Origin of the sequence: Enterococcus gallinarum (assembly GCF_021496385.1) — a bacterium.
GTDB classification, from domain to species: domain Bacteria; phylum Bacillota; class Bacilli; order Lactobacillales; family Enterococcaceae; genus Enterococcus_D; species Enterococcus_D gallinarum.
The window spans coordinates 3,152,300-3,209,970 of record NZ_CP050816.1 but is presented as its reverse complement, the minus strand read 5'-3'; the positions used below and the strand labels follow the sequence as shown (position 1 = coordinate 3,209,970).

The window sequence follows — 57,671 nt, the reverse complement described above, 5'->3', positions numbered from 1 at the left end:
CGACATGGTTCAAAACAATTTGCGGAATGGACCGCTCGCGTATTAGCCAGTCAGGGGATTAGGGTCTATTTATCTGATCAATTACGTCCGACCCCGCAATTGTCTTTTCTAGTTCGGTATTATAAAGCCTTTGCAGGTGTCATGATCACTGCGAGTCATAATCCTAAGCAATACAATGGATTTAAAGTGTATGCTTCGGACGGCGGTCAAATTACACTAGGAACTGCCGAAGAATTGATGGGAATATTAGCAAGTATTCAAAATGAATTAATGATCGAAGCGGATTTATTGTCAACTTATGTCGAGCAACAGTTGATTGATATTTTTGGGGAAGAAGTAGATGCGTTGTATTTAGATCAATTGATTCAGGTGGCCCAAAATCCTGAAAGGATCCGCCATTTTGGATCACAGCTTTCAATGGTTTATACCCCACTTCACGGTACTGGAAATGTATTGATACAAAAGGCCTTTCAACGCTTGGGATTTACGAATCTTCGGACAGTGAAAGAGCAAGAACTGCCTGATCCTGATTTTACAACTGTCTCTTCTCCTAATCCAGAAGACCAACAGGCGTTTACTCTAGCATTGAAAGAGGCTCAAACACAGCCAACACAGCTAATTCTAGCCACAGATCCAGACGCGGACCGCTTGGGTGCTGTTGTACGTAAGGACGGACAGCCAGTCTTTTTAAATGGCAATCAAATAGGGGTGTTATTGCTTGATTATTTGGTTCGAGTAAAACAAGCAGTAAATTCATTTATCGCAAAAACGATTGTAACATCTGATTTAGGGGCGAAAATTGCCGAAGCTTATGGCATTGAAGTTAGAAACACGTTAACAGGATTTAAATTTATTGGGGAACAAATCCAATTATCAGAAGAAACAAAAGATAAAACGTTTCTTTTCGGCTATGAAGAAAGTTTTGGGTACCTGGTAGCCCCATTTGTCAGGGATAAGGATGCGATTCAAGCAGCTGTATTATTGGCTGAGACCGCACTGGACTGTTTCCTTTCCGGAATTGATTTAGTTGATCGCTTGAATGAAATCTATGACCGTTATGGTTATTACGAAGAACAATTAGAAACAAAAGTTTTTCCCGGTAAAGATGGACTGTCGCAGATGAGTCAGCAGTTAGATCGTTTAAGATCACTGTCATTTTCTCATTTGGGGGATTTTGTCTTAATGGCCAAAGAAGATTTCCTGACTTCTGAACGGTGGATGGCCGGTCAATCAATCGAAAAAATTACATTACCATCATCCAATGTTCTAAAATATATATTTACCGATGGTTCGTGGGTCTGTCTGAGACCTTCAGGTACAGAACCAAAGTTTAAAATTTATTATTCTGTCAATGCGTCAAATCAACCATCCGCTACACAGAAGATGCAGCAGTTGCGAACAGCTTTTCATCAGCTGTTAAAATCTGAATAAAAGACTTCCAAAAAAGTGTCCTCCAAAAATTGGGAGGCACTTTTTTTCAGAAGATTTATATTTAATGATGAGAAATTTTTGCTCCACGGTTCATGAACCACTAGCGTTCGCCATTGCAATCAGTTGATTTTCCGATGCTAAAGGGGCGCTGATAGAAATAATTTGATCAAATTTATGAATGTTTTCTTCCAGTGGATGATGACTGACCATCACAACCGTCAACTCGTTGTCTTCCAAAAGGAGATTCTCAATGAGCAACGTATTCTTTTTATCTAATGAAGAGGTTCCTTCATCAAAGAGGATGACTGATTTTTTTTGAATAAAGGCTCTGGCTAAACCAATGCGCTGTTTTTGTCCACCGGAAAGATTGGTACCGTTATTTTCAACTACTTTGTCAATATCATCTACAAAATCTGCCGCGGCTTTATTCAATGCTTCGGCTATTTCTGTGCTTGCGTAGTTGTTCCAAAGAGCGACATTTTCTTTATAAGAAGTGTTGAACAAATAATTGTCTTGGTCGATATATTGAATAAAAGAGTGGCTATCCACATCTATCAACTGATGACCATCCACCTTTATTTCGCCTGAATAGCCTTCCAAATCACCAATCAAGATTTTTAATAAAGTACTTTTTCCGCTGCCACTATCACCCGTGAGGAGATATTTTCCCCCTTTTTTTATGTCTAAATTGAAATTTTCTAGGATCGGGAGATTTGCGTCATAGCCGAAAGATAAATTTTCGATTCGTATACAATCAGTGAATTCGTTGTAGGTTTTTTTCGTGGCGCGAACGATTGGCTTATCAACAAAAAATGTTTCTATGACGGGCTCTATGGATCTTAGTTCCATGGCCGATTGACCTACCAACGATACAGAGTTAAAGATGTTTGCTGCTAAATTGCCACTGGAACTAATAGCTCCAATCGTCGTTTGTCCGATAATTGCCAGAAAGCCTGTCACAATATCTACGACTACTTGACTCAATAAACTAGAAAAAGCAATGAGGTTCATAATCTTGTGATTTGTTTTTGCAATGGCAACCTTATTCTCAGAAAGGTCTTGAGAGTATTCGGTAATCTTTTTTGGAATTTCTGCCAGCCTATTATTGTAACGGAAAACGTTGTAACCTTTTAAGATATTGGCAATCCTTTTTGTATAAGAGGAATTACTAGTAGATAACTTTTGTCCAAGCGCCACAAGAACTGTCCCGAATTTATTAGGGATATAAAGGATCAATCCCGTTAAACCAAGGACCAAAACGACCAGCCAAAGGTTAAAAAGGGCCAATGCAACAATTGAGAACAAAATCAACCATCCGTTAGAAAAAAGACGATATAAACTCATCACGCCCTGCGTTTCGATTTGTGTGATATCATTTGTCAGCTTCGACACATAGCCATCAGCCGTGATTTTATTGAAGTCTGCTAATGGGACTGTCTTGATAGAGTCAGCTTCACGTTTTCGCAATGAAAGACTGATTTTTTGTAGTTCTTTCTCCTGATAAACTGAAAATAAATAGTTTGAGCAGACATAAATCAGCCAAAGAATGAGAATCACTAGGTCCCAAAAAAGAAATTGGCTGATATTTCTGGCAAAGATAGCATTAGTGGCAAAAGCCAGTAGATAACTTGGCAGAACGCGTAAAAAGGATAAGAGGCCTGACAGCAACAGCATTTTAAGAATATTGCTTTTATAATGTTTATAGAGTGTTTTCACTGATGATCCTCCAATCTCTGTCGGATACAATCCACTAAGAATAAGACGCCGATTTCCCCTGTGAGAAATCTCGCTTCTATTCTTGAATTGGTGCAGTCCGGGTATCGATTCTTTCCTTTGAAATTGACCTTGTAGGATAGTAGATTCGTTAATAGAGAGTTGTAATCGTTTCTTTTGAGATTATTTGTCAGAACTTTCAAATAGGCGATACCACTAATACCGTATCCAAAGCTGACATTTGAAGAAACCAGTGGCAGTTCTTTTATTTGCTCAAAGGTTTCATTTTTCATGGCTTCTGTCCCTAATCCACTTCGCAAAACATACCATTTTGCCAGTAGCATACCGGCTTTACCATTTGCCAAATAAGGTGATTTATTCGCATTTCTTTTACTGATTTGCGGGAAATGTGTCTTGCCAAATTTTTCTGTATAGTTCAGCCAATCAGTAAGACTCTGGAGTATTCTTTCCTCACGAAAAAAACGATAAGCTTCCACCAATGAGCAGACGATCATTGCTGCACCATCAAGAAGCCCTTCTCCCTCAACCCCATCAATTTCTGAAATAAAGCTGCCATCTTGATTCTGAGAACCGATTAATTTTTGTGTCCAGAGGTGAATCATTGGTTTCAATCGATTGATCGTTTGTGCTGGACTCATAACCAAAACAAGAATAATCAAGTGAGCATAATCAGCCAGACCGGTTTTATTTACATGTCCTATTTTTTCAAAAGAGAAATCTACGTTATTTGTAAAAGTTATTTTTTGATTGTCCATTAAATAACTGAGATATGCCAAAATGAATAGTTCTTTTTCGTTTGCTAAGTCTGTTAAATCAACCGAACTGCTTTTTGATTCGATCAAATGAACTGCATTCTTATCCACGTTGGAAAGAGCATCAGCTAATAGATTTTCTTTTATTTCGTTATACGCTAATGAGACGGCTTCAAGTGGGTGGGTGCACATAAGATGGAGCTGGATTTCAAGGTTCGTCGAATGAGGTCTCAATAGTAAATTGCTGATCAGTGAATAATAACGAGGGTCTAGCTGATAATGACAAGCAAAAAGATAAAAGGTTTCCAGTGCTGCTTGCTGATCCAATTGCGCCAGTTGGTTTGTTCCGATGAAAAGGTTAATAATCAGGAGCCCTAAGGAAACATAATCTCGCTTCATTCTGTCGATGGAATGATCCCCATTATCAAAACCAGGAGTCTTTACGATGTAATCGTATTGTTCAAAAGCAAAGCTTCCACCTTCAAAATCTATGATTACTGGCTGTCCGTCTCGTAACATAATATTAGTATTGGAAATGTCATGAATCGTGATTCCAAATTTATGAATCGCTACTATCATTCTCATTAACTCGATGATTATCTTTTGAGCATCCTGGCGATAGTTGCCAGTAAGATCGTCGAAATACACTTCTTCAACTACTCGATCTGAGAACTCAGAGAGGGTGGGCCCTTCAATAAATTCGACTACCGTAAAATAATGCTCCCACTCGTAAAAACTGTCATAAACCTTTGGGCAATACTGCGGAAAAAGGTTAAAGAAGGCTATTTCTTTCTTGCGCATGTCAATGCAATCACCTGATGAAGAGGATTCGATATAGGGGCGTGCTTCTTTAATAATCACCTTTCGATTGCCGACAGTATCCGTTCCTAAATATACACCGCCGGTATTGGAGTAATGAACAGCTGTTTCTACTTTGTATCTATTATTCAGCAATGCAGATGGGTTCTCTTGTTGTGAACTATCATGAAAAGGATCTTGTACAAAAGGCGGCTGAGAATAATAAGGCAACCGTTTGTCTTCGATAATAGAGCCATCGGGACAAATTAATTGCTTTCTTTCTGTCTCTGATTCATTTTCGTCCGCTCGACAACGTCCATACCTGTAGTAGAGGACTTTACAATCTTTATATCTCTTGTCTGAAAGAATGTAAGGTCCCTGAAAATCATTTAATCGGGTATATAACTTTTCGCACATCACAACAAACTTCTCCAAAGTTGAGGGATAGATTGTGATGAACTTTCCTGAATAGGCTCTAGGGGTACTTTTAGAAAGGTTGTTTGTAAACTGATCAAGATTCTTCAAAAATTTCATATCTACATCATTTTCGATGCAGCATGAGATACATTCGCTCAGTATCAAAAAATAATTAGTATAAGTAGCAGAAACATGAATTTTCCATCCTTGATTGGGAACGTTCTGGTTAATGTTTAAATAAGTAAATGCTTGATCTGTATATGTATTTTTTAGATCAGGATAGATGAAGTGGAATGTATTGATGAAATCCATTGATTCCCTCTTTTCTTGACGTATTGATTCATTTTTTTGAAAAACTGGCTTTATTCCCCTTTTGCTCGACAAGGATCAAACCTAAGCAAGAGGGACTTTGACATCTCTTTGTATCTAATTAAAAAAGAATAGAATGACCAAGGGGGGAGTATTCTATTCTTTTTTAATCGCATTTATTTTGTTGCTGGTACTTTTAGTGAGATTTGACATTTAAACGTAAAGATTGAATTTGGAGAAACGGCAGAATCTTCTTTAAATGCTTGTAAGCTTAGTACTGTATTCATCTGAACACCACCTTTCCACTTGTTACCGTTACTATATCATCGGTAAATGTTCCCCCGTATTTAAAAATGTGTAGTATACTATACGTGAAAAGGAGTGGTCAGATGAAGGCGTATGGCCCATTGATCAAAAAAATCAGAATGTCGAAACACTACACTCAAAAAGAAGTTTATTCAGGTGTAGCTTCCCGCAGCTTTTATGCGAAATTTGAAGCAGGAGAGTATGCGATCGAAGCATTTAAATTCAAGCGTATCTTAGAAAATATGAATATGAGTGAACCAGAATTTTTCTTCCTTTATGATAAGGAGAATCCTGCAACTAAACGAATCACGATTAGAGACGTCATTGCTATTTACTATGACTTCAATCTGCATTCTGTCGATAAGTTATTAGTGATCTATAGGGACAACAAAGCGTCAGAGATAAGCTCAGATCGGTTGATCAGCTCTGCAGCATATGCTTTGGCTTGGTCACTAAAACCGACCATCGATCACTGGCCTTTAGTGACTTTAAGAGAATATTTCACACGTCTTGAGAGTTTTTCAATGATGGAACTGGAATTGTTCATTACAACTTTTTTTATCTTTTTTGATGAGGAAGAACGAATTGAGCCATTACTCTCAAAAGCGATTGCTGCCGCAATCACTTGGTGGTCGCTTTACCCAGAGTTGATTGATCGACTAATCGGCGCATTGTATGTCAATATGATTCAATTCTTGATTACAAATAATGAGTTAGAGAAGGCATCACTCTTAGATGAAAAATTGACGGAATCGCTTACTGATTCTACCTTCTCTCTGACCACGCAGCTCTACTTTGCTTTTTTTAAAGCCTTTCTAGCAGAAGATCGCGCAGAAGTAACGAATATCTTAAACTTGCTCAGAAAGAACGATCGACAAACTTATACCATTCTTAGTAAGATCATTCAGTCGACAGCTTTTAGAAAAATTCTCGATATATCTTCGTAAGCAGGCTGCTTAAAGGAGGGGCTAGTGAGCAAAAAGACATTGACCGCTACCTAACTGTTTTCGTTTCTGACTCGGGGAGTAGTGGCTGCCGGTCTGTTTCCACTCGTGCTAGTTGATAGAAGGATCAACTAGCTTTTTTGTTTGCCTTGCTGAAGTAATCATTGGTGGGAGTAAAAGTCTGAGACGTAACTATGCTTTTCCAGCGCCTGGTTGGAGATTATTTTCTAAAAGGATCAAAGCGATTAGCGAAAAGAGCTATCGAACGAGCAGCAATATGAACCACGTGTGTTCGAATCGCTGTTTTGATTCACTGTTGAAGATAAGGGAACAAGACGCAACCTTTCTTTTTTAACACCAAACATGTCGCCTCATTTTCTAAGTGGTAGGCGATAATTAAAGGTGCAGAAAAAGCAGAGGAGGCATTGAGAGGTGTTGAGTATCTCGTTGGAATAAAGCAGAACAATTTTATGTATTTTAGTAAGAAACCAGAGGCTGTTTTTTCAGACAAAAATTCAAATAGATTATTTCAGGAGGCGAGTTAGATGAAGCGCTATGACATTAACCGAGATTGGGCAAATTCAGGAGTGATTGAGGCTGGGAATTTAGTCTTTGTTGGCTATTGTGTCGGAAATATCGGACAATCGGTCGAACAACAAATAATCGGTGCTTTCGATCACTTGGAAGAACGGTTGAGACTAGCGGGACTTACGTTAGCAGACGTGGTCCAAATGGACGCTCTTTTCAAAGATATCTTTGATATTCCGATAATGGAAAAAATCATCAAAGAAAAATTTAATGGACAATACCCTGTCAGAAAGTCTATTCAGACTTCTTTTGCGCACCGTGGTGAGGTAGGCATCTTGTTTCAAGTGGATGCCATCGCATTTAAAGGAACGGACTTTGAATAATAAAAGAGCTGAATTAGTCATTCAATTCTAAGATATTCAACTCAAGAAGGGGATTTGCTTCTAGAGTGCTTTCCCAGATCAAAAACAAACGGATTCCTCGGTAAACAACGGACGTTGATTTAACCGGGGATTTTTTAATAGAATCTGATGAAAATTTCGTGAATTTTTTTACAATAACAATGCAAAATCAAAAACGATGGTGTTATAATCGTTGATGGAAATGTGAAGGAAATCACTATTGTTTTTTATCAGAAAATCTATTGGAAAAGTAGGGATCAAAGAGTTATGCACACACCAGAAGAAATTATGGACATTAGTATTCATCTAGGCACCAAAAAAGTACAAAAACCGATCATTGCGAAACTGATTTTAGGATTCATCGGAGGGGCTATGATCTCTCTTGGCTATTTAGCCTATGTTAGAGTCTCTGCCTCTATTCCAGAATCACTTTCAAGTCTCACCAGTCTAGTTGGAGCAGCGGTTTTTCCAATCGGATTGATCGTCATCCTGCTTGGGGGCGGTGAATTGATCACAGGGAATATGATGGCGGTAGCGATTGCTTTTATGGATAAGAAAGTCACGTTTCTGCAACTAGTGAAAAACTGGCTGATCATTACCTTAGCTAATATGGTCGGTGCGATTTTTGTGGCGTATTTTTTTGGTCACTTTGTTGGATTGACAAGTTCAGGAGTTTATTTAGACCAAATCATTCACCTTGCTGATCACAAAATAGCTGCGTCTTGGTTACAGGCAATTGGTTCTGGTATCGGCTGTAACTGGTTTGTCGGTTTAGCATTATGGTTGTCTTATGGTGCGAAAGATGCGGCTGGGAAAGTATTGACGATATGGTTTCCAGTCATGATTTTTGTTGCCATCGGGTTTCAGCATAGTGTGGCAAATTGTTTTGTCATTCCGGCAGCGATCTTTGAAGGCCACGGCACATGGTTGGAATTCTTTGCGAATTTTATTCCTGTCTATATTGGGAATATCATCGGAGGTGCGCTATTTGTATCCGGCTTTTACTATGCCAGCTACAAACATCATTAAGAAGTTTTCGAATAACAACACAATCCTATTCGTTTGTTGATAATGAGCTTTTTATATGGAAACTTGGTTCATTGTAAAAATAAAATTACTAAAGAACATCGAAGCGCGTTTTGAGCAGCTTCGATGTTTTTTTGTGACAAAGTTGTTTAATAATAAAAACAGAAAGTATGAGGCATTGGACAGGCCATGAAATAACAAATAAATGAAAGCGATTCCCTGTGAGATTTAATTTCGTCTTTAAAAGAAATTTTTCCGTGGTATACTCTTTTTTAACATTTGTTATATCGAGGGCAAAGAAAGAGGTGTAGAAATGAATGTTGAAGTAGAAGTGACTACATGGAGCCGAGAATTAGCGAATCGTGCTACTAAAGAAGCGGTTGAATCGGGACTGTTTACAACAGCCGATATTGAAGCTCAACTCTCCTTTAGTCGAACACAAGCGAGTCGATTGGCCAATCGTTTTGTTGATCAAGGCATTTTTTTTAAAATCAATACACGGCCCGTCTTGTTTGGCAATCGAGGGGGTTATCAAGAAAAGTTCGCTATCGAAGTATCTGAAGTCCTGAATTCAGTAAAAGAGTTAAGCGACAAAATCGAGAAAGTACCTATTAATCGTGTATTTGAAAAAGTGATCGGTTACGATAAAAGTTTGGCTGAACCCATTGAACAATTGAAGACAGCTGTGTTTTATCCAAATAATGGTCTTCCTGTTATGGTGATGGGGGATACAGGCATCGGAAAAAGTTATTTCGTGCAAATCATGTATGAATATATGGTCAAAGCAGAAGTTCTATCAGAAACAGCCCCATTTAAAGTATTAAATTGTGCACAATATTATAATAATCCAGAGCTCTTGTCGGGATTATTGTTTGGTTACTCCAAAGGAGCCTTCACTGGTGCCTACGAAAAGAAGCGCGGGTTATTAGAAGATGCGAACGGTGGTCTACTATTTCTAGATGAAGTCCATCGGTTGAATGCGGAAGGACAGGAGAAACTTTTTACTTTCATGGATAAAGGGACCTTTTCTCGGATCGGTGAATCAACCGAGCGAAAAGCAACTGTCCGATTAGCCTTCGCGACAACTGAGAAAACCACCGCTTTTTTACAGACGTTTTTGCGTCGAATTCCTATTACTATCTATTTACCTAATCTGAGCGAACGCAGTATTTTAGAAAAAAAAGAAATTATCGAGAAGCTCTTTCAAGTTGAAAGCAAACAGCTTGAAAAGAAAATAGTGGTCAGCTCGCAGGTAATGAATATTTTTCTTCATACCATTTATTCAGGAAATATTGGTGAAATTGAAAATGCCATTAAGTATGTTTGCGGCAGTGCGATTTCTCAAAATGTTACTTCAGATGAAGTCCATGTTTCCATCAAGGATCTGCCTGCACAAATGTATACGCTTCCTCGAAATAAAATCGTTAGCCAGTTTTCTGAGTCAACTAATTACGTTTTCGACGGGGAAAAACAATCTCTTTCCGAAAATGATGGCCGGCAAGACCTTTATGCGTTTATTCATCGATTAAATCAAATTTATTCGTTGAGAAAAAATGATGAGGATGCGGAGATGCGTACGTTGATCGATCAACAAGTGGTTGGCTTTATGGATCGGTTAGTCTTTACGGATTCAAAGCAAAAACCAGTTGCTTTGGAAGAGTTTGTGCATCAAACGATGCAAGAATTATTTCGGGAAATCGAATATCAGGCGTTCTTTCATTATGATGGAAGCTTCGTTCTATTTGTGTCTCACTACATTTACAAGTATATTTTGAGAACGTCTTTCGTTTCTCAGCCTTCTGAATTTTTGCTGGAAGCCTACATTGAGCAGCATTATGGGAAAGAACGGCAAACGCTAAAGAAAATTTTTCCTGAAATTGAGCGACGTTTAGATATTCAGTTCGATTCATTAGACATTAATCTTTTCTCATTATTCTTTTCGACACTACGTTATACAAGAAAGAGCAAAGACATTGATGGATTGATCATTGCTCATGGTTTCGCAACCGCTAGCAGTATCGCCAATGTCTGTAATCGCATGCTAGGAGAGTCAATATTTACCAGCTTTGATATGCCAATCGAGGCCTCCATTCACGACATCTCTACAAAGGTAGAAGAGTATGTACGAGAAAACGGAACAGTCAAAGGACTGGTAATCCTAATTGATATGGGGTCGTTGAATATGATCTATGATTTATTGAAAAAGACCGTAGCAGTTCCAATTTTGTGTATGGATCAGCTAGGGACTTTGATGGCATTAGAGATTGGCAATATGATGCTTCAAGGCACTCCTTTAACCGAGATTGCGGAGCGGATGAAGGAATCGATCACACCGAACATTCAACTGTTCGAACCGGAAAAGGCTCAAAAAAAAGCGATAATCACCACTTGCTTTACTGGGATAGGTACAGCGATTCAGATCCAAAAAATGTTGTCGGAATGTTTGGAAGGATTGCTTGAGGTAGCGTTTTTCCCTATGGAATATAGTGAATTGGTTACCAACGGGGTACCCGCTAGTATTTCTCAACACTATAATTTATTAGGCATTATTGGAACCGACGATCCTCTGATTCCAGAGGCCGAGTTTGTTTATTTAGAAACCATTATCTCTGGTGGAAACGCGCAAAAAATGTCAGAGATCTTTGGAGTTGATTTGGATGAAAATGGCATGAAGATTGTGAATGATCGGATGGTAAAAAATTTTTCCCTCATTCGAGTCCTCGATTCGTTAACTATTTTAGATACTCAAAAAATCATGTCGATCATAGAAGAATTGATTGTCACACTGGAAGAACGATTAGCACTGAAGTTGACGAATCCACGAAAAATCGGTCTTTATGTTCATATCTCCTGCATGGTAGAGCGTTTGATACGGCAAGTAGAAATTACCGAATTTGCAGATCTTGAACAATTTGTATTTACTCATCAACGTGAAATCAGAGTGATCAAAGATGCGGTCAGTGTGCTGGAAACAATCTATAGTGTGCAGATTCCATTGCCAGAAATTTGCTATATCCATAATATTCTTTTTCTTGACTGATAGATGAGGACTTTTCGAAGCGTGTCACTAATTGGCACGCTTTTTGCATTATAAAAAAGTGTAGTGAGGAGGAAAAGAGATGAAATATTTAGTAGCAACCCACGGCACATTTTCTAAAGGGATTATTGATAGTTTGAAATTGATTGCTGGTGAAGATATCGAGATCGATTGTTTTTCAATGACCAAAGAAAAATCGAGTGATGATGCGGAAGCAGAGATGACTGCTTACTTAGAGCAGAATCAAGATCAGACGTTGATCGTCCTAACAGATGTCTTTGGGGGAAGTGTGGCAAATCTATTTACCAATCATTTATTAAACGGATATGAATTCCAGTTAATCACCGGTGTCAATTTACCTATGTTACTTTCTCTCATACTCTCAGAGGAAACAGCTGAGCTATCTGTTGAGGATTGGGTACTTAGGGGAATAGAAGAAGGGAAGAAAGGAATTTTACACATTAATCAACTAATCAAACAGCAAGGAGGACAAAACAATGACGATATCTTTAGTGAGGATTGATGATCGGTTGATCCACGGTCAAGTAGCTTTTGGCTGGACGACGGCCTTAGGGATCAATACGATTTTAGTGGTAAATGACGATGCCAAAAATGATCAAATGAAATCTATGGCTTTAAATTTGGCGAAACCTTCCAATGTTGTTCTATACATTCGAGGAGTAGCGGAATCCGGAGAAATCGTTCAAAAATTTGCATCATCAAAAAAGAGTAATGTCTTAGTTTTAGTTAAGACGACCGAGGACGCTCGCCGATTGGTCGAAGCTTCAGGTGGGGTAATTACCACATTAAATGTTGGGGGCTTGCGTTATGGCGAGGGGAAAAAGAAATTAACGGATCTAGTGGCAGTGGACGAAAAGGATATCGCTAACTTAAAAACGATTAAGGATGCCGGTGTCCAAGTAGAATTTCGGATGCTGCCTAGAGATAAAAAGAAATTGTTGACGGACTTTGACATTTAGAAGAAGGAGGGTTACACGATGGTTGCTCAAGCAATAATGTTAGGGTTAATTGCTGGAATCGGTATCTTGGATGGCAGAATATTTGGTCAGATGATGTTTGATCGTCCGCTTGTTACCGGTTTATTGGTGGGATTGGTTTTAGGCGATGTAAAGAATGGAATTATCATTGGGGCGCAACTTGAATTGATCTGGATGGGGATCGCCGGTATTGGGGCTTCTACACCGCCAGATGTGGTGACAGGAGGGATTTTAGGAACAGCATTTGCGATTTTGTCTAATAGCGGTGTTGAAGTAGCTTTAGCATTAGCTGTGCCGATCGCAGTTTTAGCGCAATCTTTAGGCGTATTGGTTCGGATCATCAATGCTTATTTTACCCACAAAGCAGATAGCTATGCGAAAGAAGCAAATTACAAAGGATTAGCCTTTTGTATGTGGATTCCAGTTGGTTTGTTCTTTTTAAGTACATTTCTACCAACCTTCTTAGCTATTTTATTAGGTGCGGATAAGGTAACGGGAATGATCGAAGCTGTTCCAAATGTCATATTAGACGGGTTATCTGTAGCTGGAAATCTGCTTCCTGCCATCGGATTTGCTTTGTTGCTGGACATGCTTTTTTCAAAGAAAATGGCGCCCTTCTTTTTCTTGGGCTTTTTAGCAGCTGCCTACGGAGGACTAAATATAACTGCGATTGCTTTAATCGGTGCTTGTATCGCAGTGATCTTGCACTTCTATATTGAACAGAAGAAAGAGTCTATCCCCAGTGTCCCAGATAACTTGACGGAAGGAGAGATCGATTTTGAATAAGATTGAGAAGAAGCAGCTAAAAAGTGTATTCTGGCGGTCCTTTGCTCTTCAAGGTGCGTTTAACTACGAACGGATGCAAAATGTCGGTTACATGTATGCCATGCTGCCAGTCATCAAAAAGCTCTATAGAAATAAAGAGGATCAAGCAGCAGCAATCACACGCCACTTGGAAATTTTCAACACGACACCAGCGGTAGTACCAACGATTATGGGGATCAGTGCAGCGATGGAAGAAGAAAATGCGAACAATCCGGCTTTTGATGTCCAATCAATCAACGCTGTCAAAGCATCACTGATGGGGCCTTTAGCTGGGATCGGTGATTCAATCTTCTGGGGAACTGTTCGGATCATTGCTGCCGGTATTGGTGTATCGATCGCAAAAGATGGCAATCTTTTTGGTCCATTGCTGTTTTTAGTTTTGTATAATTTGCCAAATCTATTGGTTCGGATCTTTGGATTGAAACTGGGGTATCAAGTAGGAGTCAATTCGTTGGACCGTATCCAAAAAGAAGGCTTGATGGATAAAATTATGGCAGTAGCAACGATCGTTGGATTATGTGTTGTTGGAGGTATGGTGGCGACGATGCTGAATATCACGACTCCATTAAAGTGGAATATCAGCGGAGCAGAAATCGTGGTTCAAGATATACTGGATCAGATATTACCAAAGATGCTGCCGCTAGCCTTCACCTTTGGCATTTATAAGCTGCTAAAAAAAGCGAGCATTACTAAGATTACGATCGGCATTATTATTTTTGGGATCGCTGTTCATTTGATTGGCATTCTATAATATTGGAGGAGAAAAAATGGCATCAATTCAAGAGTATTTACAAGAGACACCAAGTAAATTGTTAGAAATTATCGAAAAAGGAGACCGTCTTTTTTCAAGTATCAAAAAAGAAAAAATCACTCGGATTTTTTTGACAGGGTCTGGAACGAGCTATCATTCCGCGTTGCAAATGGCTCCGCAAATGCAAAAACTATTACAACTTGAAGTAAGAGCGGTCTATCCTTTCACGATCACTGAAGAGACTTTTCTGAGTGATAATGAACAGACATTAGTTGTCGGAATCTCTCAAGGAGGTAGCTCTTTTTCCACCTACAACGCTATGAAACTAGCGAAAAGCAAAGGTTGTATCACTGCTTCCATGGCAGGAGAAGAACAAGCATTTATTGATGAAATGGCTGATTTTGTTCTGACTGTCCATTGTGGACCTGAGAAAGCAGGGGCAAAAACAAAGGGCTTTTATTGTACAAAGCTGAATCTATTATTACTTGCTCTCTATCTGGGACTTGAGCAAGGAACGATTTCTGAAGAGACATTTGAACAACAGATCCAAGGGGTGAAAACTGCTGCTGGACAGTTCCAAGCTGTTTATGAGACTTCATTAAAATGGATTTCTGCAAATCAGGAACGATTAGTCACTGCAAAAGAAATCCGTGTGACTGGTCCGGCAGCTATTTATGGAGATGTTTTAGAAAGTGCCCTGAAGTTGTTAGAGACGATGCGTTGTCCGGTGAGTGGATATGAATTTGAAGAGTTTATTCATGGCATCTATAATGCGATCAATGAAGATTCGATGGTCTTTATTTTAGACAACGGCGATGAGCCAAGGTCTGAGAAAATGAAAGAAGTTTTGTCCGAATGGTCGGATACTATTTTTCTGATTACGACTTATGAGTCAGACGCAGCAGATCTGGTCTTACCTGTAACCACCGATCCAGAGTTTATGACGTTCAATTTCATTGTCTTATTGCAATTGATCTGTGGAGAAATTCCTCATTTGCGAGGTGTCGATCCTTCCACACCAAAAGATCCGCAATTTCATATGAAATTAGGCAGCAAAAAATTCAATCGTTGATCTGTAATAATGATTTATAATACGGGACTGTGACATAAGTCATCATCCAACAAGTTAAACCGAATAATAGTCTGTTGCTAGGATAGATTCCTCTGACTTTTGCGACGAGGAGTCCCTGCACCGCAGGAGCAATAATCATTAATGTTCGGCTAGTGTTACTTGTAGGAGACTTATGGCACAGTCCCTTTTTTTTGCTTCAAGTAGACTAGAAAATCTGACAATATTTTTCCCCTAGCTAACTCGTTGACAATGACAGGTGATCAACTGGGCGCACAACTTAGGATAATGCAAGATAACGCGTAGGAAAAGAAATATAAGTGATAGTTAGCAGCTAGCTAGGCTATCCTTCCTCTTTAAATCGCTCTTCCAGTTTTGCTTTATGATGACTCATAATGTCTTCGAGAGCAATATCGTATTTATCTGCGAGAATCAATACGTTGTCAAAGACATCGCCAAGTTCTTCCATCAAATTCTCTCGATAGTAGGCTTGATCTTTTGCAGACTCATCAGGTCGATCTCGCCCAATTTCGACGCCGCGGATGGCCCGGGATAGTTCTCCTACTTCTTCCGTAAGAAATCCGACACGAATAAAAGGATCATATTGATACCAGTTCCGTTTTTTATAAAAGTCGATCACCCATGAGTTGTATTCATTGATTTTCATATTGAGCCCTCCTTATTTCTCGACTATAATAACATGAAGTGCAATCAGATCGAAAGGGGATCATTTGAGAATGAATGTCGCAGTCTATTGTGGAGCAAGTATCGGAAGTTCAGAAGAATACAAGCAAATCACCAAAGAATTAGGCAGATGGCTAGGTGAAAATCAGTATAACCTTGTCTATGGAGGCGGTAATGCGGGATTGATGGGGATAATTGCCGAAACCGCTATTGAAGAAAATTGTGAAGTAACAGGCATCATACCAGAATTCTTGGTGGCACGAGAATTAGCAAAAGAGAATCTTACGTCACTAATCGTTGTCTCGAATATGCATGAAAGAAAACAAAAAATGATCGAGCTGGCTGACTTATATGTGGCATTGCCAGGAGGACCGGGAACCATTGAGGAAATTACAGAAGTCATCTCTTGGGGCAGGATCGGGCAACATGCCAACCCATGTGTGCTGATCAATTTCAACGGCTTTTTTGATCCATTGAAACAACAATACCAGGCAATGGTAACAGAAGGGTTCTTGACCCAAGAAGACTTCGACAAAATTCTTTTCGCCGAATCACTTGCCGAAATCAACGCATTTGTCACTGATTTTGTGCCTCCTGCGATTAGGGTGTATAAATAGAAGTATACTTGATCAAAAATAGAAGAATCGATTCGATCAATAATGGTTCTGTATTGAACAAGCCAACAGCTTTGTAACGAGGCTTTTGGCTTGTTTTTGTATATTAGTTATCTTTTTTAGAATGCGAATGGAGTAGTTGAATGAGGCTAACAGCTGAAATGATGCAGGATCAGCAGTGTTCAGAAAAATATCGATCGATCCCGGTTATGTAAACCGAATCGTTTGCTCGTAGAAGGAAGTGGTTATTCTTTTGAATCAGATTATTCTTGCATCATTTATCGGAAAAAGTTGCCATTTTAAGTAAAGGGCTTACATTGTATAGTTTATGTGAAGGCGGGAGGAAATTATGCGACAAGAAAAAATTGTTGAATACTTATATGCAAAGAAGCAAGCAATTGCTCCCAAGGCATTGGCCGCTGAATTTCAGATTTCTGAGCGGACCTTGGCTAATGATATCAAGTGGTTAAGAGATATCGGACGAACAGAAGGATTTTCAATAGAGCGGATTCGTTCGGCAGGCTATCAACTGGAAATTTCTGATAAAACAAAGTTTCTAAGGTTTTTATCTCATGCAAAACGTCAAGAAAAGATTGATAACGGGAACCCGAAAGAACGAATTAAGAATATCGAACTTCTCCTGCTGTTTCATGAAGAATACATTACGATGCAGCAGATTTCAGAATGGTTAGAGGTAAGTCTTTCAACAGTTAAAGCAGATATCAAACAAGTCGAATTGTTTTGCAAGGACTACGGATTAACTTTATTCAGCAAAGCACATTATGGTTTGAAGATTATCGGGACTGAAGAGAAGAAAAGACAAGCAATTCTTTATTTGATTCGCAACATTATCCATACACCCGTCCTGACGGAACGATATAAAGCTTTTCACTTCGTCTTTGATGAAGAGGCGCTACGTTCCTGTTTATCAGAAAAGTTGCAACAGCATCAACTTAAAGCGAGCGATATTGTTTTTGAGAATATCATACAGCATATTCGATTGCTTGTTTTTCGAATCACACAAAATAATACTTTAACGAATGACGAACGAACCGTAAGGACAGCAACCGATAAGTATGACCTTTTAACAGAAGATTTGGTCTCCTATTTGGAAACGGCTTATCCCATTACTTTTTCTACTATGGAAAAAAATTATTTGCATGAGCAACTGAGAGGAAAATTTTCGGTCCTTGATGATCGAACCAGTAATCAGCAATTGAAACAAGCAATTGAAAAAACACTAGAGCTTGTCGATTTACGTTACCATACACAGTTTAGAACAGATCAAGAATTAGGTAATGCCCTGTTGATGCATGTCGCTCCATTACTTCAAAGACTGTATACCGGACATCAACTAGATAATCCGATCATTGATGACATTTATACGCAATATGCCAATGTATTCAACGTTGCGATGGTGTTCATCAGTGAATTAAACAAGGACTTGGACGCAGATATCAGCAAAGATGAGATAGGCTACGTTGCTATCTATTTCGCAGCTAGTCTTGAGAAGCGGGCGAATCAGTTAATCGATGATTATAAAAAAATAGCTGTCATTTGTTCTACTGGTGGCGGTGCTTCTTATTTATTGAAAGTTAATTTAGAGCGGCTTTTCAGCAATGCTGAAGTCACCACATTTGCTTTGAACGAAGTTGATCAGATTGATAAAAGTTTTGACTTACTGATTTCCACTGTTCCTCTGGATCAGGAACAGTTTGCTATCCCTATCATCTACACAAAAACGATTTTAAATCGGGCAGAAATCAATAAAATCGAAAAAGATTTAAGCCTATTGCGGGAATCGGAAAATAAAGTATTTGATGTACACCAGTTTATTCTCAGTTTATTTGATCCTCAGTGGTTTCAAATTGATACGGAATCAGAAGATTATTTGCAACTACTAGAAAGCGAAGCGGCTCGTTTAGAAGATGGGTGGGCCGAGCAGGGATTTAAGCATAGTGTTCTTGAGAGAGAAAAAATGATCGATACCATCTATCAAAATGGTATCGCAGGACCCCATCCTATGGAGCAGGCAGCGATCAGGGAAGTTATCGATGTCGTTTTGTTAAGAAAATCAATTTGGTACAGTAAAAAAGAAATCAAGGTTATTTTCTTGATCAATATCAAGAAAGATCATTTAAATCTGCATAAAGAAATCAGTCGATTGATGATCAAAATGATGGAAGACCAAGCGTTAGACAATCAACTAGCCAAAATCACGAATTTTCAAGACTTTAAGTCTTATATACAAAGTTTAATGAAAGAAGGATGAAACAATGAACGAAAAAGAAGTTGATATTTTTAAAATCATCTCTGCAGCAGGAGATTCGCGAGGAGCAGCTTTTGAAGCGCTAAGATTCGCCCGTAAAGGGGATTTTGAACAGGCAGAAGCAAAAATGAAAGAAGCCAAAGAAAGGAGTATTGATGCCCATGATGTCCAGACAAAGTTGATTACCGGTGAACTGAATGGCGAGAAAACAGAAACTAGTCTATTAATGGTTCATGCGCAGGATCATTTAATGACAAGCTTATTGGCACGCGATTTGATTGAAGAAATGATTGGTATGTTAAAGGAAAAAAGCGAAGAAAATAAGTAATCAAAAAAAAGTAGGAGGAAAGAAACATGAAAATATTGCTTGTTTGTGCAGGAGGCTTCTCAACGACAATGATGATGGAGTCAATGAAAAAAGTTGTCAAAGAATCAAAAAGCTTAGATGAAAAAGACTATCCAATGGAGGCAATCGGTGTCGACAAATTGGAACGCTATATCAATGACTATGATGTCATCTTAGTTGGGCCACAATTGAGTCACAAATATGATTTCATTAAAGGGGAAGCAGATAAAGTGAACAAACCAACTGTTTTATTAACGTCGGATATCTATGGGTCCATGGATGGGGCTACGGTAATGAAACAAGCGTTGGTTGCATATCGTAAGAATGAAGCATTGAAAACTCAATAATTAGGAGTGAAAAAAATGGAAAGTCCAAAAAAACAGGGTGCTTTTGAAAAAGTAGAAGCATTTATTCGTAAAACATTGGTGCCGGTTGCTAATAAAGTTGATAGTAATGCTTACTTGACTGCGATCAAAAAAGGAATGGTCGTAATGACACCAGTGCTATTATTAGGGTCTGTTGCAGCAATTTTTCCGTCTATTCCTGAGTTCATTACTACACAGGGAGTTGCAAATTGGTTTGAAAGCTACGGTTATATTTTTGGGATTATTTCAAAAGTTTCATTAGGGTTAGTTGGTTTGTATGCAGTTCTAGCAATTTCGTATTTCTTAAGTGAACACTATAAACTTTATACAGTGGGATCAATGATGTTGTCAGCAATTGCCTTTTTGATTGTAGCAATGGATGTGGATGACAACGGCAATATCGTCGCCAGCTATCTTGATTCTAAGGGCTTATTTACTGCAATTTTCATAGCGATTATTTCGGTCAAACTCTACCAATTCTTCACGAAGCACAAGTTGGTGATCAAAATGCCAGAGGGGGTTCCGGATTTTGTTTCCAGTTCTTTCGAATTGATCACGCCCACTGCGGCTATCGGGGTTCTGTTTATTGTGATCCGTGCGGTTACCGATAGTTTATCTGGGGGTGTTCTTTTACCGCAAGTCATCATGGATATTTTAGCACCGGCTATTGGCAGTCTAGATTCGCTATGGGTGATTTATCTAGTATTAGTTTTACGGTTGGTTTTCTGGTTTTTTGGTATCCATTCAGCGGTTCTTTCCCCGATTCTTTCACCAATCGCAGTGCAATATTTGTCCGAGAACATTGCAGCGCACGAAGCGGGAGAACCATTACGCCATGTCATTACGAATGGTACCTTATCGGCCTTTGCCAACTTTACCGGTTCTGGTGTGACGATTGGCTTAGTTTTAGCAATGATCATCAGTAAGTCACAACGATACAAAAAAGTGGGGGCAGTTGCTTTACTCCCTTCCATGTTTGGTATCAATGAACCTGTGTTGTTCGGTGTGCCGATCATCTTGAATCCAGTTTTGATGATTCCATTTATCTTTGGTGGGGCATTAGTAGGAATGTTCCCAATGATTTGTATGAAACTAGGTTTACTGAACTACCCGATTTTTGATCCGCCTTATGTGCCAATATTTATGGAAGGGTTTCTCACAGGATTCGATTGGCGAGCAGTCATCATTCAAGTGATTCAAGTCGCTTTATCTTTTGGCTTATATTTGCCATTCTTCAAAGTATTGGAGAAACAAGAATTCGAGCGGGAAGCATTATTAGAAGCAGAAAAAGGCAACTCAGTCATCTCAGATGAAGATGAACAATACTTAACAGATATTGATTTCTAGCCAAAGGGGCTGGGGCATAAGTTAGAACAAGTAGCGGATAAACAATAGTGTGGGGAATCTTGTCTGGTAAATTGGGGTACTAGTCCTCTTGCAAAAGAAACCATTCTATCGGTCATCACTTATCTTGTGAACTTGTGCCCCGTTTTTACTATTCTGAGTATATTGTTTACCCTTGAGACGAGAATCAACTATTAAAGATGATTCAGGTTAGAAAAGGAATGAGGGGAAAATAGATGAGGATCGATGCATTAAGAGCAAAACTAGCGGAAAAAAAATTATCTGGACTTGTAGTCACAGATAAAACGAATCGTCGCTATCTTTGCGGATTTACGGGGTCAAACGGCTTACTACTAGTTACTGAAAATAAATTAACTTTGTTTGTGGACGGTCGTTATACAGAACAAGCGTCTCAACAAACAACTGGTGTGGAAATTTGTGAGATCCCGATTGGAAGTCATTTGATCGAAGTAATGCGACCATTTATTGCAGGAATGAAGGTAGGTTTTGAGGCGGAAACCATTTCCTATCAGACTTTTACTGAGCTTCACTTTTTAATGAAGGAGGCCAATGGTCAGCTAATCGCCACCAAAAACATGGTGGAAAGTTTAAGAATGATCAAATCATCTAAAGAAATTTGTGCCCTCAGACAGGCGGCGCAGATTGCCGATCAAACATTAGAACGGATCATGCCAATGATTCGAGTAGGGATGACAGAACTAGACTTAGCGAATGAACTCGATTATCGTAGCAAGAAATTAGGTAGCGAAGGCCCGGCTTTTGAAACAATCGTCGCTTCTGGAGAGCGTACCGCGTTGCCTCATGCCCATGCTAGTCAGAAAAAACTTGAAGCGAATGAGCTGATCATGATTGACTTTGGAACGATCTACGACGGGTATTATTCGGATATCACACGGACGATAGGCTTTGGCGAAGTAAAACCCGAGATTCGAGAAACTTATGAGATCCTATTGGCAGCTCAAAAATCAGCTGTTCAAAAGGTTTCTTTCAATAAAACGTTAGGAGAGATTGATCAAGTTGCAAGACAAGCACTGAGGAAAGAGGGACTTGAGGATCATTTTAGTCATAATTTGGGACATGGCATTGGTCTTTCTTGTCATGAATATCCGGCCCTAGCACCCAAAAATGAGTTGCCAATTCAAGCCAATATGACGTTCACAATTGAGCCAGGAGTCTATTTCCCGAAAGAAAAATTCGGTATTCGCATCGAGGACGATATATTAGTAAATGATCTGGGGAATGCTGAACTTTTGACGAAATTCAGTAAGGAGTGGATAACCATTGATTGCAACCGATAAATTATTAATGCGTCTTTCTAATTTAGATGCACTGCCTGGTCAAGAGTCTCAAGTGCAAGAGGTGCTGATGACGATCATTGATTCGAATGGCATCAAAGATTCATTTGGAAACCTCTATTTTGGAGATTTGACAACAAAAAAGAAAAAAATCGCACTCTATGCCCATATGGATGAAGTCGGTTTTTTTGTCCACCGTATCACAGAGGAAGGCTTTGTCTACTTCTATCCGATTGGTGGATGGTGGGGGCATGTCATTTTGGGGCAGCAAGTGCGAGCAACTTGTCGTAAAAACGGCTCTATCATAGAAGGTGTGGTGGGAACACTACCAAAATCAACGCATGCAATGTCGGAAGTAGTACCAATCAGTGAGATGTATATAGATTTTGGGGTCAAATCAAAACTTGAATTGGAAGCTGCTGGTTTGCAGATTGGTGATATGATTTTGCCAAATACTCAAGCCAAGAAAAGTTTTAATCAGCAGAAGATTATTGGTAAAGCATTGGACAATCGTGTTGCCTGTACGATCATGGCCCAGATCAAAAATCAGATTAAAACGCAACATGTCGAAATCATTGGTGTGGGGACTGTTCAAGAAGAGGCTGGGACACGAGGATCGAAAGTTGCCGCGCAGCAAGTAGATGCCGATATCAATATCGTTATTGATGTAGCCAATGGGAAAGATACGCCAAAAGCTGCGGACTATCCTAATCGTATTCAAGGCAAAGGTCCAGGTCTTGTTCTGGCCGATAAAACCGCATTAGGAAATATAAAGCTGTTGGATTACTGCAAGGAAGTTGCTGAAAGCAATCAAATTCCTTGGCAATATGATTTGTTAGCCGGAGGTGGAACGGATGCTGGTTCGGTTCAGTTAGAGGCCGGTAAACCAACCCTAGTCTTTTGCGTGCCGGTTCGCTATTGCCATTCGTGGCATTCCATCGTGGACATCAATGACGTTGAAGCGACGATCGAGTTGATTTCTGCGGTTATTCGTTCCTTGGATGAAGGAGGGATCGATCTTGAGTAACTTTAAAGAACAGCGCTCTCGCTACGGCACGTATTCGACCCAGTGGGATTATGTCCAAGATCGTTTCGGAGAAAAAGGGCTATTGCCCTTCTCAATCTCAGATATGGATTTTATGATCCCTGATGGAACCAAAGAAGTATTGGCTAAAGCTGTGACTAGAGGTTTTTTCGGTTATACACGTTGGAACCATCTTGATTATAAGCAGAGCATCAGCCATTGGTTTTTGCAGGAATTTGATTGTACGATTGATCCAAACTGGTGTGTCTACTCGCCAAGTGTCATTTATAGCTTATCTCTTTGCGTCCAACTATTAAGTCGAAAAGGAGACAAAGTAGTAACCTTTACTCCATGCTATGATGCTTTTTATCATTGTATCGCCGGTAACGAACGGGAGTTGATCCCATTTTCCTTAACCAATGATGGGGAACGGTTTACGGTTGATTTTGATGCTTTAGCCAACGTATTTGCTATCGAAAAACCAGCAATTTTCCTGCTATGCAATCCGCACAATCCAACTGGCCGAGTGTTCACTGATCAAGAACTATCCAACTTGGTTTCGCTATGCCAAATGCATAACGTCGCTATCTTGAGTGATGAGATCCATATGGATGTCCGGCGCCCAGGAGAAAAACATCGACCTATCTTAGAATTTATTGATTCGATAGAGGTGCCTGCAGTTTTGCTATCCTCCGCATCAAAGACGTTCAACACGCCAGGACTGGGTGGCTCTTATGCTATCTTTTTGGATGAAAAATTACGAGAAAGATTTTTGACGATATTGAAAGCAAGAGATGGTCTATCGTCGATTCCATATCCTGCACTACTAGCGACAATGGACTGTTATCGGAATCAAAAGAAATGGGCCGTTGAACTCAATCAAACAATCGACGAGAACTTTTTCGAAGCAAAGAAGATACTGTCTGCTGATCCGCGAATTCATTTCACTATTCCAGAAGCAACCTACTTAGGCTGGATCAACATAAAAGATTTACCTTATAGTATGGATGAATTGCAAAGTGTTCTGGTAAAACAAGAAAGAATCGCGATCATGAATGGTGAGGTTTATGGACCAGAAGGTAAGACTTACCTGCGGTTTAATCTAGGTGCACCAAAAGAGAAAATCATTGCTGGGTTGGAAGGTCTTATGCATGCCATTGACTCTTTGGATCAGAAACATTTGAATTAGTCAGAGCGTCATAGGATACTTGTGAATGAAAATTTACTGATCAAAAAAACGGAAATCATTAAAGGCTCAAAAACTTTTTATCAAAGTTTTTGAGCCTTTTTTGTCGAAGCGTGTTCTTTTAACTTTCATTCCAACCCTTTAGAATTTCTAAAGATAAAAAACAACCCGCAAAAAAGATGATACCTCTCTAGTTATTTATTTTAGCAGAAAGGGATTACGAGTATCGTTGATAGAACAAGGTTGCTGAATGTTCAAGTACTAAACAAACGAGGTCAGAAAGGAACATTATGCCAAAGCGTGACAGTGAAGTGACAAAAATGAAACGCCAAGCAGCAGCATATTATGCTATATTTTACACAATTAGGTCATCTTTTATGAGAGGATAAATTATTCTTTAGACTATAAAAAATAAAAGTTCCGCAAAAACCAACCGGAAGTCCTATAGATTAACCAGCCATTCTTACGTAAGATGGAATGAGAGTATGACAAATGATAAGAAGAAAGGGTGAGACATCATCGAAAACAAACATGGATTAACCTCAGCAGAGGTAAAAGCACGGATTCAACGGGGAGAAGTCAACAAATCAAAGAAAGATAAGACGAATTCGTATCCGAAAATCATTTTTACAAATGTTTTTACTTTTTTTAATTTGATCAACAGCCTCCTCTTTTTCTTAGTGGCATTAACTGGTTCTTATCAGAATGGCTTATTCGTTTTTGTCGTTTTTAGTAATGTGATCATTAACATGTTTCAAGAAATCCGTTCGAAGCGAACCCTTGATAAACTGGCGCTGTTAAAAGTTGCCAAAGTCAATGTGTATCGTGATGGCAATTTAGAAACATTGCCGATCCATAAATTAGTCCTAGATGACATTCTGTTATTGAAGAATGGTGACCAAGTTCCGGCAGATGCCAAGGTCATCGAAGGTTCATTGGAAGTGAATGAATCGCTATTGACAGGAGAAATGGATAGCATCAGTAAAGAACCTGATGCTGAACTGTTTTCAGGCAGCTTTGTCACAGCCGGTGAGGCCCTTTGCCAAGTCATCCACGTCGGCGAAGAAAATTATATTGAAAAAATCAATAAGGAAGCGAAAACGATCAAGCGACAAAAATACTTGATTCAAGGAAGTCTGAACAAAGTCATTCACTGGATCAGTATGATTCTGATTCCATTGTGTACGTTGTTATTCCTTAAACAATATTTTATTACACATGCCTCTTTCAACAAAGCCATTTTGCGAACTGTCGCCGCAGCTGTAGGAATGTTTCCAGAAGGATTATTTTTACTGACGAGTGTGACCTTAACCATCAGTGCCGTCTATCTGGCACGAAAAAAAGTCTTGGTGCAAGAGCTTAACTGTATCGATGCGTTAGCACGAGTGGATGTTCTTTGCTTAGATAAAACGGGAACGATCACAGAAGGACAAATGACAGTAGAGAAAGTGATCCCTTTTACCTCAGAAGAAGAAATGACAGAGATCACGCAAAATCTACTGGCACATTTACCGGACAAGAACCCAACGGCCATGGCATTAAGAGACTTCTTTCCAGAGAAGGAAACGTATGCGATGCAGCATGTCGTGCCTTTTTCTTCGGAACGAAAATTCAGTTGTGTTTCTTTTGAAGGAAAAGGGACCTACTTTATTGGTGCGGCCTCTATTCTTTTGTCCAACGAGCATGCCCCTGTTTTAAAACAAGAACGAGCGCTGGCTGAACAAGGGTATCGGGTCATTGTATTGGCACATAGCCCTCAGATTTGCGAAAATCATGAGTTACCTGCAACGATTGAACCTTTAGGATTTTTCTTATTATCGGATACGGTCCGATCAGATGCCAAAGCTACTCTAGAGTATTTCAGATCCCAAGCCATTCAGTGCAAGATCATTTCTGGCGATGATCCGGTCACGGTTAGTCAAATCGCCAAAAAAGTCAATCTTCCCGGAGCGTCTGATTATATCGATGTTTCGACGCTTACCTCCGAAGAACTGAAAGAGGCAGTCGGCAACTATCAGATCTTTGGTAGAGTGACTCCACAGCAAAAAAAAGAAATGGTGATTTATTTAAAAGAAATGAATCATACGGTTGCTATGACAGGAGATGGGGTCAACGATGTCCTAGCTCTTAAAGAAGCCGATTGCTCGATCGCAATGGCATCAGGAGTCGATGCAGCAAGACAAGTGGCAAATTTAGTTCTGCTGGAAAACCAGTTTTCGGCGCTGCCTTCGGTACTGGATGAAGGGAGAAGAGTCATCAATAATATTACCCGCTCAGGGTCGCTCGTTTTGGTTCAAGTGCTTTTCTCCATCTTGATCACTATGGGAACACTGTTATCGGGGACCGCTTATCCTTTTGAACCGATCCAACTTACGATCATCAATGCTTGTTTTGTAGGCATTCCTACCTTTTTGTTGAATTTCGAACCGGATTTCAATCGGATCAAAGGCGCCTTTTTGTCTACTATTTTCAAAAATGCCTTCCCGGCTTCGCTGTCAATCGCAATTGGAACATTACTTATTATTAATATCGGGCACTTGTTCGGCAGCAGTGGTCAAGCTTTATCGATCATGTGTGTGATTTTTACTGCATGGAATTACATTTTGATCCAGCGGAAAATTTATCCGCCAAACAGCAAGTACCGAACATTTGTCTTCTTCGGCACACAGCTTCTCTACTTTATCGCATTGATTGTCGGAAGAGATCTATTTAATCTCGGCAATACGACCTATATCAATTTGATTTTGTTGGTCGCATTACTCAACTATTCCGTCTTTATCCAACGATTAGCGAGTGAACTGGTTCATCGTGTTTTTCGGCGCTATGCTAAAAAAGGTGTCCTTCAAAAATCCTAACTTGAAAACAGCGCTAGTGAAGGCGCTGAGATAGAGTAGATCAGAATCTAAGGAAAAAAAGTATCTTTAGTAAGGATTTTCTCAAATTGTTGGTTAATGAATGGACTTAAGCCATTTTAGTGCAGCATCTTCCGGGTGGTCAGTTATGACATCAGGAAGAATTGGCTTTTCTTCATACAGTATCCCATTGGAACCTTTGATTTTTGCACCTGCTAAGGACAAAGCGTATTTTCCATAAAGAGGAATCATTGAAACCCCTGTGGCATAACCAGCTGTTTCTTCTCCAAAAGAGGAAACATGGTCTTGTCCTAAAAGAGCAACCAGTAGAACTTCAGCTGAACTAGCAGTCTGATGATCTGTTAAGACAGCAATAGGCAAGTGATGAAAGTTTAAGTTAGTTGGTAGACTTAAATTATCTTCTTCAAAACATATTTTCCCGTCTTTCTTGAAGACGGGGATTTTTTTGTTAGGAGAAGTAAATTCGAATAGTTTACCTTCTTTAAAGAAAGGAGCGCATGCCCCTAACATAGGCATCATATTGCCACCGGTATTCCCTCGTAGATCAATAATGACACCTTTTGGATCAGATATCTTGGAAAGTTGTTCGAGTGCTGTAGTAACGTAAATGTGCACATTTTCTTCATCACTAGCAGGAAATGAAGGCAAAATGAGGGTCACAATGTTGTCTTCTGCCAAGATTCTAGGGAAAGTAAGCAGAGCTGGATTGAAAAGTGGCGCTTTATCCTCTTGGACTTCAATAATAGCTGAATGATCACCACCAGCTTCCTTTATGGCTTCATTGAGCATGGGCACAACATCATCAAACGTATCGTCTTTTTTGACTTGAGCTAGATAGTTTGGTATTTCTTTCTCAAATCCGGTCTCTTTTGCATATACTCCATAATTCTCCATAATTGTTAATGCATCTTTTGTTAATCGATAGACGGAAGGTGGAATCATATAGATCGGTTTATTAAAAAGTGCGAGTCCGATCTGTAGTCCAAAGAAATGGATTGACAGTCCTAAAATTGCACCGACGGAAAAAAGAGCGATTAATACTTTCTTCATCTCGTACACTCCAATCAATTTTTTATAGGTGGGATTCATTCATTTTAACAGATTATATTGTCAAAATAGAATGATAAGTTATTTTGTTACTAATGAGGGGCTATATCTAACATTTGAAGGAATAAGTTTGTATTTGGAGGATAGATTGGATTTTATCGAAAATCGGAAATGTAAAGGAACCTTTACACAAGCTGTGAAATATGGTAACTTCTATGTAAAGGAAACTTGACAGGAGTGAGAAGATGCCAGTCATCAATCGTTTAAGAAGCATACGTGAGGAACAAGGATTATCACAAGGCGAATTAGCAGCGATTATGGGCGTTTCTCGTCAAACGATCAACGCCATCGAAACCCACAAATACAATCCTTCATTAGAGTTGGCATTACGGATTGCTCATTATTTTAAATTATCAGTGGAGGAGCTGTTTAAATTGACTGGAGGCACAAACGAATGAAAAACAAGTGGGCAAGTATTTTTGAGAAAGTATTACACGTGCTGTGGGTAGCAGCAAATTTGATTTTCTTTACCTGGGTAGGCTATTGGTTTATTGGAGTCTTATTTATTCTTGGCTTTTATCTCTTGTATGGATTACTTCTTCGATCAGTGAGTAGAATGGAAAAAGAGTCTTATGATGAACGGCAGAATCAGTTGAAAAGCAATAGCTATAAGTGGGGATTGAAAGTTGGATTTATATTATTATTTACTATGCCGGGTTTTTTCAGTAATCCTAGTGATTTTGCGTTTTTCCTCATGGGGATCGTAGGTAGTGTGATAGTAGGCTATCAAATGTTGAGTGGCAGTTTTTTTGGACACAATGCAAGGAAGGGAGAAGTCTATACTATCTTGAGCGTCTTTCTTTTTATCGGTGCAGGAGGTACGTTTCTTTACTGCCGCGACATGGTCATTGGTTCACAGAAGCTAGTTGCAGAGGGGAGAATCACCATTGATTCCGGGTTTTGGCTTGTTTTAGCCAGTTTAGTGATTAGCCTAACGGGCTGGATGTATGTGTTTAAGGAAAGAGCAAATAAGGCTTAGAATTATACTATTATACTTAGGGTACCTATTTCCTTGGCTTATGTTCTTCTCCATCAATAATTAATTTTATAATATTAGAAATCTACTAACCCGAAAAGCCCAAAAAATTTTGGGCTTTTATTTTTATCTATAAATTTTTTTACTTATAAATGCCCAGGTCTAATTATCTGAAAGTCATGATTGAACAGCAAAGAAAAAAATTCCACAATGCTTTTCCCAATTTCTTTAAAAGCGCTTTCTTTTTTTCTGTTATTCTTAGTGTAATAAGAGATGGAAGGAGCGAAAGAATGGAAACAGTCAATGAAAATCAAACAATATTTGATCGGAATGTTATTGATCTAAATATGAAAGCCAGCACAAAAGACGAAGTGATTCGTGAATTAGCTACTCTATTGTACAAAGAAAATTATCTCAGCAAACTTGACGATTTTATTGCCTCTGTATACGAGCGTGAGGCAGAAGGGATCACAGGAATGGGGAATAACGTGGCAATTCCCCATGGGAAATCAGATTCGGTCATGCGAGCTGGAATCGCAATCGGTAAAACAAACAAAATGATCCACTGGGAATCTTACGATAATCAACCAGTTAATTTTTTCTTTTTGTTTGCGGTTCCGGACGATGTATCTGGTGCAAAATTACACCTGCAATTGTTGAGTAAGGTTGCAGCAAAATTAAGTGATGATGAACTATTAAATCGATTAAAAATAACCCACTCAGTTGATGAGGTTATCGATCGATTAAAGATTTAAGGAGGAAGAAAATGAAAATAGTTGGAATCACTGCTTGTACAGCAGGAATCGCGCATACGTATATTGCAAAGGAAAAAATTGAGAAAGCTGCCATAAAAGCTGGGGATGATGTGAAAATTGAGACGCAAGGTTCGATTGGGGTAGAAAATGAATTAACTGAAAAAGATATTCGTGAAGCAGATATCGTGTTGCTAGCTACGGATATTGGCGTATCTCGGGAACGATTCAAAGGGAAAAAAGTCATTGACATTCCCATAGCAATGATCATGAAATCACCAGAAGGTGTAATCAAGAAAATTCATGAAAAATTAGGCTTATGATCAAGGAAAGGAGTAGCATACATGAAGGGGAAATTTGAGGTAAAGAAACACGTAATGACAGGAATTTCGTATATGATTCCGATCATTGTAGCCGGTGGTATTTTGGGGGCACTAGCAAAAGGGTTTGGCGGATACAATATTGGAGATTTAGTTCAACCGGGAGTCACGCCGTTTTCTGAGATGGATCCTTATACGTGGACAGGTTTTTGGTGGGGAGTCAACAAGCTGAGTTCCTATGCAATGGCCTTTGCGGTTGCGGTTATGGCTGCTGGCACCGCCTATTCCATTGCTGGACGGCCAGCTATTGTACCAGCACTTATTTTAGGATATACCGCTAATGAAACAAAAGCCGGATTTTTAGGGGGCTTGCTGGTCGCTTTTGTGATTGGTTATGGTGTGAACTGGGTGAAAAAATGGAAAGTACCAAGTTGGATGCAAGGCTTGATGCCGGTCTTGGTTATCCCAGTAATAGTTACTTTAGTTAGTGGGATGTTGTTTCTAATGATTTTCTCGCCACCGTTAGCTTTCATTATGGATAGATTCCAACAATGGATCATTGCGCTGAATGGCGGAGCAAAGTCTGTGATTGGTGGGGTAATCGGTGCCTGCATGGGATTTGATTTAGGCGGGCCTATCAATAAAACTGCTTCACTGGCAGCCAATGCATTAGGAGCAGATGGAATCAACGGTCCAATGGCGGCTAAACTAGTTGGAGGGATGACACCGCCAATCGGGGCATTCATTGCCACTTTGTTAGCCAAAAAAAAATTTGCACAAGCACAAATCGATACCGCTAAAGCTGCTTTTCCAATGGGATTATGTTTTATAACCGAAGGTGTACTGCCATTTGCGGCAGCAGATCCAGTTCGTTTCATCATCAGCTCCGTCTTAGGATCTGCAACTGCTGGAGCAATAGCGGTAGGATCTGGCGTGGAATCAGTTGCGGCTCATGGCGGTATTTTTGTGATACCAATGATGACGAATCCATTAATGTTCGTTGTAGCTCTGGTAATCGGTTCAGTTGTTACCGGCGTTGTCTATGCGGTCATCAAACGTGAAACGGTAGCAGAAACTGAAACAGTAGAAAACAGTGAAACAGACGATTTCGATTTTGACATTACTTTAGAAGAATAAGAAACGCGATCATATGAAGAAGAGGGGTACAACAATGTTAGTAAGTATGAAATCAATTTTAGAAGATGCCAATAAAAATTATTATGGTGTGATGGCGATGAATAGTATCAATATTGAAATGGCGCGTGCAGGAATCGAAGCAGCCGCAGAACAGCGTTCACCGATCATCATTCAATTCGGTCCTGGTCAAATGAAAAATCATGCACATAAAGAAGAAATGATTCCATTGATCAAGGAACTGGCAGCCAGAGTTACTATTCCTGTTGCGTTGAATCTAGATCACGGCATGGACTTCCAAGTCATTGCTGAATGTATCAATCAAGGCTTTACAAATGTCATGTTTGACGGTTCAAGCCTGTCTTATGAAGAAAACTTGCAAAAGACGGCAATGGTCTGCAGTCTTGCACATAGCGTTGGCTGTTCTGTTGAAGCAGAATTAGGACATGTAGGACAAGCGCTGAACGAAGATGATGCAAATATGGATCTTTACACAAATCCTGAACAAGCATTACACTTTGTTCAAAAAACAGATGTTGATGCTCTAGCTGTTGCGATTGGTACCGCACATGGCAACTACCCCAAAGGGAAAATACCACAACTAGACTTTGAGCGTTTAGCAGAGTTAAAAGAAACGTTGCAGATGCCATTAGTGCTTCATGGAGGAAGTGGTTGCGGGAAAGCCAATTTAAGAAAAGCAGTTTCTTTAGGAATCAATAAAATCAATGTGGCTACAGATGCGTTCACTGTTGCAAAAGAAGCCATGATGAGAGAACTAAAAAAAGACGAGCAAACGGATTATATGCATTTATGTATGGCTGCTGAAGCAGGAGTCAAGCAATTTGTGAAAGATTACATTGAGGTAATCGGCTCAAAGGATCGTTATATTTTTGGCGAGGTTACTTACACGGGTCATGAATAGTTGATGAAAGGCAGAATCTGATAGGAGGGCTTTGGATTTGATAAAAGACAAATTAGTAAAGAGAGAGATCTTACGTTTTCTTCAGAAAAATCCGGAGACCTCTATCAAAAAAATAGCTGAATATGTTGGCAAATCTGAAAAATCGATTCGGAGGAAAATCGCCCAAATCGATGATTTGTTGGTAGAAAATAAACTTGGACGAATTGATACGAAGCCTGGTAGAGGGATCTTATTTGTTCTCTATCCAAATAAACAAAACCAGTTATTAAAACATTTTAGTGATTTTTCTATACCTGAAGGAATTTCCCAAAATGATGAATGGACATTAATTTGTTTGCTGTTGGAAAGGGCGAGTAATCACTTTATCACTCAAGTAGAATTAGCTGAAAAATTATATGTCAGTATACCTACTTTCAGAAAACTAATGAGTCATGTGAAAGAATGGTTTGCTGATCATCATATTATGATTCAAACGATTCCCGGAAAAGGACTTACTTTGGTAGGTGATGAATATTCAAAACGGGTAGCGATTCGAGATGCGATCCTTCTGCAAGAAGATGAAAAACAAACTGTTGTTTTGCAACGATTTGCCAGAGGAATATCTGTTGAAGAAATCTCTGAGATTATTCGAAAAGCAGAAAGTGATTGGAAAATCAAATTTTCTAATACCTCATTTATCAAAATACGAATCATGCTGATTTTGAGCGTTGGAAGATTTTCTTATGCCTCTGATATGCCAACGATTGATGATTTTGAAAGAGAATACACCAATGAATATAGTTTTGTTGAAACCCTTTATCGTGGATTAGAAAAAAGAGGATTTGGAACATTCAATGAGGTAGATAAAAGAATACTTACTGCGGAAATTCTTGTATCAAATAAATTGCGCTGGAAGGATTCGGCAGCACTCACTAATTTAAAAAATCAGTATGATAACGATTTGCTTGAATTTGTTCATACAATCATTTCATCTATTTCAGAAATTTTGCAACAGCCATTGACGGAAGACAAAATTTTGGAAGAAGAACTGACAAACCATCTTCGTTCTGCTATTTTTCGAATGAAATACGGGCACAAAAATTCATCTGAATTGACCCGAGACTTGAAAAAACTCTATGGTCGCGTCTTTTTGAGCGTTTGGTCAACAAGTCAATTATTTGAGGACTACTATAATGTACAGTTAACCGAAGATGAGATTGCTTACATCGTTTTGTATATCGAAGCCGCTATATTGAGAAATCAAAGTCAAGTTGATGCTTATTTAGTAACGGATCGAGGCCGTTCCCAAAGTTTGTTTGCCACTGAATATATTAAAAAAAATATTCCAGAAATCAAAGAGATTCATATTATACGAGAAGAAGAAATTGACTCTACCAGAAAAGATGTCCTTTATTTAACGATGGTTCCAGTAGATTCGGTCACTGCAGTTCCGATTTCTTATCTTCCTTCAAACAAAGATCTTGTGAATATTCGAACGGCTCTTTCTCGTTGGGGAATTGTACCTGGATCAATCTCTATTTTTTCCGATGCATCCAAGCCGTTGCTGGATCCAAGATTGATCTTCGTAAATCAAACATATACAAACAAAGAAGAAGTCGTGACATTTTTATCCAATCAACTAGAAAGTTTAGGGTTTGTATCGCCAAATTTCTATCTGACGGTTTGGAAAAGGGAACAAAAGACAACTACCTGTATCGGTCATCATACAGCGATTCCACATGGAAGTATGACAGAAGTATTTGAACCTAAAGTAGCAATAATGGTTTTGAATGAACCAATTCTTTGGTACGAGGATGAAATGGTGGACACGGTCTTTTTACTGGCCACTAGAATGCAGACCCCGATTGAAATTAGACAGAACAAACATTTTTATCGGGAATTAACCGATTTCACAGAAAACGACTCACTAATGGCCGCTTTTAAAACGAAAAAAAACGCTTTGGCAGCTTTCAATTATCTTTTTTTAAAAATAAATGAGGTGGAAAAGAATGAAAATCGCACTTTTGAACGAATTTAGTCAGGCAGCAAAGAATCCAATTATCCTAAATGAATTGACAACAATCGGCAACAAATATGGTCATGAGGTTTATAATGTTGGCATGAGTGAACCTTTATTATCAGAAGATCTGCCAGAAGCTTACAGCAAAGACAATCCACGTTTGACTTATATTCATTTAGGTATTCAAGCGGCACTGCTGCTTGATTCAGGAGCGATTGATTTTATTGTGACTGGCTGCGGCACTGGACAAGGCGCATTAATGTCTCTAAATGCCTATCCCGGTGTGATATGCGGGTATTGTATCGAACCAACCGACGCATATCTTTTTTTGCAAATCAATAATGGTAATGCCCTGTCTTTGCCTTATGCTAAAGGATTCGGCTGGGGCGCAGAGCTAAACCTGGAAACAATCTTCGACCGTGCTTTTGGTTCTAACAAAGGAAATGGGTATCCTAAAGAACGGAAAGCATCACAAAATCACAATGCAGAAATATTGAATGAAGTAAAACAGGTGATGGCAAAACCACTACTGTCAGGTTTGAAAGCACTGGATCCAGCTTTGGTTCGCACCGCGTTAACCCCACGTTTTTTGGAATGTTTTGACGCTGGCTGCCAAAATCCTTCTATAAAAGCCTTTGTAGAAAAAATGAGATAGGAATGAAGAAGAGTAATCAACAACCCGAAGTAGGGAGAACTACTTCGGGTTGTTTGTTTATCACTTATGGTAGAGAAATCTTTCTTTTCATCCCCACAATCTGTCTTTATATTCCTTTTATGGTAGACTACAACTAGACAGAGGAAGATAAAGCAGCAGTGAAAATACATAGCATAAGGAGCAACTGTTTATGGCAACGATTCGAGATATTGCAAGAATGACTGGTTATTCCATCACTACGGTTTCCCGGGTTATCAACGGCCATCCGTATGTGGAAGAACAAAAGCGTCAAACCATTTTAGCCATGATGAAAGAACTGAACTATAAGCCGAATAAGATCGCTCAGAAACTAAGCTCAGGAAAAACATTCAATGTGGGAGTCATCGTACCATTTGTCAACCATCCCTTCTTCGATAGAATACTAAACGGCATTATGGAAGAAGCATTTGCGCAACAATATAAGGTGACGCTTTTACCAACTAATTTCGATAAAGCCTTGGAGAAGGACTATTTAGAAGAGTTCGCTGCCAAAGGGTTCGATGGATTGATTGTCATCACTCGTGCCAACCATATTGAGACATTTCGCCCCTATCTTGAAAATGGCCCTATCGTTTTTTGCGAAGATGCCAGCGGAACGGATGTCCCATTTGTAACGATCGATCAAGTTGGCTCAGTGACAGCCAGCATCCTTTATCTTAAAGAACAAGGCGTTAAACGGTTAGGCTTGACTCTTGGCCGCAGCAAACGACTCAGCTGTAATTCGATCAATACGATCGCTAAAGCAAAGGAGCTCTTTCCCGGGTTTTCAGAAGAGGACATTTTTTGGGATTGTATCAAAGCAGAAGATGGCGAGGCTGCGGCTGTTTTTTTCAAAGACCGGGGCGTTGACGGGATCATTACCAATGGAGATGAAATCGCAGCGACAATATTATCTCAATATGGGGAAAGAAAAGCACCTCTGATTATCGGTCAAGAAAACTTACTGATCAGTCGATTACTGAACTTTTCAACCGTTGAATTCCATTTGCACCTCTGTGGACAAGAAGCGTTCCGTCTATTCCAGGAACGGAGTAGGGAACAAATCGTTTTACCGTTTGAATTGCTTGTTCGCAGTTAAGCAATGCTCTAAAAATGTGTTATCAAAATCACCATTCTTTTTTAGGAGACTGCCGTTTTGCAAGAAAAGGATAAGAAAGCCCTCATGAGAATAGAGGGCTTCTTTTGTTGCTATTTTTTAGTGCATTCTTTTTTTACTTTAAAGAAAAATCTTTAATTTGTTATGAAATACCTATAATTTGTTCCTAGATATTTCATTAAGTAAGCGCTAACATAAAGTGTATCAAATTTTATTCTGAAAGGATGGATGTTGATGAAAAAAGTCGTTTTGGGATTGTTTGCCGCTAGTTCGTTGTTGCTTTGTGGTTTTTTGTTTGGGGTTGAGGGATCTGCCACGACTGTTGAGAAATCGGAAAAAACATTTATGGTCTATTACCGCACATGGAGAGATCAAAGTATTCCATCTGAACAAAATAATCAGATCCGAATGACAGATATTCCTTATGGTATTGATGTGGTCAATGTGTTCCACGCAAATGTGAGTGATGCAGATAGTAAAGTCTTTTTTGATGAAGTCGCCAATGTTTATGCACCAGAATTACACAAGCGAGGAACAAAGCTTGTACGAGGATTAGATTATCGCGAACTATTGAAAGTTCCTACAACGCAAAGCCAACCAACAGCAAAAGAATTTGACGATTATGCAAAGCAGCTTTTAGATAAATATATGACACCAGGAATTGATGGCCTTGATTTTGATATGGAAAGTACTTATACTACCAGTCAACTGAAAATCGCCCATGGGGTGATCGAGGCCCTCTCACACTATATTGGACCGAAGTCAGACACAGATACACTGCTGATTTATGATACTGTAGATATCTTTTCCCTAGAGCCATTTACTCCTGTTTCATCAGCGTTCAGTTTTTTGGGTGCACAGCAATATGGATCGAATGCCACGCGGGCGGAGTCTTCATGGAACAACACGTTCTCAAAGACAGGTATCGAACGATCTCAGTATTTAGTCGGTCTCTCGTTTCCTGAAGAACGTACCAATCAAACATGGGGAGATACCCGTGAACCTTATGAGTCCAGCAATCTCTATAGTGTCGCAAATTATGTCCGTACAACTGAAACTGGAGGCATGTTTCTTTATGCGATTGACCGCGATGGTATCCAAGGAAGAAACGATCAGTTGTTGAAGACGGACTTTCTCTGGACAAAAACGGCGATTTTGGAATCAAAAGGTTACTCTTTGGCGGAGTCTCAAGCTTTTGCTAAACATTATCTTGCTAGAAAGAACGACCAGTTTTCCGATCGCCAAGTTCAAGAATTAAGTCAACAAATCGAACGTGCCACTTCTCATTATGAAGTGAATCGAGTGTTTTTGGCTGCTAAGTATGAAGAAGCGGTCAGCCCTGAATATGACCCATTGAAAGAAGCTGCGCTTATGGCAGCAGAACAATAGACTCTATGCAAAAAAAATCTTCGTAAATGATGTGTAAATATCTGATTATTATAGGAGGCGTTGACAGTGAACAATAAGAATCAACTAGCAGTGAAACCATCTCGAAGATTCACAGTTGCTTTTGTGGTGATGGTTCTTTTAAGTCTCTTTTCTTTGGCCGCACCGGTTTTAGAAGCTCAGGCTGTCGATCAAGTCACACCGAAAACAGTGATGTATGTTGAAGTCAATGACAACGAATTTAGAAACATTGGGAAATATACGCTAGCCGGAACGGACAAACCTGCAATCGACATCGGGATCATTTTTGCTGCGAATATCAATTATGATCCAGCGACAAAGCAAGCCTATCTTCATTTAAATGAGCAAGTACAAAAAACACTAGCCGAAAAGGAAACCCAGATCAAACCGTTACAAGCACGAGGCACAAAAGTTCTCTTATCGATATTAGGAAATCACCAAGGAGCTGGTTTTGCAAATTTCACAGATTATGCCAGTGCTGATGCGTTTGCTGCGGAGCTAGAACAAGTGGTGAAAACGTATGGTTTAGACGGAATCGATTTTGATGATGAGTATGCAGAATACGGGAAAAATGGGACACCTCAACCAAATGATCAGTCATTCATTTGGCTTATTCAAGCATTGAGAAATCGTCTTGGGACAGATAAGCTGATCACACTATATAATATTGGTCCCGCTGCCGAGAATTCAATGTATAATGAAAATGTTTCAAAGACGATCGATTATAGCTGGAATCCATATTATGGCTCTTGGCAGGTTCCTTACTTTGTTGGAATGGGGGCCGACCGTTTAGGACCAGCGGCTGTAGAAGTAGGAAGAAACCAAGCGCAAAGCATTCAATATGCTAAACGGACGAAGGCTGAAAATTACGGGATTTTCCTAATGTATAATCTTCGCAGCACCAACTCTGCCGATTATCTTTCAGGAATCACACAGGAATTGTATGGAAAGAAGACTGTATATACAGAGACTATTCCAAACTAGAAGGATTCAAATCAAAATGAGAAATGTGTCATAGATAACGACTGTGGGGGACGCTTCAACAAGAAGTGCCTTCGCAGTTTTTTTATTCGAGGATAGGATTATCAGCAGATCTCCGTAGCTGGAAATTTATCAACAAAAGTAGAAGAAATGTTTTTTTATTGGGAGATTTGAGGGAAATAGAATAGTAAATCTTTGTTTTGCTCAGCAATAAGACCACTTGAAATTCGTAGAAGAATGGCTTACCATTGTTCTGTAGTTCCGAAAAACAAACAAGGAAGAAGTACCAGGCAAGAGCACTTGGGGAAGAGTCTCTTGGGGGAAGCCTGATACATCTCCTGTTTTTTTATTTTAACATTATTTGCAAATAATGTAGAGAGATATTGAATAAATAAAATAAAAATACTTTATACATTTTGGTGTTTCAACGAAGCAACACTAATTGGGCTGCCTTTTTTCTGTCTTGGGGATCCTGTACCTAAAATCAGTTTCCTCAGTCTCTGAAAGTTTTATCCCACCAATGATGCAGTTTTGATTGAAAAGTTGCAAAGTTTCGCAACTCCTGTTTCAGAAGTACCTTGAATCAACACTGTAGCTGTATTTTCGTAAACATGAATAACGCTAACATCTTGTAAACCACTAAAGCCAATAACCTTTGCCTGATAGTCTTGACCAGGAAACACTTGATATTTTTCCATGTTTGCTCTCCTTTTTTATTTTAATTTATTCTTATTTCAAAAGAATAATAAGTAAAAAGCATAAAAAAGTAAAGGAAAACGATTTAAAGGAGACAACTAAGATTTTGCTGTTCATTTTGTTCTTTTAAAAATGTATTGAAGGGGATAGTCAAAGCCATGTAGTTTTCTTATGAGAACTTAAGTTATTTAATTATCAAGTAAATTAAGTAGGCATTTGGCAAGGTTTTCAAGTTATCTGGTGCTAGATTATTTGCCATATCATCATAGATTTTTAATCCATCATTTCCTTCTGCTAAATAAAGCAGTGGGACTTTTTTATTTTTCTCGAGTTTCACTTTGCCGTTTTTGATAGTAGTCACAGCACCAAATTGTCTGTCTTCCTGTGTAAGGGGAAAGTCATAGTCGGAAAGATCGGTGACTGTTTGTGACATGGCGCCATTGGAGAATAACTTCACCAATAAATGATTCTGTTCTTCCGCAATACCAAAGTTTAAATAGCCACTGATGGAAACATCTTGTTCATAAGTCAAAGAAGCAACTGATTCATGAGCACTTAATTCACCTTTGCGATAGTGATCAAAATAGACTGTTAATGAGGTTGCCGTGGTGTTGAATTTTAGTTGCGAACCATATGCCAGTAGCAAACTCGTCAAATCTGGTTCATTTTCTAGTTGAACAAGCTGACCATCAGGGACACCAGCTATTTTGCTACCCTGAAAAGGCCAGTAATTGAAGTGATTCAAGAACAGACCCAACACTACAACAATCAGGGTAGGGAGGAGGATGAAAACAAGACGTTTTGGCTTGCGCGATTTATGAGTTGCTGGCTTTTCAGATAGCTGCATGTTGATTCGCTCCTTTTAAGTTGATCTTTCTTCTTTGATTTTCTCACAGTATAGTGTTTAAAACAATATTCAAAGTGTAAAATTACTATATAATATGACAGTACTTGTAAAAGTTGCACTAAGTGAGTTTGTTGCTGTCTGTTTCTCTCATTCATGACCAGAGTTGTAGCACCTCCGAGGAAAGATAGTTGAAATGACTTTAGCAATAGAAGAATTAAACATAACTTTTTGACTTAGAAATAATGATTACGTACAATAGGGGTGGGGGGTACCCCTATATTAAAGGAGGAATCGCTATGTCACATGCCAAAGAACATCAAACAGATGAATTACTTAAACGCCTGAATAAAATTGAAGGGCAAGTCTCTGGGATTAAAAAGATGGTCGTCGCTAATAAAGATTATGGGGATATCATGATCCAGTTGAACTCAGCTCGTTCGGCCATTCAAAAAATCAGCCAAATCCTCTTGGAGGCCCAAGCGGATCATGCGTTGATACATGTTAGTGCAGGTTCAGATTTGGATGAAGAAATGAAGGCCTTGAAACGGGTGATCACCCAATACAACAAGTTGAATTGAGTGACGGGATATGACTAAATTAAATGCTGATTTGCCAAAAGACATGCAAATCCAGAAGCGAATCATTCATTTGGCATTGCCAGCAACTGTGGAGAATGTCTTGGAAACGACAGTTGGCTTTATTGATTCATTGATGGTTTCCAAAATCGGATTATTTGCCGTTGCAGGTGTTGGTTTAGCTAATGCAATATTGAATGTATATATAGCTATTTTCATTGCTTTAGGAATTGGGACATCTTCATTGATTTCACGAAGTATCGGCGCAAATAACCTAGAAAAAGCAAAGCAGATCGCTAAGCAATCGTTGTTGTTGGCAATCATCTCTGGTCTTTTTCTGGGAATTGTAAGTTTAGTAGCTGGACCTCAGCTTTTAACGATCATGGGAGCGACAAAAGAAACCCTTGATTCTTCCCTGCAATTTTTTAGTATTGTAGGGGGCGGAGCTATTGTTATTGCAACGATGTCTATTTTGGGGAGTATGCTACGAGCAATCGGAGATACCAAAACACCAATGAAAATCGGTATTATTACGAACGTATTGAATGTCGTAGTGGATTATGTCTTGATTTTTGGTGTAGGGCCAATTCCAGCTTTAGGTGTGATGGGAACAGCGTTAGGAACATTAATTGCCAGATCGTTAGGTACGATATTACTTTATCGAAAAGTACAGCATTCTGTTATTGCTTTTCCATTGTTTACTCGATTGAATAAAAGTAGTTTCAATGAACTGTTGCGAATTTCTTTTCCAGCAGCGTTGGAGCGGTTAGTGATGCGTTTGGGACAGGTATTGTACTTTGGTCTGATCGTGGCGATTGGTGCCAAAACCTATTCAGCACACACCATTGCTGGCAGTATTGAAAGCTTTGTGTATATGCCTGCCTATGGGTTGGCGACGGCTGCTGCTACCCTGACGGGAATGAGTATAGGAAAGAAAGATTATGATGAGACAAAACGAATTGCTTTTTTATCTGTAAAATATGGTGTGATTATTCTTAGTCTCTTAGGGATTGGACTATTTATTGGGTCTCCGATTGTAGCTGCTTTGTTCACGAAAGATCCCGAAGCACTTCGTCAAATCGTGGTGGCTTTGAGGATCGATGCATTCAATCAACCAGGATTAGCGATCAGTCTCATTCTAGCTGGCGTGCTGCAAGGAATGGGAGACACCAAGACACCGTTGTATAGTACAGCGTTTGGGATGTGGGTGATACGAATAGTAGGTGTGATAGTGTTAGGCAATAGCTTGAATTTAGGGATCGCTGGTGTTTGGCTGGCAATTGGGATCGACTTGTACACTCGCTCGACTTTTTTATCCTATCGTTTTAAAAGAAATATCCGCAGACTTACGAAAAAAGGAAGCCCCGACTGAGGACTTCCTTTTTCATTACGAACCGGTAGAAACATACTTGCTCAGACCAAAGCGCCAAAACAAGAGGGCGGGAATACCAAATGGCAAGCATAGTAATGGAGCGAACGCCCACAGTGGCTGCTCCAGCCGACCAATGATAAATAAAAAGGGATAGTATTGAAACCAAGCCATTGGAATGACATAGGTCAAGATCCGCAAGACTTGTTTGCCGTAGATGCTAAATGGATAACGGCCAAATTCGCGGGCGCCGTCCGTAAAGATGTTCATGAATTCCAATCCCTGAAGGGTGAAAAAAGAAATGGCGGCATAAATCAAAAAGAGAAAAAAGAACAAGACGGCACCACAGAGAATCATCAAAGTCAGAGTCAGCACTTTGATCGGCTGCCAATCAATGCCGCTTGTTGGCAGTACATAGCAAAACAAGAGCAATGCTTGCAGGAGCCGACCAATGCGAGTGAATTCCATTTTAGCAGCCAGTACTTGAAAGACTAGCGGTCGGGGCCGGACCAATGCGCGATCAAATTCACCATTGGCGATCATTTGCGGAAATAGGTCGAACCCGCGAGCAAAACATTCCGCTAATGAAAAAGAAAAAAGGATTGTCGCAAAGCACAGCAGCACTTCCTCAAATGAGAAGCCATCCACTTGATAGAACCGGGAAAACATAAACAAAATTCCTAGAAAAGCGGTAAAGGAACCAAGGAATTGGCCTAATGCCGTCAAGAAGAACGAAACCTTATATTGCATTTGACTTTTCAAATGGATACTAAAATATTTCCAGTAAAGAGACATCTTCAACCCCCCTGTACGATCACTCGTTTTAACGCACGAGCCATCCAAAACTTGCCACCAGCTACCAATACCACCAACCAAAAAAGCTGCATTCCCAGCCTCAGCCATAACGCATTTCCAACCAAATCCCCGTTATAAATCCGCAAAGGCACATTTTGCATCGCGGCAAAAGGCAGCAATTCAGCGATTTGTCGAAAAGGCTGTGGGAAAAATGGCAACGGAATAATGGCGCCAGCGAGAAATTCACCGATTGCCCCCATCACAACTCGCACCCCGAGAGAAGAAAGGGTATAGAATGTCGAAATATAAATCAACATGGACACAGCCACTACGACGCCTAAACTTAAAACCAGCGACAGCATAAACAGCAGTATGCTCATCAGATTTTCTGGTAAGACCAAACGATAGGGCACTGGCAGCAAAAAGGCGATAGCAAAAATAGGCAGGCAGCGCAGCAACACTTTTGCACAGCGATTCGCTGCCGATTGGCAAAACCAGCGGTCATAGAGATCCATTGGACGAGCCAACTCGTAAGCGATCGTTCCTGATGTTATGGCATCAAAAATCTCATTTTCAAAAAACCATAACATGAACAATGCTAAGAAAGCTTGCTGCATCCAGACATAAGAAACGGTTTGCTGAAAGGTCATTGGAAAAGCAGCTGGATCGGTCTGATAAAAGGCGCGAAAAGCGAAAATCTCCATCATGCCCCAAACGAATTGTGTCACCATTCCAGCGAATGCTGCCGATCGATATTGCAGACTATTTGTAAAACGGATGCGAAAAAGTGCCTGATACTTGTTCATATATGGTACTCCTTATACAACTTAGCAACCATTTCTTCTGCTGTGATACTGGAAACAGACAGATCAGTGATCTCCACTTGCTGGCTAAGCTGTGTGATAGCTTGCGGCACGGTCAGCTGATTTGGATCAATCGTTAGTTCCAATCGCCCGATTTCTGCTTGGGTCACAGTGACGCCTGCTGGAAGTGTCGGTGCGGTTCCTAGATAATCGATCTGCAATGTTTTGGCGTCAGAGAAGCGTTGCTTCAACTCTGGCAATTGACCATCTAATAAAATTTGCCCTTTACCAATCAGTAAAATGCGTTCTGTCAATGCTTCAATGTCCTGCATGTCATGGGTCGTTAGGATGACAGTCGTTCCCTTTTCCTGATTACGCTTTTTGATGAATTGGCGCACTGCGATCTTAGACACCGCATCAAGGCCAATCGTCGGTTCATCTAGAAACAAAATCTTGGGATCATGGAGCAACGAAGCGGCAATCTCGCAGCGCATACGTTGCCCTAGACTCAAGGAACGGGCGGGTGTTTTCAATGTTTCGCTTAGATCGAGCAAAGCGACTAGCTCTTCCAGATTTTGCCGATAGACTTGCGGATCGACCCGATAAATATCACGAATCAGCTCGAAACTGTCGATGACTGGGACATCCCACCAGAGCTGACTGCGTTGACCAAAGACAACGCCAATGTCTCGGACATGATCGATCCGTTCTTTCCATGGAACGCGCCCGTTGATCAAGCACGTTCCGTCATCAGGTGTCAAAACACCGCACATGATTTTGATGGTGGTACTTTTCCCGGCACCGTTCGGACCGATGTATCCGACCATTTCTCCTTCTTGAATCGTAAAGCTGATATCTTGTAAAGCGGGGATCGTTGAAACCTCTCGATGAAAGAGCGCTTTGGTAGCATTACGAAAACCACTTTGGCGTTTCGCGACTTTGAAGCTTTTGTTGAGGTGTTGCACTTGGATCATTTGGATTCACTCACTTTCTTTTTTGGCAAAAAACGCGACAAAAAGAGCATCCGAAAACACGAATACTCGCAACGAGTTGGTCCAAACGAACATGGTTGGGGCAGCGGTTCGTCAGCCAAACAAAAGTAACGCTAGTGTAGCATAGCGAATGACTGAATTCAATGGAAGAAAAGATGTAAGTGATAAAAACGACATTCTAAACGAGCGATAAAGGAATAACGCCTTCGACTCTTAGCTTCTTTTTTTATGGAAAGCCGTGCGGTCTTTATATAGAAAAGGTATAATAAATGAGAAACGATCACTTGTACATGTCAATAGATCGTACCACAGATGAGTGATTGGTAGAGAGAAATAAGGAGGTTCCTGATGGTTCAACGAATCAAGAAATGGCTCGTGACGTTTGCACAAACGACCCCATTTCTTTTAAGTAATACGGTAATCGTGATTCCGTATTTGTTATTCCTAGGATTGAATAATGGCAAGAGTTGGTTAACGATTCTGCCGTTTACTTTATTTTATACATTACGGATGACAGGAATTTTTCTCATCCGCAGTATACGTTTGGGATTAGACAGTTATACACTGCTGATTGGTGCTTTGCTGATGGGTGGTGTTGGAGCCTTTGCTGGAGTTCTAGGTGTTTATTATTTTCCATTTTTCTATTTATCCGGTAGTCTGCTAGGGCTGAGTGCCTCTTGGCTAGTTCCAACGAATCGCACGGTCAATCTTCATGAAAAGAACTTGGGATTTATCAATATGACTCGTAAAAAAGTGCCTTTTGCATTGTTCTTACTGATTTTGTTGTTAGTGGTGATGGAATGGTCAGGCACAACGAAGCTGATAGCCGCATTTGGCTTGTATACGATGTTTTACGTCATGGCTTACCATACAGTTACCCACTATCCTAGATATAGCATCGACTTTAAGCAAATGAATTCAAAAGTGATCGCCTTTAAAGAATTGCTTCTTTTTCTAATCTTTTTCTTGTTACTCTTTTTGCTGCGGAATGCACGTTTATTGGCAAATATCCAATTGCTTGATTGGGCGATTTATGGTTTCTTTTTCCTCTTCTTAGGTGCCGTATTTTATCTGGGACGAGCGAAGAAGCATTGGAAGCTGCCCTCATGGCTCAACGTGCTAACTTTTTTAAATGGCATGTTAGGGAATTTTGTTTTCTTATTTGGAGCGCTTTATCTAGGAAGTCTACATGGGACAGAGGCGTTGACTCGCTATTTGTATTTGCCTTATCTTGGAGGAATGATTTTGTCCATGATCTTAGGCAAACGTATTCTGCAAGGTATTTCTCCAAATACAGTTCCAGTTCTGCTTGGTGGTTTGGCTCTTTCATTGTTTGTGCTTCTTTTTCCACAAAGTTTTGTTCTTGGTTTGTTTTTATTAAGCTTTTGGCAATCTTTGACCAGCAGCTGGTTGAATCAACGGTATGCGCAGGAACCTTCTTTGCCTGTTGATCAGCGAATGATCGCCAAATTTACCACTCAAAATAAGGGGAGTGTCACGCATCAATTCGTCATGATGGCTTTTCTACTGATTATGACAACTCTCTTTGATCGCCCGCTGAATATCTTGTTACAGCTATCGGGAAACGATCCATTGTCATCTCCAGATTTGCACGTATTAAATGATGCCAAATGGTTGAATTGCGGTATCTTAATGGTTGCTGTCATCGTTGTGTACATCTTGTGGAAAAAAAACCACTCAACTGGAGAAAGTGACGAAACAATAAAAACGAACGATGATTTTCCATTGGAGTAAGGAAAATCCCACTAGACTAGTAACTAGTCCAGTGGGATTTTTACGTTTTGATAACCATTGGATTTTCCCAATCCGCTTAATTGATGATCCAGCTCAAGCAATGTCAGGGTTAGACAGACAAATTTTTTTTCCTAATCGAAAGAAAGAGTGGAAATATTTGGATGTTTATTTCGTTAAGAAGGATTCTGCAATTAAGTGGTAGGCTTGTAAGCAACCCCAATTCACTTTATAATGAAAGTGAATACATGCACAAATTCAATCAAAAATAAGTAAAAGAAGCGGGGTTTATGAAGAAATATTGCGATATCAATGTGTTGGCAGCTGCTGAGGAACGTCTGACGTATATATTCAATACCTTTTCTCATGTTTATTTCTCTTTTAGCGGTGGGAAAGACAGCGGAGCAATGGTCCAATTAGCTGACCAAATTGCCCAAAAAAGTGGAAAAAAATTTGACTTGTTGATTTTAGACATCGAAGCCAATTATCGCTCAACTCGGAACTTTATGGAATCGATCAAACGGCTGAAAAGCGTTCAACAGGTCTATCATTTCTGCTTGCCATTTTATGAAGATAACACGACTAGTATTTTTCAACCTCAGTGGAAAATGTGGGATGAAGCCGAACGGGATAAGTGGGTCCAAGAAATGCCCAGGGATGCGATTTCGCTGTCAGATCTCGATGAATCAATGATGGAACTGTACCAAAGTGCGAATTTAAACCCAGATAAATTTCTGAAAAATTTTGCCTTTTGGTATGCGAATCATCATAAAGGCGAGCCGGTTGCCTGCGGCATCGGCATTCGTACCCAAGAAAGCTTGCATCGCTACCGGGCTATTTTAAATCGGAATTTCAATTATCAAGGACATTGCTGGATCAAGCATCAAACCAATCAAGGGGAGATTCTCAACTTTTATCCGCTTTATGACTGGAAGACAGAGGACGTCTGGGGGGCGTATGCGCACTTTGATTGGGAAATGAATGGTTTTTATGACAAGCTTTACACTTATGGAGTGTCCCTCTCCCAAATGCGGATTTGTCAGCCATATGGCCTGCAGCAACGAAAAGGACTTTCTCAATATGCGTTAGTCGAACCGGATACTTGGGAGAAAGTCGTCAACCGCGTCTCGGGCGCGAATTTTGGCCGCTTGTATGCACGGACTTCCTTGTTGGCCCATTACAATACTCAAAAACCTGCCCACATGACTTGGCAGGAGTACGCTGTCTTTTTGCTGGAATCGATTGGGCTATATTCCAAAAATCTGCAAGACCATTACTACCGTAAAATATCGATTCTGATCGCTCACTATCGGGACAAGTACGGTGTTCATGTAGAGGCGATCCCCGATGAAACCAAACGCAAAGAATGGCTGAAGAATGAAGTACTTTGGCATGACTGGAAGGGGATCGCGAAAGCATTGGAAAAAAATGATTTTTCTTTGAGTACCAGACAATACGCATTGACCAAGAAAGACGAGTCTGAACTCTATGCGTTAGCTGTGGAATTTGGTGCGGCATTAGGCATCGAGCACCTGCCAAAATACCAATTGAAGAAGTTAGGAAAGACCTATGAACAATTGACCAAGAATCAGCCGTAATCAGTTATTTGCTGAAAGGATGTGGAGTAGTTGAAAGAACAACTGATCGTCTTTTTTCCACCATATAAGAAAGGACATTTCTATCAATTGATGGGGCCTTTCTTTGCTGAGCGAATCTACCAAAAGCAATTTCCCTATCTCGTTAATTCTGGGGATTGCCATTGGTATGTGATCGTGGATTCGCTGAATCAGGTGATGGGCTTCTCTTACTATGAAAAAAAAACAGCTCGCATCGAGATTGGCGAATTCTATGAAAAAGAGCCTGCTTCAGGCAGAAAAACTCTTTTGTTAAGAAAAATGCTGCATGACATCCGAAAAAAACATCCGGATCAAGAAATCACAGTCACAACGAATCACCCTAACGAAGTGGCGTTGTTCCAAACAAAAGGGTTCACCGTTTTTCGCCAAACGAAGAACTATTATTTTCTCAAAAGGGAGTGTTCTGTTTAATGGAAAAAATTGCTTTTCCTGTGCTAGCTGTAAAAATGGTTCCATTGATTCAAATTCACGCCAATCACTACAATCCCAATAAAGTAGCGGAACCCGAGTTGGAACTTTTGGAGTTGTCGATTCGGGAAGACGGCTTCACACAACCATTAGTCTGTTATTTTGACAACGAAAAAGAAGGGTACTTACTGATTGACGGCTTTCACCGCTATCAAGTGGCCAAAGAACGGTTGAACCTAAAAGAAGTGCCAGTGACTGTTATCGATAAGCCATTGGAACACCGTATGGCTTCCACTGTTAGACATAATCGAGCTCGAGGCACTCATGGTATCGAGAAAATGAGCAAAATCGTTCAACAATTAGTAGCAAGCGGATGGACAGATGATCGGATTGCCAAAGAATTGGGAATGGAGGCAGAAGAAGTCTTTCGTTTCAAACAAAGCTCCGGCTTAAAGAGTGCCTTTTCGAACCATCAATTTAGCCGATCATGGACTGATTTTGAAAAAAAATATTATCAGAAACAAGAAGAACCAGAGAATATTTGATTAAACACTAGAAAATTTGCTGTGTTAAAATTAGAAAAACGACCATTGGATTACTCGTGATGAGCTTGCTCTCATCGTAAAACAATGGTCGTTTTTTGATGTGGTTCGCTGGGTTAGCGAAGGAAAGCCAAGTGATCAGCTTTGCAATGCTGATTGTTTTAAATAACGATAAAAGGTTGATTTCTTCACTCCGGTCTTTTGACAAACATCAACCACTGAACAGCCCTGCTCTTGATAGAGATAAAGGGCTTTTTTGATGACCTGTGGTTCCACTTTCGGCCTCCCTCCAATATTTCCCCGGGCTCGTGCGGATAGCAGCCCTTCTTTGGTACGTTCGACAATAATATCACGTTCAAACTGACTAAATGCTTGGAAAACGGTCATCATCAATTTCCCCTGCGGTGTCTGAGTATCAAAATTTTCTTTGATACTGATTACTTTCACACCTTTTTGTTCAAAAAAATATACCAAATCAATTAAGTCTTTGGTACTGCGGCCAAGACGGGAAAAGCTTTCGATGATGATTTGATCCTGTGGCTTTACGCGCTTTTTTAATTTGATCAACTCTGGCCGATTGGCTTGGATACCACTGATCTTTTCGGTATAAATTTTGTGACAATTATATTTCTCAAGTAAATCCAATTGACGCGAAAGATCTTGCTGTTTTGTAGAAACCCGCGCATACCCATAACTGACTCCTGACATTTGCATTCCTCCGATTGAATAATCCTTTTTTAAGAGAGAATACCTTTTTTTGCTTACGAAGTATAGACGTAAAATAACGAATTTCATTAGATGGAATGGCTGGACCTCAGTTTTCTATAATCACATTTTTTCTTTCTCATGCCTGTGGTCTGTTAACAAAATCGCTGCTTACGGAAAAGTCAATCCTTAACGTTTCAATACTTAGCAATGGAATACTTGATTTGTTATATAACCACTAAGAAATTCGTCTTTATTTATTGAAAAGAGGAACGTCACTTCAATATTTTCACTGGGTGAAGAAAATATTGGAAAGTAAATTTTTTTTTGAGATGTTATGATTGGTCTCGGGAAAATTGAATTTCCTTTGATTTTTTTGAATTTCATGATTTTTTGCTGTCTAAAAAAGAGTATTGAATGCGAAGGTTACTTAAATTCACTTTATGAAGGGAGGTAATGATGACAAATGAAAAAAAAATCGTGGCTGATCATGCTTATTTTAATTTTCTATATTTTTCAGCCAATAATGGCTCTCTCTGAAGACTATACACAGAAAGAAGAAGCGGCGCAAGAACTGCCAGAGAATGAGGAACCAGACACTCTTGATAGTCATGAATCGGTTAGTGAAGAGGAAGACTCAATGGAAGAAGCCACTTGGGATACCGAGATCGATTCCACACCAGAGGAATCGTGGCAACAAGATGAAACTCCAGATGAATCATTCACTGATAACGATAGGCAAGAAAGTGAAGAACAAGATGAAAACCCACAGTCGGTAGACCAACGAAGTGAGATTCAAGGAAGTTGGGGAACGGTGCCTTGGACATACGATGAGGAAACGAACACCATGACTCTGTACGGGGGAGATGGCGGGACAACCCTTAATGCACCTTGGCGAGCATACTGGCCAAGATTGGAACAGATTATTGTTGCCGGGAGAGTTCGCTTACCATCAGATTCTAGCAACTTATTTGCAAGCACTCCCAATCTACGATCTATTCAAAATGAACACAATTTTGATACCTCTCAGGTGACAAATATGACGGCCATGTTTAGTTCGACAAGCAGTTTAAAAAGGCTGGATCTAAGCACTTGGGATACGAGATCAGTGACAGACATGAGAAGTCTCGTTTATAACAGTGGAATTGAATCACTCAATGTTAGTGGGTTTGATACAAGCGCAGTTACTAATTTACGTTCGATGTTTGCAGGAGCGACTAATTTAAAAGAACTTACATTAGGGGAAAAGTCAATTTTCTATATGTCTGATGATTTTTGGAGTGTGGCCAGTCTGCCTGACGTCCCAATAACAGAGCGTTACACTGGAAGATGGGTTCTTCGGGAAAGTATCGAATGGGAAGCGGATTTGATTGCCTACGATACTTCTTATGAATTTCTGAGGAATTACGATGGCAGTTATCCTGGGACATACATATGGGAAGAAAAAGAACGAGCATTATGGGGGACTGTTCCCTGGGAATATGATGAATCTTCAAAAACGATCACCCTTTTTGGCGGTACTGCGGGGATTGTTGCCAATGCACCATGGAAAAATCTATTGAATGAGGTCGAACTTATTATCGTCACTGAAAAGGTGACGTTGCCAGAAAATTCAGGTCAATTATTTATGGGACTATCGCATTTGAGAGAAATTCAAGGTATAGATAAATTTGATACATCTTCAGTTATTTATATGAATTGGATGTTTGGCAGTAATAGCTCCTTGACGTCGCTTGACTTGAATCAATGGGATACAACGTCGGTCATCAATATGCACTCTATGTTTAGTGGCGCTAGTTCATTAACAGATCTGGCAATAGGGAATATTGATACGTCGCGAGTCATTACGATGGCAAGTATGTTTGTCGGTACAACTTCTTTAGAAACCCTCGACATTCAGAACTGGAATACTCGAATGGTAGAGAATATGAGTTCGATGTTCGCAAGAAGCGGAATCGTGCATCTGGACTTAAACAATTGGAATACTACTAGCCTAACAAATATTAATGGGATGTTTCAAAATGCTGCAAATTTAAAGACAGTGAATATGAAAGACTGGCAAACTTCAAGGATTGTTAATATGACTAGTACATTCCAGAATGCTAGTGCGATATCTGAATTAAATCTAAGTGGTTGGACGACAAATACCTTACCAGTAACTATAACCAATATGTTTGGCGGTATGACAGGATTACGGTCGCTCACTTTGGGAGAAAGATCCATCTTCAATCAATCTGTGGGCTTGCCTAGTGTTCCGGTCAATCATGAATATACTGGTCGCTGGATCCTGAGTGATCCAACTGAAGATACTGATCCCATTGCATTTTCTTCATCTGCTGAATTTATGAACAATTATAATGGCAGCCATCCCGGAACTTACATCTGGGAACCGAATACCCTGAAAGAACTTTCTGCAGGGCTACATCCTGTCAGTGATCAATCTGACTCAATTACCGGCTATATGACCGAATCAGTGGATGTACTTTCGATTACTTATCAGAATACAGATGGAAGCACAGTGGTTATCGAGAAAGACTCGCCTCGAATCGAATGGGGGGACTATCAAGACCCTCAGCAACAGATCCGTTCTTTTAAAATCGTTCTAGCTGAAAACGAACGTTTGGAAACAACTACAAAAGTAATACTTTTTCTCTCGAAACCTTCGGTTAATACATTGGAAGATATAACAATTGATCGAGAGGTTATCAAAGGTATCGAGTATCGAGCCAACAATATCACATTGGATCGTTTGGCTATTAATGATTTAGCATCAAATGCTGAATTACATCAGATGATTTTACGAGAAAGCCGGGCGTCAGCTAAGAACCTCTTGACTGAAGCGGATCTCTCTTCGGAAATTCGAGTGATCGAGACGGATCTCACCCTCGATACCACTATAGATGGGACCTACTATGCACGATTGGAAGTAGGAAACAAGGCGTATCAATTTTGGATTGGCATTGATGTGTCTTCTAAACTGGGACACTTAAAGGTTACGATTCCTACCAAAATGATTTTTGAATCACTCTATGATGATGCCGAAAGTAATCGCAGTTTTGAAAGCGCGGACTATGAGATTCAGAATCAATCAAGGATCCCGGTCGATACGTATGTCACACAACTTGCTATCACTGATGATGCAGGAATTACATTATTGGCTGAGGGCGAGAGCCCACTTGATTATGTAACACCAATACATCAGGATCAAGCCTCAGAATCGGGGATTCCGATTCCGCTCTTACGACTGAGCATCAAGACGGAAGAAGCCGAGGTCCAGCTTTCTGAAAGAATGGCAGAACAACATTTTGTCCGTCTATCTCAAAGAAGCCATGTTCCTGTTAAATTGTCAGGTCATTACTATGGTCCTTACCCGCGTTGGATCACAGATGACCAGATGCAGCAAGGCGGGTATTATGAAGAGTCGCTTGCTCCGAAATATCAGATTATTCTGCGTTTCGTTCCATGAGAATCTTTCGAACATTTAACGACAGCTGCTGAAGACAAGACATAGATAAGGAGGTGGGACCTATGGAGCAAACCCATGAAAGGGCACACAAAAAGCGAGGATTATTGTGGCTATTATTGTTCGCTTTAATCATCTGTGGACTGGGAGCATATTTCTATTTTCAGAAAGATCCAGTACCAATTATCAGTGCCGATCTGCTGCCAGAAGCCGGCGATGCCACGGATCAACGTCTCTCAGAACGTGCGCAGGAAATTGCGGATGCCAATTACTTTACGTTGCAGATTAACCCAGAAGCCGTCTTTGAAGATGGAAACAGTTCTGGCTCAATCGAGATTGTAAATCCTGGGACCAACGTTTATCCAATTGCGGTCGACATAACCTTATCAAATGGAGAACTTGTCTATTCATCAGGAGCAATTTATCCCAATCAGTTTGTGGAAAACGTCAATTTGATCACACCATTAGCTAAGGGAGAATACCAAGCAAAAGCAACAATCAATATCTACGACCCTGAAACGAAAGAAAAACAAGGAGTCACTGAAGCTGAATTAACGATTATCGTTAAGAACTAAAATCAAACAAAAAGTGAGGAATATAAAATGAAAAAAGCAACAGCTTTACTAAGTACAGCAACAATCGTTGGGATTTTAGCAAGTAGTATACCGGCATTTGCGGAGCAAGTAGTCGATGGACGTACAGGAGCCAATTCTGGAGACATCACTGTGAACGGAATCATCGGAGAATTTGACAATACGGTACCCGGTCCCGATCCTCACGATCCCAATCGTTGGATCAATGTTACTATTCCTACAACTGCATTATTTTGGACAACCGAAGATTCAAATCATACGGAAATCATTTCCCCAACTTATACAGTCACCAATAATTCTGCAGTTGGTGTAAAAACGTATGTGTCGACCGTAAATGACGTGTATGATATGGACGTAGTCGATCGATTAGAAATCAATGGGATTGAACTATTTGAAAATGGTGTGTCATCTGTTACAGAGACAGAGCTATTCACTTTAGACGGGAAAGACGGAGTAGTCACTTTTGATACATTCTCATTTGCTGGTACCGCCAGCCCAACCGATGCTTCATCTGAATTAAATCCAAGCTTTACTTTAGTTTTGCGTTTCGCTGCAGACGTATAATGGCTGTTCGAATCGTTCTCTTGTTACAGAAGGGAGCAATCCAATGAAACGATTATGGAAGAGTTTCTATCTGCTGCCTATGATTATCTTGCTGGGAAGTTTTGTTTCGAAGACGGTTTTAGCGGCGGAAGCACAGAATTCCTGGACCAATGTCCAGAAACAACCCTCTTATCAATTAACTGTTCGTGGACGCATCGGAGAAGAGAACTACCCGATTGATGATCCGGAAGATGAACCCGATCCAGATAATGGGCGGAAAATCATTGTGGGAGATGGTTCGAAACTAGGAAAGCTTCCTAAAACAGGAAGTGTTGGAGAGCCATTCATCTTTCTCGGATTAGCGTTACTCGTGTTGTGGGGAATACTAGTGAGGAAGAATGCACTGGAACAATGATCATTCATTTGTTCGATACGTCTGTCTCATTAATAATACATCTGAAAAACTATCTGAAGACTCAAAAAAGAGCCTTCGGATAGTTTTTTGCTGTTTTAATTTGCTTATATAGTAATTAACTATCATTTTAAAGCGGTTTCATTTATACTGTTTTTAATAGATCATTCAGTGATAGGGGGAAGAAAAGATGTCAAAGTTCCTAGTAGGGATACTGTCTTTGTTAAGTGTCACCATCGTTGGGAGTTGTCATACAACTCGCGAAACAAGTTCAAATGCTGAGATTGATGAATCAAGAACACTTGCAGAGTTTGAGGCAGTTCCAGAAGTTGAAAGAAAGACTGTCAACAAGTATACCATTCACCAAAAAGCCGGTGAGCGTGTCTTTGTTTTCTCCACCAATTTAAAGACCAAAGATTCGACTCAATCTTTAAGTACCCCATTTTTTAGTACGAGCGATAGCCAAAAATTAGAGCTATCTTTTGCTGAGAAAGACCGCCAATTTGAAGCCGCTCTATCTGTCACAGGAAGTGAGGACATCCAATCTACCTACTCTTTTTCGATTGAACAAAACTATAGTGAGTTCATTCCTTACGAATCAATTCGCGACGGAAAGCTGGGAGTGATTGTACTTGCTGACGACCCTATGATCATTTCAGAGCTCAAAAAAGACCCTGCTGTTGTTGCGAAATTTTTAGCTAGTGAGGCTGAATTTTATGAACAGTCGCTCGTATCTGAATAAGTTCGTTGAGTAGATGATTTTTTAACGACTGAATGATTTTAGGAGGACTGGAACGAAGCTATTTCTTTTGACTTAAGATTATGGGATAATCAGACTGCCCAAAGCTTCTGGGGGAAAGTTAGGTGTTTGTTTTGAATCCTATCAGATGCATCTTATAAGGGTTTAAAACTTATTCTAAATCGTTTAGGTGGAAGGTACCAAGATGAAAATAAAAGAAATCAGTGAAAATTATGATATCACGTCCCATACACTTAGGTATTATGAAAAAATCGGCTTACTGTCACCAAAGTATTCTGAGAATGGCTATCGTGATTATTCCTATGAAGAAATTCAACGGTTGAACACGATAAGAGATTTGCGTTTTTTTGATGTATCTTTAGAGGAAATAAAGACGTATTTAGATACCAAGAACAAAGCTTTAACCAAAGAAATCTTAAATTTTGAGCGTGAACAATTGGATGAGCGGATCAAGGAATTGAAGCAAAAACAAGCGTTGTTGCAAGAGAGAATCGATTTACTCGAGTATGCGGAAACCAAGCAAAACCATGAAATCGAAAGGCTCTACCACAAAGATCGCTATATTGTTTTGAGCCAGGAAAAAAATACATTAGGAAGAGATTTGTATTTTGAGCTCAAGCGATTGCATAAACAGTTTGAAAAAGAATTACATGCCAACAATCAAAATGTTTTCGGCACCGTCTTAACCCCCCATGGTGAGACGTTTAAACATCAAGTTTTTTATTGTTTAACCAGTGATCTTTCTGATCAGAAAGCATTTGTTCTGCCAGCTGGTAATTATGCCTCTATTTACTATACAGGGACCTATAAGAATCGTGGAGCAGCGCTTCGTCAATTAAACGATTATTTAAAGCAACACCAACTTGCAACGCTTGGTGACTACTATGAATTTTATTTGATCGACTTTCATGAGACAAATCAACCAACAGAATATGTCAGTAAAATCGAGATTCTCCTTGATCAACCGTAGATAGGTTGATCAAGGAGAATCTCGTATGCTGTTTCTTGTTAAAGAAGAAGGTAAGGCTATGACGATTTTGTCGATGGTTTTCCCAGAAACTGATGATTAACAAGACATCGAAGCCGTGTCAGACTTCGATTTTATCGGGAGAGCAACGAAGGTTAACAGCAAAAGAGTTTTCTTTTTTCAGTTCAGGTGTTCAGAATGACGACAACGGGAAACGTCCCTAATAAAGCAGCAAAGACATAAAAAGTGATTTAGATGCATAATTTTGAGTAGTAGATGGTTCGTTGATTCTAGATTGATTCATTCATTAAGCTGAAAAGTGACAGTCAGAAGTTATCAGTTATGCTTATAACAATAATAATTGATTGCGAATAGATTATTATCTATAGGTAGAAAGCCTTCTTTTTCTAAATAAGTTGGCAGCAAAGCCATTGCTTGGCCTTTTGAAACGAGGTCTAAAATAGTTTCTAATGAATCTATTTCAATCAATCGCTCCGTTTCTTTTACTATTTCTAATGTTAGTTGTCTTAAAGGACAATCCAAGTCACTATTGATCAATAGTGGTACATTTGTCTTATTTCGGTCACCGCATAAAAAATTCACAAGTATTGCTTGGTTTCTGTTAAAGTATACTCTGTCCTATTTATTTCTTGAAATGTTATGACGAAATCATAAGGCTCGCGGCAAATTTCTGAAAGAATCATTTCGGTCCGTTTGCATCTTATTTTTATCGATTCAATTGAGATTTCTTGGCATTCATTGACTAGATATTTTAGTAGCAATTCTGATGTGAGTAATTTTGGCTGCTGTTCAAAAAAATTTTTTTTAACGTTCTCAAATTTTGACAAAGTAGTAAGCGAGAAAAGATAAAATTCTTCCCCATTGGCAGTCGGAGTTACGCCATTATGGTTCCGTATGAATAAATGCGTATTACATTCATCTTCTATTGTTTGAATACGTGCAGTGATATTCGATTGAGCATAGCCCAATCTTTTAGCAGCTTTGTTAAGCGTTCCTTCTTCATAAATCGCTTTAAAAATCATCAAATCATTAAAATTCATCAGACTAACCTCTTAC

The 57,671-nt window shown here is 39.7% G+C and carries 53 protein-coding genes (1 of these 53 cut by a window edge); 42 read left to right on the top strand and 11 right to left on the bottom strand.

All coding sequences use genetic code 11. The annotated features are described in order from the left end of the window. Positions 1-1,431, top strand: partial view of a phospho-sugar mutase gene (locus tag HED61_RS15485; RefSeq protein WP_219645109.1) — the 3' portion only. 273 nt of this gene lie to the left of the window's left edge; the window shows 1,431 of its 1,704 coding nt (coding positions 274-1,704); its start codon lies off the left edge, out of view; the stop codon is at positions 1,429-1,431. 90 nt (positions 1,432-1,521) lie between these two features. Here the strand turns inward: HED61_RS15485 and HED61_RS15480 are convergent, their stop codons facing one another. Both HED61_RS15480 and HED61_RS15475 read right to left on the bottom strand, forming a co-directional pair. Beyond that, on the bottom strand, positions 1,522-3,147 hold the full coding sequence (locus tag HED61_RS15480) for an ATP-binding cassette domain-containing protein (protein ID WP_138371206.1): 1,626 nt from the start codon (positions 3,145-3,147) through the stop codon (positions 1,522-1,524). Further along, the gene (locus HED61_RS15475; RefSeq protein WP_219645110.1) at positions 3,144-5,444 is read right to left on the bottom strand and encodes a class III lanthionine synthetase LanKC N-terminal domain-containing protein; all 2,301 of its coding nucleotides are present in this window, start codon (positions 5,442-5,444) and stop codon (positions 3,144-3,146) included. Before HED61_RS15475 ends, HED61_RS15480 begins: the two co-directional genes overlap by 4 nt. A gap of 386 nt (positions 5,445-5,830) precedes the next feature. Here HED61_RS15475 and HED61_RS15470 point away from each other — a divergent pair, with 386 nt between their 5' ends. The 9 genes from HED61_RS15470 to HED61_RS15430 all read left to right on the top strand — a co-directional run bounded on the left by HED61_RS15470 (position 5,831) and on the right by HED61_RS15430 (position 15,329). Beyond that, positions 5,831-6,694: a helix-turn-helix domain-containing protein gene (locus HED61_RS15470; protein ID WP_034703999.1), complete on the top strand. Its 864-nt coding sequence runs from the start codon at positions 5,831-5,833 to the stop codon at positions 6,692-6,694. 542 nt (positions 6,695-7,236) lie between these two features. Next, positions 7,237-7,602, top strand: a complete 366-nt coding sequence (locus HED61_RS15465; RefSeq protein ID WP_219645111.1) for a RidA family protein — start codon at positions 7,237-7,239, stop codon at positions 7,600-7,602. A 285-nt stretch (positions 7,603-7,887) separates the two neighbouring features. After that, positions 7,888-8,649: a formate/nitrite transporter family protein gene (locus HED61_RS15460; RefSeq protein WP_005470423.1), complete on the top strand. Its 762-nt coding sequence runs from the start codon at positions 7,888-7,890 to the stop codon at positions 8,647-8,649. Positions 8,650-8,959: 310 nt separating this feature from the next. After that, positions 8,960-11,686 (top strand): sigma 54-interacting transcriptional regulator, encoded by a 2,727-nt coding sequence (locus HED61_RS15455; protein ID WP_176332910.1) that lies wholly within the window; start codon positions 8,960-8,962, stop codon positions 11,684-11,686. Positions 11,687-11,765: 79 nt separating this feature from the next. Further along, positions 11,766-12,206: a PTS sugar transporter subunit IIA gene (locus HED61_RS15450; RefSeq protein WP_003125495.1), complete on the top strand. Its 441-nt coding sequence runs from the start codon at positions 11,766-11,768 to the stop codon at positions 12,204-12,206. Continuing rightward, positions 12,181-12,663 carry a PTS sugar transporter subunit IIB gene (locus tag HED61_RS15445; protein ID WP_060813842.1) on the top strand — a complete coding sequence of 161 codons (483 nt, stop codon included), beginning with the start codon at positions 12,181-12,183 and terminating at the stop codon, positions 12,661-12,663. The genes HED61_RS15450 and HED61_RS15445 overlap by 26 nt, the downstream gene beginning before the upstream one ends. Positions 12,664-12,681: 18 nt before the next feature. Further along, a complete protein-coding gene (locus HED61_RS15440) occupies positions 12,682-13,467 on the top strand; it encodes a PTS mannose/fructose/sorbose/N-acetylgalactosamine transporter subunit IIC (RefSeq protein ID WP_003125499.1) in 786 nt (261 codons plus the stop codon). Further along, positions 13,460-14,257 (top strand): PTS system mannose/fructose/sorbose family transporter subunit IID, encoded by a 798-nt coding sequence (locus HED61_RS15435; RefSeq protein WP_103300160.1) that lies wholly within the window; start codon positions 13,460-13,462, stop codon positions 14,255-14,257. Before HED61_RS15440 ends, HED61_RS15435 begins: the two co-directional genes overlap by 8 nt. Before the next feature lie 16 nt (positions 14,258-14,273). Further along, positions 14,274-15,329 (top strand): SIS domain-containing protein, encoded by a 1,056-nt coding sequence (locus tag HED61_RS15430; protein WP_003125502.1) that lies wholly within the window; start codon positions 14,274-14,276, stop codon positions 15,327-15,329. A gap of 340 nt (positions 15,330-15,669) precedes the next feature. Here HED61_RS15430 and HED61_RS15425 read toward each other — a convergent pair whose 3' ends face one another. Beyond that, positions 15,670-15,993 carry a MazG nucleotide pyrophosphohydrolase domain-containing protein gene (locus tag HED61_RS15425; protein WP_138371201.1) on the bottom strand — a complete coding sequence of 108 codons (324 nt, stop codon included), beginning with the start codon at positions 15,991-15,993 and terminating at the stop codon, positions 15,670-15,672. A gap of 70 nt (positions 15,994-16,063) precedes the next feature. On the opposite strand from HED61_RS15425, the gene HED61_RS15420 reads away from it, so the two are divergent. From HED61_RS15420 to HED61_RS15380, 9 genes are all read left to right on the top strand, one after another. Beyond that, positions 16,064-16,627: an LOG family protein gene (locus HED61_RS15420; protein WP_003125504.1), complete on the top strand. Its 564-nt coding sequence runs from the start codon at positions 16,064-16,066 to the stop codon at positions 16,625-16,627. A 346-nt stretch (positions 16,628-16,973) separates the two neighbouring features. After that, a complete protein-coding gene (locus tag HED61_RS15415; protein ID WP_219645112.1) occupies positions 16,974-18,896 on the top strand; it encodes a BglG family transcription antiterminator in 1,923 nt (640 codons plus the stop codon). 4 nt (positions 18,897-18,900) lie between these two features. Beyond that, entirely contained in the window at positions 18,901-19,221 is a 321-nt protein-coding gene (locus HED61_RS15410) for a PTS lactose/cellobiose transporter subunit IIA (protein ID WP_003125506.1), read from the top strand. 26 nt (positions 19,222-19,247) lie between these two features. After that, positions 19,248-19,586, top strand: a complete 339-nt coding sequence (locus HED61_RS15405) for a PTS sugar transporter subunit IIB (RefSeq protein WP_003125507.1) — start codon at positions 19,248-19,250, stop codon at positions 19,584-19,586. A 15-nt stretch (positions 19,587-19,601) separates the two neighbouring features. Beyond that, a complete protein-coding gene (locus HED61_RS15400; RefSeq protein ID WP_003125508.1) occupies positions 19,602-20,951 on the top strand; it encodes a PTS sugar transporter subunit IIC in 1,350 nt (449 codons plus the stop codon). 233 nt (positions 20,952-21,184) lie between these two features. Then, positions 21,185-22,267 carry a M24 family metallopeptidase gene (locus tag HED61_RS15395; protein WP_171917321.1) on the top strand — a complete coding sequence of 361 codons (1,083 nt, stop codon included), beginning with the start codon at positions 21,185-21,187 and terminating at the stop codon, positions 22,265-22,267. After that, a complete protein-coding gene (locus HED61_RS15390; protein WP_171917320.1) occupies positions 22,251-23,291 on the top strand; it encodes a M42 family metallopeptidase in 1,041 nt (346 codons plus the stop codon). Before HED61_RS15395 ends, HED61_RS15390 begins: the two co-directional genes overlap by 17 nt. After that, entirely contained in the window at positions 23,284-24,477 is a 1,194-nt protein-coding gene (locus HED61_RS15385; RefSeq protein ID WP_156247758.1) for a MalY/PatB family protein, read from the top strand. The genes HED61_RS15390 and HED61_RS15385 overlap by 8 nt, the downstream gene beginning before the upstream one ends. Before the next feature lie 512 nt (positions 24,478-24,989). After that, positions 24,990-27,329 (top strand): HAD-IC family P-type ATPase, encoded by a 2,340-nt coding sequence (locus HED61_RS15380; RefSeq protein ID WP_219645177.1) that lies wholly within the window; start codon positions 24,990-24,992, stop codon positions 27,327-27,329. A gap of 93 nt (positions 27,330-27,422) precedes the next feature. Here the strand turns inward: HED61_RS15380 and HED61_RS15375 are convergent, their stop codons facing one another. Further along, entirely contained in the window at positions 27,423-28,397 is a 975-nt protein-coding gene (locus HED61_RS15375; protein WP_219645113.1) for a S41 family peptidase, read from the bottom strand. Between the two features lie 242 nt (positions 28,398-28,639). Between HED61_RS15375 and HED61_RS15370 the strand changes: the two genes are divergently transcribed. From HED61_RS15370 to HED61_RS15320, 11 genes are all read left to right on the top strand, one after another. Next, positions 28,640-28,852, top strand: a complete 213-nt coding sequence (locus HED61_RS15370) for a helix-turn-helix transcriptional regulator (RefSeq protein ID WP_003125516.1) — start codon at positions 28,640-28,642, stop codon at positions 28,850-28,852. Continuing rightward, a complete protein-coding gene (locus HED61_RS15365) occupies positions 28,849-29,433 on the top strand; it encodes a hypothetical protein (RefSeq protein WP_219645114.1) in 585 nt (194 codons plus the stop codon). The genes HED61_RS15370 and HED61_RS15365 overlap by 4 nt, the downstream gene beginning before the upstream one ends. A gap of 287 nt (positions 29,434-29,720) precedes the next feature. After that, complete coding sequence (locus HED61_RS15360) at positions 29,721-30,185, top strand: PTS sugar transporter subunit IIA (RefSeq protein ID WP_005470450.1); 465 nt, start codon at positions 29,721-29,723, stop codon at positions 30,183-30,185. An 11-nt stretch (positions 30,186-30,196) separates the two neighbouring features. Beyond that, a complete protein-coding gene (locus tag HED61_RS15355; RefSeq protein ID WP_103300170.1) occupies positions 30,197-30,505 on the top strand; it encodes a PTS fructose transporter subunit IIB in 309 nt (102 codons plus the stop codon). Between the two features lie 21 nt (positions 30,506-30,526). Further along, entirely contained in the window at positions 30,527-31,639 is a 1,113-nt protein-coding gene (locus HED61_RS15350; protein ID WP_103300171.1) for a PTS fructose transporter subunit IIC, read from the top strand. A gap of 34 nt (positions 31,640-31,673) precedes the next feature. Beyond that, positions 31,674-32,558 carry a class II fructose-bisphosphate aldolase gene (locus HED61_RS15345; protein ID WP_029486417.1) on the top strand — a complete coding sequence of 295 codons (885 nt, stop codon included), beginning with the start codon at positions 31,674-31,676 and terminating at the stop codon, positions 32,556-32,558. 37 nt (positions 32,559-32,595) lie between these two features. Beyond that, complete coding sequence (locus HED61_RS15340) at positions 32,596-34,575, top strand: BglG family transcription antiterminator (protein WP_225585869.1); 1,980 nt, start codon at positions 32,596-32,598, stop codon at positions 34,573-34,575. After that, positions 34,547-35,212, top strand: coding sequence for an RpiB/LacA/LacB family sugar-phosphate isomerase (locus HED61_RS15335; protein WP_113849285.1), 666 nt, complete (start codon positions 34,547-34,549; stop codon positions 35,210-35,212). The genes HED61_RS15340 and HED61_RS15335 overlap by 29 nt, the downstream gene beginning before the upstream one ends. A gap of 190 nt (positions 35,213-35,402) precedes the next feature. Beyond that, a complete protein-coding gene (locus HED61_RS15330; protein ID WP_103300173.1) occupies positions 35,403-36,329 on the top strand; it encodes a LacI family DNA-binding transcriptional regulator in 927 nt (308 codons plus the stop codon). Between the two features lie 252 nt (positions 36,330-36,581). Next, positions 36,582-37,736, top strand: a complete 1,155-nt coding sequence (locus tag HED61_RS15325; protein WP_230322295.1) for an EndoS/ChiA family endoglycosidase — start codon at positions 36,582-36,584, stop codon at positions 37,734-37,736. Between the two features lie 129 nt (positions 37,737-37,865). Continuing rightward, positions 37,866-38,738: an endo-beta-N-acetylglucosaminidase H gene (locus tag HED61_RS15320; protein WP_373368158.1), complete on the top strand. Its 873-nt coding sequence runs from the start codon at positions 37,866-37,868 to the stop codon at positions 38,736-38,738. 506 nt (positions 38,739-39,244) lie between these two features. Here the strand turns inward: HED61_RS15320 and HED61_RS15315 are convergent. After that, a complete protein-coding gene (locus tag HED61_RS15315) occupies positions 39,245-39,433 on the bottom strand; it encodes a hypothetical protein (protein ID WP_003125527.1) in 189 nt (62 codons plus the stop codon). A gap of 182 nt (positions 39,434-39,615) precedes the next feature. Then, positions 39,616-40,278, bottom strand: a complete 663-nt coding sequence (locus HED61_RS15310; protein ID WP_219645116.1) for a hypothetical protein — start codon at positions 40,276-40,278, stop codon at positions 39,616-39,618. A gap of 296 nt (positions 40,279-40,574) precedes the next feature. Between HED61_RS15310 and HED61_RS15305 the strand changes: the two genes are divergently transcribed. Together HED61_RS15305 and HED61_RS15300 are read left to right on the top strand one after the other, a co-directional pair. Beyond that, positions 40,575-40,856, top strand: coding sequence for a metal-sensitive transcriptional regulator (locus HED61_RS15305; RefSeq protein ID WP_138371188.1), 282 nt, complete (start codon positions 40,575-40,577; stop codon positions 40,854-40,856). Positions 40,857-40,866: 10 nt separating this feature from the next. Further along, a complete protein-coding gene (locus HED61_RS15300; protein ID WP_171917312.1) occupies positions 40,867-42,225 on the top strand; it encodes an MATE family efflux transporter in 1,359 nt (452 codons plus the stop codon). A gap of 15 nt (positions 42,226-42,240) precedes the next feature. Here the strand turns inward: HED61_RS15300 and HED61_RS15295 are convergent, their stop codons facing one another. The 3 genes from HED61_RS15295 to HED61_RS15285 are packed head-to-tail and all read right to left on the bottom strand — an operon-like array spanning position 42,241 to position 44,794. Continuing rightward, positions 42,241-43,017, bottom strand: coding sequence for an ABC transporter permease (locus HED61_RS15295; protein WP_219645117.1), 777 nt, complete (start codon positions 43,015-43,017; stop codon positions 42,241-42,243). A gap of 2 nt (positions 43,018-43,019) precedes the next feature. Next, positions 43,020-43,823, bottom strand: coding sequence for an ABC transporter permease (locus tag HED61_RS15290; RefSeq protein WP_219645118.1), 804 nt, complete (start codon positions 43,821-43,823; stop codon positions 43,020-43,022). Further along, positions 43,820-44,794 carry an ABC transporter ATP-binding protein gene (locus HED61_RS15285; protein WP_195957378.1) on the bottom strand — a complete coding sequence of 325 codons (975 nt, stop codon included), beginning with the start codon at positions 44,792-44,794 and terminating at the stop codon, positions 43,820-43,822. The genes HED61_RS15290 and HED61_RS15285 overlap by 4 nt, the downstream gene beginning before the upstream one ends. 366 nt (positions 44,795-45,160) lie before the next feature. On the opposite strand from HED61_RS15285, the gene HED61_RS15280 reads away from it, so the two are divergent. The 4 genes from HED61_RS15280 (at position 45,161) to HED61_RS15265 (ending at position 49,154) form a co-directional block, all read left to right on the top strand. Next, positions 45,161-46,567, top strand: coding sequence for a hypothetical protein (locus HED61_RS15280; protein ID WP_113849293.1), 1,407 nt, complete (start codon positions 45,161-45,163; stop codon positions 46,565-46,567). Between the two features lie 287 nt (positions 46,568-46,854). Continuing rightward, entirely contained in the window at positions 46,855-48,162 is a 1,308-nt protein-coding gene (locus tag HED61_RS15275) for a DUF3440 domain-containing protein (protein ID WP_219645119.1), read from the top strand. A 30-nt stretch (positions 48,163-48,192) separates the two neighbouring features. After that, positions 48,193-48,612, top strand: coding sequence for a hypothetical protein (locus tag HED61_RS15270; protein ID WP_103300188.1), 420 nt, complete (start codon positions 48,193-48,195; stop codon positions 48,610-48,612). Continuing rightward, positions 48,612-49,154, top strand: coding sequence for an IbrB-like domain-containing protein (locus HED61_RS15265; RefSeq protein ID WP_005470480.1), 543 nt, complete (start codon positions 48,612-48,614; stop codon positions 49,152-49,154). The genes HED61_RS15270 and HED61_RS15265 overlap by 1 nt, the downstream gene beginning before the upstream one ends. 135 nt (positions 49,155-49,289) lie before the next feature. Here HED61_RS15265 and HED61_RS15260 read toward each other — a convergent pair whose 3' ends face one another. Then, positions 49,290-49,859, bottom strand: a complete 570-nt coding sequence (locus HED61_RS15260) for a recombinase family protein (RefSeq protein ID WP_219645120.1) — start codon at positions 49,857-49,859, stop codon at positions 49,290-49,292. Positions 49,860-50,322: 463 nt separating this feature from the next. On the opposite strand from HED61_RS15260, the gene HED61_RS15255 reads away from it, so the two are divergent. From HED61_RS15255 to HED61_RS15230, 6 genes are all read left to right on the top strand, one after another. Next, positions 50,323-53,322: a BspA family leucine-rich repeat surface protein gene (locus HED61_RS15255; protein ID WP_219645121.1), complete on the top strand. Its 3,000-nt coding sequence runs from the start codon at positions 50,323-50,325 to the stop codon at positions 53,320-53,322. Positions 53,323-53,384: 62 nt separating this feature from the next. Further along, entirely contained in the window at positions 53,385-53,894 is a 510-nt protein-coding gene (locus HED61_RS15250) for a hypothetical protein (RefSeq protein WP_103300190.1), read from the top strand. Between the two features lie 27 nt (positions 53,895-53,921). After that, positions 53,922-54,476: a hypothetical protein gene (locus HED61_RS15245; RefSeq protein ID WP_081131983.1), complete on the top strand. Its 555-nt coding sequence runs from the start codon at positions 53,922-53,924 to the stop codon at positions 54,474-54,476. 43 nt (positions 54,477-54,519) lie between these two features. Then, entirely contained in the window at positions 54,520-54,870 is a 351-nt protein-coding gene (locus HED61_RS15240; RefSeq protein ID WP_081131982.1) for an LPXTG cell wall anchor domain-containing protein, read from the top strand. Between the two features lie 187 nt (positions 54,871-55,057). After that, the gene (locus tag HED61_RS15235; protein ID WP_219645122.1) at positions 55,058-55,609 is read left to right on the top strand and encodes a hypothetical protein; all 552 of its coding nucleotides are present in this window, start codon (positions 55,058-55,060) and stop codon (positions 55,607-55,609) included. Positions 55,610-55,811: 202 nt separating this feature from the next. Then, positions 55,812-56,597: a MerR family transcriptional regulator gene (locus HED61_RS15230; protein WP_219645123.1), complete on the top strand. Its 786-nt coding sequence runs from the start codon at positions 55,812-55,814 to the stop codon at positions 56,595-56,597. A gap of 596 nt (positions 56,598-57,193) precedes the next feature. On the opposite strand, the gene HED61_RS15225 is transcribed toward HED61_RS15230, so the two are convergent. Then, positions 57,194-57,655, bottom strand: coding sequence for a LysR family transcriptional regulator (locus HED61_RS15225; protein ID WP_219645124.1), 462 nt, complete (start codon positions 57,653-57,655; stop codon positions 57,194-57,196). Between the last annotated feature and the right edge of the window lie 16 nt (positions 57,656-57,671).

Coding starts and splice junctions, on each gene's coding strand:
- HED61_RS15475 (WP_219645110.1), bottom strand. CDS start 5,444: ATGGATTTCATCAATACATTCCACTTCATCTATCCTGATCTAAAAAAT.
- HED61_RS15470 (WP_034703999.1), top strand. CDS start 5,831: ATGAAGGCGTATGGCCCATTGATCAAAAAAATCAGAATGTCGAAACAC.
- HED61_RS15465 (WP_219645111.1), top strand. CDS start 7,237: ATGAAGCGCTATGACATTAACCGAGATTGGGCAAATTCAGGAGTGATT.
- HED61_RS15460 (WP_005470423.1), top strand. CDS start 7,888: ATGCACACACCAGAAGAAATTATGGACATTAGTATTCATCTAGGCACC.
- HED61_RS15455 (WP_176332910.1), top strand. CDS start 8,960: ATGAATGTTGAAGTAGAAGTGACTACATGGAGCCGAGAATTAGCGAAT.
- HED61_RS15450 (WP_003125495.1), top strand. CDS start 11,766: ATGAAATATTTAGTAGCAACCCACGGCACATTTTCTAAAGGGATTATT.
- HED61_RS15445 (WP_060813842.1), top strand. CDS start 12,181: ATGACGATATCTTTAGTGAGGATTGATGATCGGTTGATCCACGGTCAA.
- HED61_RS15440 (WP_003125499.1), top strand. CDS start 12,682: ATGGTTGCTCAAGCAATAATGTTAGGGTTAATTGCTGGAATCGGTATC.
- HED61_RS15430 (WP_003125502.1), top strand. CDS start 14,274: ATGGCATCAATTCAAGAGTATTTACAAGAGACACCAAGTAAATTGTTA.
- HED61_RS15425 (WP_138371201.1), bottom strand. CDS start 15,993: ATGAAAATCAATGAATACAACTCATGGGTGATCGACTTTTATAAAAAA.
- HED61_RS15420 (WP_003125504.1), top strand. CDS start 16,064: ATGAATGTCGCAGTCTATTGTGGAGCAAGTATCGGAAGTTCAGAAGAA.
- HED61_RS15415 (WP_219645112.1), top strand. CDS start 16,974: ATGCGACAAGAAAAAATTGTTGAATACTTATATGCAAAGAAGCAAGCA.
- HED61_RS15410 (WP_003125506.1), top strand. CDS start 18,901: ATGAACGAAAAAGAAGTTGATATTTTTAAAATCATCTCTGCAGCAGGA.
- HED61_RS15405 (WP_003125507.1), top strand. CDS start 19,248: ATGAAAATATTGCTTGTTTGTGCAGGAGGCTTCTCAACGACAATGATG.
- HED61_RS15400 (WP_003125508.1), top strand. CDS start 19,602: ATGGAAAGTCCAAAAAAACAGGGTGCTTTTGAAAAAGTAGAAGCATTT.
- HED61_RS15395 (WP_171917321.1), top strand. CDS start 21,185: ATGAGGATCGATGCATTAAGAGCAAAACTAGCGGAAAAAAAATTATCT.
- HED61_RS15375 (WP_219645113.1), bottom strand. CDS start 28,397: ATGAAGAAAGTATTAATCGCTCTTTTTTCCGTCGGTGCAATTTTAGGA.
- HED61_RS15370 (WP_003125516.1), top strand. CDS start 28,640: ATGCCAGTCATCAATCGTTTAAGAAGCATACGTGAGGAACAAGGATTA.
- HED61_RS15365 (WP_219645114.1), top strand. CDS start 28,849: ATGAAAAACAAGTGGGCAAGTATTTTTGAGAAAGTATTACACGTGCTG.
- HED61_RS15360 (WP_005470450.1), top strand. CDS start 29,721: ATGGAAACAGTCAATGAAAATCAAACAATATTTGATCGGAATGTTATT.
- HED61_RS15355 (WP_103300170.1), top strand. CDS start 30,197: ATGAAAATAGTTGGAATCACTGCTTGTACAGCAGGAATCGCGCATACG.
- HED61_RS15350 (WP_103300171.1), top strand. CDS start 30,527: ATGAAGGGGAAATTTGAGGTAAAGAAACACGTAATGACAGGAATTTCG.
- HED61_RS15345 (WP_029486417.1), top strand. CDS start 31,674: ATGTTAGTAAGTATGAAATCAATTTTAGAAGATGCCAATAAAAATTAT.
- HED61_RS15335 (WP_113849285.1), top strand. CDS start 34,547: ATGAAAATCGCACTTTTGAACGAATTTAGTCAGGCAGCAAAGAATCCA.
- HED61_RS15330 (WP_103300173.1), top strand. CDS start 35,403: ATGGCAACGATTCGAGATATTGCAAGAATGACTGGTTATTCCATCACT.
- HED61_RS15325 (WP_230322295.1), top strand. CDS start 36,582: ATGAAAAAAGTCGTTTTGGGATTGTTTGCCGCTAGTTCGTTGTTGCTT.
- HED61_RS15320 (WP_373368158.1), top strand. CDS start 37,866: ATGGTTCTTTTAAGTCTCTTTTCTTTGGCCGCACCGGTTTTAGAAGCT.
- HED61_RS15315 (WP_003125527.1), bottom strand. CDS start 39,433: ATGGAAAAATATCAAGTGTTTCCTGGTCAAGACTATCAGGCAAAGGTT.
- HED61_RS15310 (WP_219645116.1), bottom strand. CDS start 40,278: ATGCAGCTATCTGAAAAGCCAGCAACTCATAAATCGCGCAAGCCAAAA.
- HED61_RS15305 (WP_138371188.1), top strand. CDS start 40,575: ATGTCACATGCCAAAGAACATCAAACAGATGAATTACTTAAACGCCTG.
- HED61_RS15300 (WP_171917312.1), top strand. CDS start 40,867: ATGACTAAATTAAATGCTGATTTGCCAAAAGACATGCAAATCCAGAAG.
- HED61_RS15295 (WP_219645117.1), bottom strand. CDS start 43,017: ATGTCTCTTTACTGGAAATATTTTAGTATCCATTTGAAAAGTCAAATG.
- HED61_RS15290 (WP_219645118.1), bottom strand. CDS start 43,823: ATGAACAAGTATCAGGCACTTTTTCGCATCCGTTTTACAAATAGTCTG.
- HED61_RS15285 (WP_195957378.1), bottom strand. CDS start 44,794: ATGATCCAAGTGCAACACCTCAACAAAAGCTTCAAAGTCGCGAAACGC.
- HED61_RS15280 (WP_113849293.1), top strand. CDS start 45,161: ATGGTTCAACGAATCAAGAAATGGCTCGTGACGTTTGCACAAACGACC.
- HED61_RS15275 (WP_219645119.1), top strand. CDS start 46,855: ATGAAGAAATATTGCGATATCAATGTGTTGGCAGCTGCTGAGGAACGT.
- HED61_RS15265 (WP_005470480.1), top strand. CDS start 48,612: ATGGAAAAAATTGCTTTTCCTGTGCTAGCTGTAAAAATGGTTCCATTG.
- HED61_RS15260 (WP_219645120.1), bottom strand. CDS start 49,859: ATGTCAGGAGTCAGTTATGGGTATGCGCGGGTTTCTACAAAACAGCAA.
- HED61_RS15255 (WP_219645121.1), top strand. CDS start 50,323: ATGAAAAAAAAATCGTGGCTGATCATGCTTATTTTAATTTTCTATATT.
- HED61_RS15250 (WP_103300190.1), top strand. CDS start 53,385: ATGGAGCAAACCCATGAAAGGGCACACAAAAAGCGAGGATTATTGTGG.
- HED61_RS15245 (WP_081131983.1), top strand. CDS start 53,922: ATGAAAAAAGCAACAGCTTTACTAAGTACAGCAACAATCGTTGGGATT.
- HED61_RS15240 (WP_081131982.1), top strand. CDS start 54,520: ATGAAACGATTATGGAAGAGTTTCTATCTGCTGCCTATGATTATCTTG.
- HED61_RS15235 (WP_219645122.1), top strand. CDS start 55,058: ATGTCAAAGTTCCTAGTAGGGATACTGTCTTTGTTAAGTGTCACCATC.
- HED61_RS15230 (WP_219645123.1), top strand. CDS start 55,812: ATGAAAATAAAAGAAATCAGTGAAAATTATGATATCACGTCCCATACA.
- HED61_RS15225 (WP_219645124.1), bottom strand. CDS start 57,655: ATGAATTTTAATGATTTGATGATTTTTAAAGCGATTTATGAAGAAGGA.